The sequence below is a fragment of the Streptomyces sp. NPDC033180 genome (assembly GCF_055577645.1).
This window is the reverse complement of the sequence record NZ_JBVIPU010000027.1, coordinates 1-43,301: the sequence shown is the minus strand read 5'-3', so window position 1 is coordinate 43,301 and position 43,301 is coordinate 1. Positions and strand designations below refer to the sequence as shown.

Here is a 43,301-nt window from a genome sequence, read left to right as displayed (position 1 = left end):
CTATCAGACTCTTTCGTGTCCGATTTCCTCGGTGCCTTTCCGGTTCCCGCTCCGGCCTTTCGGCTTTCGCGTTTCCCTTTCCGGCGGTTCCGACTTTATCAGAGATTCTGAGTCGGAATTCCCCGCCCTCCTTTGGGTCGCTCCGAGCACGTGAGTGCCGGGTGCTTCCCGTTCAGGCGGAGACGTAAACGTACTGGAGCGGGGCGCCCCGATGCAAATCGAGGCGCCCCGCTCCCAGTTCACGCAGTGTCGGGGTCAGACCTCGACGACCACGGGAAGGATCATCGGGCGTCGGCGGTAGTTGTCCGAGACCCACTTGCCCAGCGTGCGGCGGATGAGTTGCTGCAGCTGGTGGGGCTCGACGACGCCGTCCTGGGCCGACTTCTCGAGGACCTCCTGGACCCTCGGCATGACGGCGGAGAAGGCCGAGTCATCGATGCCGGAGCCGCGGGCCTGGATGTGCGGGCCCCCGGTGATCTTGCCGGTGCTGGAGTCCACCACCACGAAGACCGAGATGATGCCCTCGTCCCCGAGGATCCTGCGGTCCTTCAGCGCGGGCTCGCCGACATCGCCCACGGAGAGGCCGTCGACGTAGACGTAACCCGCCTGGACCTTTCCCACGATCTTCGCCTTGCCCTCGACGAGGTCGACGACGACGCCGTCCTCGGCGATCACGATGCGGTCGTGCGGGACGCCGGTGAGGGCGCCCAGCTCGGCGTTGGCGCGCAGGTGGCGCCATTCCCCGTGCACCGGCATCAGGTTCTTGGGCTTGCAGATGTTGTAGAAGTACAGGAGCTCGCCGGCCGACGCGTGGCCGGAGACGTGCACCTTCGCGTTGCCCTTGTGGACGACGTTCGCTCCCCAGCGGGTCAGGCCGTTGATCACGCGGTAGACCGCGTTCTCGTTGCCGGGGATGAGCGACGACGCCAGGATCACCGTGTCGCCCTGGACGATGCGGATCTGGTGGTCGCGGTTGGCCATCCGGGAGAGGGCGGCCATCGGCTCGCCCTGCGAGCCCGTGCAGACGAGCACGACCTGGCTGTCGGGCAGATCGTCGAGCGTCTTGACGTCGACCACCAGGCCCGCGGGAACCTTCAGGTATCCCAGGTCCCTCGCGATGCCCATGTTGCGGACCATGGAACGGCCGACGAAGGCGACCCTGCGGCCGTACTCGTGGGCGGCGTCCAGGATCTGCTGGATGCGGTGGACGTGGCTGGCGAAGCTCGCGACGATGATCCGCTTCTGGGCGCCGGCGAAGACGCCCCGGATCACGTTCGAGATGTCGCGCTCCGGCGGGACGAAACCCGGGACCTCGGCGTTCGTCGAGTCGGAGAGAAGGAGGTCGATGCCCTCCTCGCTCAGCCGCGCGAACGCGTGCAGGTCGGTGAGGCGGCCGTCCATCGGCAGCTGGTCCATCTTGAAGTCGCCGGTGGCGACCACCATGCCCGCGGGGGTGCGGACGGCGACGGCCAGGGCGTCCGGGATGGAGTGGTTGACCGCGATGAACTCGCAGTCGAAGGGGCCGAGGCGCTCGCGCTCGCCTTCGGAGACCTCCAGCGTGTACGGACGGATGCGGTGCTCCTGGAGCTTCGCCTCGATGAGCGCGAGGGTCAGCTTGGAGCCGATCAGCGGGATGTCCGGCTTCTCGCGCAGGAGATACGGGACACCGCCGATGTGGTCCTCGTGGCCGTGCGTGAGCACGATGCCGTCGATGTCGTCGAGGCGGTCCCTGATGGACGTGAAGTCCGGCAGGATCAGGTCGATTCCGGGCTGCTCCTCCTCGGGGAAGAGCACTCCGCAGTCGACGATCAGCAGGCGACCGTTGTACTCGAAGACGGTCATGTTGCGGCCGATCTCACCGAGGCCGCCCAGCGGGGTGACCCGCAGGCCGCCCTTCGGGAGCTTCGGCGGGGCGCCGAGTTCGGGATGCGGATGACTCAAAAGACTCTCCTCACCACACGCGCCACGTACCTCCAGGGCACGTGGCGCGCATGACGTTCGTGCAGTAGCAGTTGTCTGGTGTGGGTGCAGGACCCTGTCCTGCGGTGTTTCGCGTATTCAGTTGTGAAGTCTGTGTTTAGAGCTGTACCCCGCCGGCGGCGAGATCGATCTTGAGCTGGGCCGTCTCGTCGGGCGAAAGATCGACCAGGGGCAGCCGCAGCGGTCCCGCGGGGCGGCCCTGCAGGGTGAGCGCCGCCTTGGTGGTGATCACACCCTGCGTACGGAACATGCCGGTGAAGACCGGGAGCAGCTTCTGGTGGATCTCCGTGGCCTTCTGTACGTCACCCGTGGTGTACGCGTCGATCATCGCGCGCAGTTCCGGGGTGACCACGTGGCTGACGACGGAGACGAAGCCGCAGGCGCCGACGGAGAGCAGCGGGAGGTTCAGCATGTCGTCGCCGGAGTACCAGGCGAGGCCGGAGCGGGCGATGGCCCAGCTGGCGCGGCCGAGGTCACCCTTGGCGTCCTTGTTGGCGACGATCCGCGGGTGCTCGGCGAGGCGGACGATCGTCTCGGTGTTGATCGGTACGCCACTGCGGCCGGGGATGTCGTAGAGCATGACCGGCAGCTCCGTGCTGTCGGCGATCGCCGTGAAGTGCCGGAGCAGACCCTCTTGCGGGGGCTTGTTGTAGTACGGCGTGACGGTCAGGAGGCCGTCGGCGCCGACCCGCTCGGCGTCGCGGGCGAGCTCGATGCTGTGGCGGGTGTCGTTCGTGCCGACGCCCGCGACCACGTGGGCGCGGTCTCCGACTGCTTCCACTACGGCTCGTACGAGCTCGGCTTTCTCCGCGTTGCTGGTGGTCGGGGACTCGCCCGTGGTGCCGTTGATGACGAGGCCGTCATTGCCTGCGTCCACCAGGTGGGCGGCGAGTCGCTGCGCACCGTCGATGTCGAGTGCGCCGTCCGCCGTAAAGGGCGTGACCATGGCGGTGAGGACCCTCCCGAAGGGGGTCTGCGGAGTGGAGGTCGGAGCCATGGGTAACACGCTACTCGCTGCTCAGCGCGTGGTCCCCCCTCGGGGGATGTGTGCGGACCTGACAAGTGAGGAGCCCGGCACTGCCTGCTCGGGGGTTCAAGCAGTGCCGGGTCCGTTTGATCAGGCTAGATGAACTTCTCGAAATGCCGCAATACGGACACCTCACTCAGCCCACCCGTACATCAGTGCCTTAGGGAGCCACACGTCCATTGGCGTTGAACGCGGCGTGCGTGAGGGGCATGAGCTTGGCCCACTGCTCCTCCATCTTCTCGCCGACCATCTCGATCTCCCGCTGCGGGAAGGACGGGACCTTGGCGAGCTCGTGCTGCGTACGCAAGCCGAGGAAGTGCATCAGCGAACGGGCGTTGCACGTCGCGTACATCGACGAGAAGAGGCCTACCGGCAGGACCGCGCGGGCGACTTCACGGGCGACGCCGGCGGCGAGCATCTCCTGATACGCCTCGTACGCCTGGCGGTAGGAGTCCTCCATCACGCGGCCCGTGAGCTCCTGCTGGGCCTGGGTGCCCTCCACGAAGACGTACTTCCCGGGGCGGCCTTCCTGGACCAGCTTGCGGGACTCGTCGGGGACGTAGAACGTCGGCTGGAGCTCCCTGTAGCGGCCCGATTCCTCGTTGTACGACCAGCCCACGCGGTGCCGCATGAACTCGCGGAAGACGAAGATCGGGGCGCTGACGAAGAACGTCATCGAGTTGTGCTCGAAGGGGCTGCCGTGGCGGTCCCGCATCAGATAGTTGATCAGGCCCTTGGAGCGCTCGGGGTCCTTCTGGAGCTCCTCCAGGGACTGCTCCCCGGCAGTGGAGACACGGGCGGCCCACAGGACGTCGGAGTCGCTCGCCGCGTGCTTCACCAACTCGACGGTGACCTCGCTGCGGAAGCTGGGCTTGAGGTCTTCGGTGGGGGTCTCGCTCACTGGCGGGGTCCTTCCATGTGCATCACTCGGGCGGCGCCCACTCTATGGCCCGGCACTGACAATCAGCCGTTCGGTGCCTCGCCACGACAATCTTCGGCGAATTTGGCGAAAGCGGGCACCATTTGGCCGTTTCGAGCGTCTGACTGGACAACAGAGTTACGTTCGAGTCGTGTGAGGAGAAACGCACCCCATGTTCCGTCGGCGCGAGCCCGTCCCGTTCGCCTTCATCGCCGAAGCCGACAAGTTCCGCAGCAATGTCACTCCCCCACCCCGAGAGCGCGCGTCGGCCTCTCAGGTCATGGGCCGAACCCTGGTCGGCCTGGTCGTGGTCGCCGGACTCGCGGGTTCCCTGCTGTTCGGCATGCCCGCCCTTTCGCCCGATCAGGCACCCGCACAGAATCAGCAGTCCGAGGCCTCGGACGGTCGCTGACGACCACCGCAGCCCCCTGACTCTCCCCCCACTGCCCTGAAAGCGTGGGAGGTACCCCCATGGCCCCCCAAGGGTGGTAGCCGGGGACAGGGCTCGGTAGCCTCACCGGGCACAGCCCGTGCGTGGATTGAGTGAGGATTCAGTCGTGCCCCTGCCCTTCCTGACGGCGGACCGCGCCTTTGACGAGCCGGCGGACGACGCCGCGCTGCCGTTCGACGACCGCGACCACTGGAGGCGGCCCTACCGGCCGGGCCCGTGGCGGGTGGGGGCGGCCGCGTTGCTTCTGCTGCTCGCCTCGTACGTCCTCGTCGCCGCCGTGGTCATCGCGTTCACGGACTCGCCGGCGGGTGCCTCGGTCTGCGCGGGGCTCGCCGTGGTCGTCATCGTCTGCGCGCTGCGGCTGCTGCGGATGGGCACCTGGGTGAGCGCGCACGGGCTGCGTCGTGTGGCCTTCCTGACGACGCAGACCGTGCCGTGGGCGCAGGTCATGACGGTGCGTACGACACAGCAGCCCGTGCGGTGGCTGGGGCTGCCCCGCACCGTGCAGGGGCAGGCGCTCATCCTCGTACGCCGGGATCAGGGGGGCGAGGGGCAGCAGCCGTTGTTCACCGACCGCAACGCCGACTTCCTGGCCCGGTACGAGGCATTCAACCGGGCGGCCGACTCCATCGAGGTGTGGGCCGACGAGTACCGGCGCACCGCCTGATCGCCGGCGTCAGGCGTTGACCGGCCTGCCCGCGTGCAGCGCGATGGCGCGCTGCATCGCCTGTCGCGCGCGCGGGGTGTCCCGGGCGTCGTGATAGGCGACGGCGAGGCGGAACCAGCAGCGCCAGTCGTCCGGTGAGTCCTCGGTCTCGGCCTTGCGCCGGGCGAAGACCTCGTCTGCCGAGTCACGGTCGATGCGGCCGCCGGGCGTGCGCTTCAACTCGTCGACGGGCAGGCCGCCTTCGGCTTCCAGCTGGGCAGCGAGGCGGTTGGCCCGTTGGACGAACTGGGTGTTCTTCCAGAGGAACCAGACGCCGATGAACGGCAGGATCAGCACCGCGACACCGAAGGTGACGGTGAGCGCGGTGCCGTGCTGTATCAGGAGCACGCCGCGGCTGCCGACCAGGACGAAGTAGACGACCAGGACGGCAGCCGTGACGGCGTAAGTGATCTTTGCTCGCATGAGGGTCAGTTCAGTTCGGTTCGGCCCGCGTCAGTTCAGGTCCAGGAAGTGTTCCAGGCCGAACGTCAGGCCCGGAGTGCTCACCACACGGCGTACGCCGAGGAGGATGCCCGGCATGAAGCTGCTGTGGTGCAGCGAGTCGTGCCGGACCGTCAGGGTCTCGCCCTCGCCGCCGAGCAGCACCTCCTGGTGAGCTAGGAGGCCGCGCAGCCGCACGGAGTGCACCGGAACGCCGTCGACGTCCGCGCCGCGTGCACCATCCAGCGCGGTCGTCGTGGCGTCGGGCTGCGGGGCGCTGCCCGCCTCCCTGCGTGCCTCGGCGATGAGCTGGGCGGTGCGCGTGGCGGTTCCGCTGGGGGCGTCGGCCTTGTTCGGGTGGTGCAGCTCGACGACCTCGACGGACTCGAAGTACGGCGCCGCGATCTGTGCGAACTTCATGGTGAGGACCGCGCCGATGGAGAAGTTCGGGGCGATCAGGACGCCCGTCTTCGGCGACGCGGCAAGGGAGGTCTCCAGCTGCGCGACGCGGTCGTCGGTCCAGCCCGTCGTACCGACCACGGCGTGGATGCCGTGCCGTACGCAGAAGTCGAGATTGCCCATCACCGAGTCGGGGTTGGTCAGTTCGACCGCGACCTGGGCGCCGGTCTCCACCAGCGTGTCCAGCGAGTCGCCCCGGCCGAGCGCGGCGACCAGTTCCAGGTCGTCGGCGGCTTCGACGGCTCGGACGGCCTCGGAGCCGATCCGGCCCTTGGCTCCGATGACCGCCACGCGCAGCTTGCTCATGTGCCTGATTCCTTAAGGGAGTTAGGAGACCGCTTCGTGCAGGCGGGCGGCCTGCTTGTCCTTGAGCGGACCGATGGCCGACAGCGAGGGACGGTGGCCGAGGACGTCACGGGCGACCTCTCGGACCTCGTCCGGGGTGACCGCCGCGATCTTGGCCAGCATGTCGTCGACCGACATCTGCTCGCCCCAGCACAGCTCGCTCTTTCCGATGCGGTTCATCAGCGCGCCGGTGTCCTCGAGACCGAGGACGGTGGAGCCCGCGAGCTGGCCGATCGCACGGCCGATCTCGTCGTCGCTCAGGCCGTTCTGCGCGACGTCGTCGAGTTCGTCGCGGCAGATCTTCAGTACGTCGTGCACCTGGCTCGGACGGCAACCCGCGTACACACCGAAGAGGCCGGTGTCGGCGAAGCCCGACGTGTACGAGTACACGCTGTAGGCCAGGCCGCGCTTCTCCCGGACCTCCTGGAAGAGGCGGGATGACATGCCGCCCCCGAGGGCGGTGTTCAGGACGCCCATGGCCCAGCGGCGCTCGTCCGTGCGGGCCAGGCCCGGCATGCCGAGGATGACGTGGGCCTGCTCGGTCTTGCGGTTGATGACCTCGACGCGGCCCGCCGTGCGCAGGGCGCGGGAGCCCTGGCGCGGGATGACCGGCGTCGCGTCGGTGCGGTGGAGGGCGCCGGCCTTCTCGAAGGCGGCGCGGACCTGGCGTACGACCTTGTTGTGGTCGACGTTGCCCGCGGCGGCGACCACCAGGTGGGTCGGGTCGTAGTGCTTCTTGTAGAAGCGGCGGATCCGCTCGGCGGTGAGCGCGTTGACCGTCTCCTCGGTGCCGAGGACGGGGCGGCCGAGAGGGGTGTCGCCGAGCATCGTGTGCGCGAACAGGTCGTGCACGCAGTCGCCCGGGTCGTCCTCGGTCATCGCGATCTCCTCGAGGATGACGCCGCGCTCGGCGTCGACGTCCTCCTGGAGGATCAGGGAGCCCGTCAGCATGTCGCAGACGACGTCGATGGCGAGCGGCAGGTCGGTGTCGAGCACGCGTGCGTAGTAGCACGTGTACTCCTTCGCCGTGAACGCGTTCATCTCGCCGCCGACCGCGTCGAGCGCGGCCGAGATGTCGAGGGCGCTGCGCTTCTTGGTGCCCTTGAAGAGCAGGTGTTCCAAGTAGTGCGTGGCGCCGTTCAGCGAAGGGGTCTCGTCGCGGGAGCCGACGTTCGCCCAGATCCCGAAGGTCGCCGAGCGTACGGAGGGCAGGGTCTCGGTGACGACACGGAGGCCGCCCGGCAGCGTCGTACGGCGGACCGTGCCGATGCCGTCCTTGCCCTTGAGGAGGGTTTGGGTACGGGCGACGGCCCGCCCCTCCGAAGAGGGGCGGGCCGTCGTCGTGGTGCTACGCGACGTCACTTGTCGGTGTCGTCCTTCGTGTCGTCGCCCTCTTCGCCCTCGATGACGGGGATGAGGGAGAGCTTGCCGCGGGAGTCGATCTCGGCGATCTCGACCTGGACCTTCTGGCCCACGCCGACAACGTCCTCGACGTTCTCCACGCGCTTGCCGCCGGCGAGCTTGCGGATCTGCGAGATGTGCAGCAGACCGTCCTTGCCCGGCATGAGCGAGACGAACGCACCGAAGGTCGTCGTCTTCACGACGGTGCCCAGGTAGCGCTCGCCGACCTCCGGCATGGTCGGGTTGGCGATGCCGTTGATCGTGGCGCGGGCGGCCTCGGCGGCCGGGCCGTCGGCGGCACCGATGTAGATGGTGCCGTCGTCCTCGATCGTGATGTCGGCGCCGGTGTCCTCCTGGATCTGGTTGATCATCTTGCCCTTCGGGCCGATGACCTCACCGATCTTGTCCACCGGGATCTTGACGGTGATGATGCGCGGCGCGTTCGGGGACATCTCGTCCGGAACGTCGATCGCCTCGTTCATCACGTCGAGGATGTGCAGACGCGCGTCACGGGCCTGCTTCAGCGCGGCGGCCAGGACCGAGGCGGGGATGCCGTCGAGCTTGGTGTCGAGCTGGAGCGCGGTCACGAACTGCTTCGTACCGGCGACCTTGAAGTCCATGTCACCGAACGCGTCCTCCGCACCGAGGATGTCGGTGAGGGCGACGTAGTGCGTGTCGCCGTCGATCTCCTCGGAGATCAGACCCATGGCGATACCGGCGACGGCGGCCTTCAGCGGCACACCGGCGTTCAGAAGCGACATCGTCGAGGCGCAGACCGAGCCCATGGACGTCGAGCCGTTCGAACCGAGGGCCTCGGAGACCTGACGGATCGCGTACGGGAAGTCCTCGCGCGAGGGGAGCACCGGCACGATCGCGCGCTCGGCGAGCGCGCCGTGGCCGATCTCGCGGCGCTTGGGCGAACCGACGCGGCCGGTCTCGCCGACCGAGTACGGCGGGAAGTTGTAGTTGTGCATGTAGCGCTTGCGCGTCACCGGGGAAAGGGTGTCGAGCTGCTGCTCCATGCGGAGCATGTTGAGGGTGGTGACGCCCAGGATCTGGGTCTCGCCACGCTCGAACAGCGCCGAGCCGTGCACGCGCGGGATGGCCTCGACCTCGGCCGCGAGCGTACGGATGTCCGTGAGGCCACGGCCGTCGATGCGGACCTTGTCCTTGATGACGCGCTCGCGGACCAGCTTCTTGGTCAGCGCGCGGTACGCACCGGAGATCTCCTTCTCACGACCCTCGAACTGCGGGAGCAGCTTCTCGGCGGCGATCTCCTTGATGCGGTCGAGCTCGCCCTCGCGCTCCTGCTTGCCGGCGATGGTCAGCGCCTGGGAGAGCTCCGACTTCACGGCGGCGGTCAGGGCCTCCAGGACGTCGTCCTGGTAGTCCAGGAAGACCGGGAACTCCCCGGTGGGCTTGGCAGCCTTGGCGGCGAGGTCCGACTGAGCCTTGCAGAGCGCCTTGATGAAGGGCTTCGCGGCCTCGAGACCGGCGGCGACGACCTCCTCCGTGGGGGCCTCCGCGCCGTCCTTGACGAGCTGGATGGTCTTCTCGGTGGCCTCGGCCTCGACCATCATGATCGCGACGTCGCCGTCCTCGAGGACACGACCGGCGACGACCATGTCGAAGACGGCGTCCTCGAGCTCGGTGTGCGTCGGAAAGGCGACCCACTGGCCCTTGATGAGCGCCACGCGCGTGCCGCCGATCGGGCCCGAGAAGGGCAGGCCGGCCAGCTGCGTGGAGCAGGAGGCGGCGTTGATCGCGACCACGTCGTACAGGTGGTCGGGGTTGAGCGCCATGATCGTCTCGACGATCTGGATCTCGTTGCGCAGGCCCTTCTTGAAAGAAGGACGCAGCGGGCGGTCGATCAGGCGGCAGGTCAGGATCGCGTCCTCGGAGGGACGGCCCTCGCGACGGAAGAACGAACCGGGGATCTTGCCGGCGGCGTACTGCCGCTCCTCGACGTCCACCGTGAGGGGGAAGAAGTCGAGCTGGTCCTTGGGCCGCTTGGAAGCGGAGGTGGCCGACAGCACCATGGTGTCGTCGTCCAGGTATGCGACGGCGGAGCCTGCGGCCTGCTTGGCCAGGCGGCCCGTCTCGAAGCGGATGGTGCGGGTGCCGAAAGTGCCGTTGTCGATAACAGCCTCGGCGTAGTGGGTCTCGTTCTCCACTAGCGTTTTCTCCGTTACTTGTCGTCTTTCGTCCCCACGGCCCGTGTGGCCCGGGGACGGTGGCGGAGAAGCGCTCCTACTGGTGCGGGCCGGTCTTCGATCGAAGCTCCCGGGTGGTACGCCATTGCTCGATGTCGAGCCATCGCTGTACCCCGGGGGCCACTACCGAGGACCGGCGGCGGCTTTCCTTGAGGTGCGCTTCTCCTCGTACTGTGTGACGTCGTCTCGTCGCCATGTGCGACGCCGTTACGTCTGCGAACCGTGCAGTCCGATTCTGCCCGGTCCGGAGTGAGTGTGCGTATGACGTTGTGTATGTCGTTGTGCGACCAGACTACAAAGCGCCGGTGACACTTCGCACGTACAGCGTGCGCACCTTCGCCTGCGGGACGCTCGCTCCCAGCGGTCCGTGCCGGCACGGATCGCGCATACAGCAAAGGGAGCGATCCCCTCTTGCGTGGGAACCGCCCCCTTCACGATGTCTTACTTGGCGCCCGCCGCACCGCGACGGATGCCCAGACGGTCCACCAGCGCACGGAAGCGCTTGATGTCCCTCTTGGCCAGGTACTGCAGCAGACGGCGACGCTGACCGACCAGGATCAGCAGACCACGACGGGAGTGGTGGTCGTGCTTGTGGGTCTTGAGGTGCTCGGTCAGGTCCGAGATGCGGCGCGAGAGCATGGCGACCTGGACCTCGGGGGAGCCGGTGTCGCCCTCCTTCTGGCCGAACTCGGTCATGATCTGCTTCTTCGTAGCGGCGTCGAGCGACACGCTTACTCCTCGTAGTCTTTTCGTGGCCACCGAGTGCCCCTGGTCTACATCGCAGGGGAGCTTCCATAACTCGGAAGGCGAGGTCCGCTGGGCGCTGCCTCCAGGTCTCGATCAGGTTCCTGATCGAGGGGGTCCTGGGGGCGCGTACACATACGGCCGTTACACAGGGTACCAGTCGGCTTGTGCGCTACTGACAGGGCTCCTGTCCAGCCCCTGCGGCAGTCGATGGCGCCCCGCTCCTGGACCCATCGCTTCCGGCCCTTTCACCTCAGGCTCCTTCGATCCCCAGGGCGCCGAAGGCCATCCATTCCCAGGGTCCACCGTTCTCCGCGGTCAGCTCCCTGGGGGCGAAGAAGATCCGGCCGTCCTCAAGGATGATCTCACTCTGCTCCGGATCCTCCATTTTGCCGCGATCCGGCATACCGAAGAGCAGAAACGGGGTCTCCTTGCCCGTACGCGGATCCAGGCTGAGCACCGCTGCCGGTGCGATGTCGTCGCTGCTCGGCCGGAAGGCGAGCAGCTTCCCGCCGCTCACCCGCAAGGGATGAATCGGGAGATCCGGTTTCGAGTCGAACTTCCTGACCGTCTTCCCCGTCCCGAGGTCGTACGAGACGATCCAGTTGTCCGCGAGCCGTCCTTCGTCGGTCGCGACGAACAACTGATCCTTACCGACCACGATCCCGTCACACGACTCCACGTTCCCGAAGAGCGACTTGTAGCAGTTGTCGAGGAAGCGGTCTTCCGGCATGTTGATCGTGGCTCGGTGATCACCCTGATCATCGAGAGTGATCAAGTTCGTCACGGCGATGTCCCCGGCCGAGACGGCGAGCACCGCCGGGTCGGACGACACCAAGTAGACGCGGCCCACCCCACGAGTCACCTTGTAGGTCCACTCCGCCTTACCTGTCCGGGGCCTCACCTTCTGGACCTTGAACTGCGGCTCCGAGGCGTCCCCGCACTGGGCCAGCGCGAGCAGGTCACGACCCCCCGCGAAGCCGAGGTCCCGGCACTCTCCCGAACCCTCGGTCGACCACAGCTCCCGTCCACGCTTCATGTCGTACGCGACGGAGCCGTAACCCCAGGCCACAGCGACCGTGCCACCAGTCATGGTGACGTTGGTGTTCGGTGCGTAGGCTCCCTTGGCGTCGGGCAGCTTCACCTGCCACAGCTTCTTGCCGGTGTTCAGGTCGAAGAAGGCGAGCTGGGTGCAGGAGTACTTTTCCGAGTCCTCGACCTCGGTGTCTTTTTCCTTCTTGCCCTTGCCCTTGTCGCCCTTGCCCTTGTCCTTGTCGTCCTTGGGCTTGTCGTCCTTGGCGCCCTTGCCCGCACGCTCTTGCAGAAGAACGGCCGTGCGTCCGTCGGCCGTCACATGCCGCGTGGTGTCGCAGATCGGGCCGCTCAGCTCGGTGGACCAGTCCTCCTCGAACGTGCCGAACTTGAAGCCCTTGAGCGTGCTGCCGACACCCCTGACGAAGTTCTTGTCCGTGGCCCACGCACCGGGTGCGTACACCGAATCCCTCTTGAACCTCTTCTTGAACTCGTCCTCGTTGTAGTCGACTGCAAGGTGCCCTTCAGGCGTGCGGGGGACCTTCTCGACGGTGTCCCGTATGTCGTCCGGTGCCTGCCGGGCGACCTTCGGGTTCTTGGCCTGCGGCTCGTCTCCGCCGGCCGCCCCCCAGATGATGCCGCCGCCCGCGCACAGGACGACTGCCAACAGCACGGCCAGCGCCCTCGTAAGACGCTTCCTCTTGTTCACCCTGTCCGCGGTCAGCGCGGATTGGGTGAAGGATGAATGGGGTGGGCCGTAGCTCATGCTGGAAAGCCTTTCTTGCACCGAAGAGGAGTCAGGAGCGCAGCGTCAACTGGCCCGTGAGCGAGCCCTATTGAACATGATCAGTACAAGGGGGCCGGCGGGCTCAGTGAGCGTGCGCCCGACCGGAACCCCTAGTGACCGAGGCATCGCGCTGCGTACGATCCGGCTTCCAAGTACGCTGAACCAACGGTTGGTTCACTCGTGGGGAAGGGGCCGTCGCACCATGGCCGAGGCACAGGACGAGGACGTCAAGGCTCGCAAGGAGCGCGAGAAGAACGAGCTCTACGCCCTCGATATCTCCGGGGTCGAATGGCACTGTGCCCCCGGCGCTGAGGAGGCCGAGGAGCGGGTCGAGATCGCATACCTGCCGCAGGGCGCAGTCGCGATGCGGTCGTCGCTCGACCCTGAGACCGTGCTCCGCTACACCGAGGCGGAGTGGACAGCCTTCGTACTGGGGGCACGGGACGGAGAGTTCGACCTGGAGCCGGCGTCTCGCAATGGCGGGGACCCTGCGGGTGCGGCGCATGAGGCCCCCGCCGCCGGGGCGACGGGATGAGCCAGGTGGCGTCACGTAGGTGATCTACGAGCGGTCGCTCTTGCAGCAGCCGTAGACACCGAGTGTCGTCGGACGCGGTGGCGTCGCGTCACGTCGAAGTGGTGGCCGGGAACCGTGAAGGGTTCCCCGCGTTCTTCAATTTGCCGCCCATTGTCGTTTGTTGTCATTTTTTGGGGTGGTTTGCCCGCTGTGTTTTGCGGGTGCGGGAAGCCTTCTGGGTGCGAAGTGACACACAGGACAGCATTCGTGGGGTGGGCTGCCCTGCCGTGCTTGTGGTTTTGGTGATTAGGCTGGGACTGGGCGCGACGCCAGAACCCGCGAGTGGGGGGTGCGCGTCCACAACGGGGAGAGCCATGGTGGATCGGACGACAGAATCGGTCGCCTTCTCACCACGGCACGAGGGTGCTCGACCACATCAGGAGGCATTGTGAACAGCGATCGGGACGAGATCCGCGGGGGCTGGGACTCACCCGTCGATGATCAGTCCGACGCGGAGTCCGCTGCCGAGACGACGGGCGAGTTCACCATCGACTACGCCCCTCCTGCCTGGTACACGCAGAATGCGTCCGGCAGTGCGGGGGAGACTCCCTCGGCGTCGCCCGCGCCGTCTTCGTCACCCTCCTCGCCTTCGACTCCGCCGGTTTCTTCGCCTTCGGCTTTTGCGGAGCCTGCCGCTCCGCCCGCCCCTCCCGTTGCTCCCGAGCCTCCGGCTCCGCCGGTCGGGCGGCCCACTGCTGTGCCGAAGCTTCCTGTGGGAAGCGGGTTCCAGCCGCAGGTGGACTGGGCCGCGCCGCCGGTCGCTCCCGCTCCGGTTGCTCCCGGTCCGGATTCCGCCCCGGCGCCTGCCCCCTCTCCGGCTTCGGCCGCTCCTGAAAGTGGTTCGCCTTCTGGAGATGCCGCTGACTGGAGTGGGGCCGTTGCCGGTGTCGCCTCCTCCGTGCATGTGACTGGTGTCGTTCCCAAGCCTGAGGTTCCGTCGGATGCCGAGCCGGAGTCGAAGTCGGAGCGCGAGGCTGAGCCCGAGCCCGAGCCTGCTTCCGCGTCTGCTGCTGTGGTCGAGCCCGTTGCTGAGCCTGTTGCCGAGAGCAGTGGCGATCTTGAGAGTGGCGCCACCATGCGGTTCTCCTCTGCCTCTCTGAAGCGGGAGATCGAGGAGCGGGCCGCCGCGGAGGCTCCTCGGGACGAGGTCGGGCCCCTTTCCCCCTCAGAGCCCCCTGAGTCCTCTGAGTCCTCTGAGCCTGAGGGATTCTTGGGGTCTTCGAAGTCCTCGGAGTCCTCCGGCACGGATGAGTCGGACGCGGCTGACGTTGACTTCGGTGATGAGCGGCCTGAGCCGTCTCTTCTGGCGGCAGCCGGCCTCTCCTCCGATGACAGCCACGATGACGACGCGCCGCCTTCCGGTGAGCCTGTTGGGCAGTCCGTGGACGCAGATGAGCCGGATGAGTCGGATGAGTCGGATGAGGGTGTTTCTGCCTCGGATGATTCGCTTGATGATGTCGAGGACTCCGGCGGTCCTGGTGATGTCGCTGACGAGATCCAGGACGCCGCTCCGCAGGATGCCGCTCCTCAGGACGCCGTGCCTGCCGCGCCTGTCGACGAAGTGCAGGACTCCGTGCCGCCGTCCTGGACTCCGCCGCCCTCGCCGCACGGTGGGCTTCCGCCGTTGCCCCCCGCCTTCCAGCCCGCCGCGCCTACCTCCGCGCCCCAGTGGCCCGTGCCCGGCCAGGCCTCGACGCCGCAGCCTCCCGCTGAGCCGACGCCAGCTGCCGAGCCCGTGCAGCCGCCCGCGCCGCAGCAGCCTGAGCCCACGCCCGCGCCCGTACAGCAGTCGGCTCCGCAGACCGCGCCGCCGGCTTGGCCCTCGCCCACCGGGCCCGTGGCTCCCTCACCCGTCGCGCCCGCGCAGCCGGTTGCCGATGCGACGGCTCCTCCCAGTGGGTACGGGTTCCCGCAGGCCGGTGCGCCTGCTCCAGCCCCGGCTCCGGCTCCGGCTCCCGTGGCGCCTGCTCCGACTCCCGTCCCCGAAGCGCCTGTTCCGCCCACCGGGTACGGATTCCCGCAGGCCGGCCCTCCGGCGCCTGCTCCTGCCAACCCTCACCAGCAGGGCAGTTACGGCTTCCCGCAGCAGGGTGGCGCTCCTGTCCCGCCGGGTGGCTACGGGTTCCCCCAGCAGGGCACTCCCGCTCCGGCCGACCCCACCCCTCCCGCGCCTCAGGGCAGTTACGGGTTCCCGCAGCCGCCGGCGCCCCAGGGCCAGCAGCCACTGCCGCCCGCTGCCCCGCAGCAGCAGCCGGTGCCGCAGGCGGTGCCGCAGCCGCCTGCTCCCGTACAGCCGCAGCAGCATCAGCCGCTTCCGGCCCAGCAGCAGCCCCCGGCTCAGCCTCAGCCGCAGGCCCAGCCCCCGGCCCAGCAGCAGCCTCAGGCTCAGCCGCCTGTCGATCCGCGCACCGGTGCCGCCTGGCCCCAGGCCGTGCAGCACGATCAGCGGGAGCGGACCAATCCCGGGGCGCCGCTCGGTTACACCGCTGCCGTCGAGTTGTCCTCCGACCGGCTGCTGCGCAACACCAAGCCCAAGGCCAAGAGCAGTCGGCCCGCTGCCGGTGGATCCCGGTTCAAGCTCGGCGGCAAGAAGGAAGAGGCCGAGCGGCAGCGGAAGTTGGAGCTGATCCGGACTCCGGTTCTCTCCTGCTATCGGATTGCTGTCATCAGCCTCAAGGGTGGTGTCGGGAAGACCACGACCACTACCGCGCTCGGCTCGACGCTCGCCACCGAGCGGCAGGACAAGATCCTTGCCATCGACGCCAACCCCGACGCCGGTACGCTCGGGCGCCGCGTGCGCCGCGAGACCGGGGCCACCATCCGTGACCTCGTGCAGGCGATTCCGTACCTCAACTCGTACATGGACATCCGGCGCTTCACCTCGCAGGCCGCGTCCGGGCTCGAGATCATCGCCAATGACGTCGATCCTGCGGTCTCGACGACCTTCAACGACGAGGACTATCGGCGGGCGATCGATGTGCTCGGGAAGCAGTATCCGATCATCCTGACCGACTCGGGTACGGGACTGCTCTACAGCGCCATGCGGGGGGTTCTCGACCTTGCCGACCAGTTGATCATTATTTCGACGCCGTCCGTGGATGGTGCCAGTAGTGCGTCGACGACCTTGGACTGGTTGTCGGCCCACGGGTACGCCGATCTTGTCTCGCGGTCGATCACCGTCATCTCCGGGGTGCGTGAGACCGGGAAGATGATCAAGGTTGACGACATCGTGTCGCACTTCGAGACGCGGTGCCGGGGCGTTGTCGTCATTCCCTTCGACGAGCATCTCGCCGCTGGCGCCGAGGTCGATCTCGACATGATGCGGCCGAAGGTACGGGAGGCGTACTTCAATCTCTCCGCGATGGTCGCGGAGGACTTCGTGCGGGCTCAGCAGCAGCAGGGGCTCTGGACTTCGGACGGCAATCCGCCGCCGGTCGTGGCTCCGCCCCTGCCTGGGCAGGGGGGGTATCCCGGGCAGCAGGGTGCTGGTGGTGCGTCTGTGCCTGTGCCTGGGCAGCAGCCGTACGGGGGGCAGGCTCCGCAGCCCGGGCAGGCTCCGTATCCGGGGCAGGCTCCGCAGCCTGGGCAGGGGCCTCAGCCCGGGCAGGCGCCTCAGCAGCCTTACGCTCCTCAGCAGCCGCAGCCGGGGCAGCCGCAGCCCGGTGGGCAGCCTTATCCGCAGCAGCCGGGGGCTCCGCAGGGGTGGCAGAACGCGGCGCCTCCGCAGTCGCCTGCGGGGCCGGGGCAGCCGTTCCAGGCGCCTGCGCCTCAGGGGCAGGCTCAGCCCCAAGGTGGGCAGGCGCCGCCGCCCGTTCAGCCTGGGCAGCCGTTCCAGCCCGGGGCTCCGTATCAGCCCCCGCAGCCTCCCGCGCCGGAGGCGCCGCAGCAGTAGCCTTCGCCTCCGCCGATCTCAACTGGGCCCGCACCAACTCCTGGTGCGGGCCCAGTGCGTTGCCACAGCGCCTGCAGCATCCGCCGACGAACAGACTTTCCCGCCCACCCACCCGATTACCCCGCAGCCCTGCCCAAGCACCGAAGGGACCAGGGCGGGGCGGGACAGACAACGGGGACAGCGCGGACAGAGGGGCGTGCGAGGGACCAGGCCGGTCGGGCGCCAGCGGAGGCAGCGCGGGCGCACAGCGGAGGCCGCGCCTGCGACGCGGCAGACGGAGGAGCGGGCCGACAGCGCGGGCGACGTGGCAGAGGGAGGGGCAGCGGGCGCACAACGGGAACAGCGCAGCCGACGCGCCAGAGGAAGGATCCCGGCCAGACAGCACGGGAGACGCGGCAAAGGGACAGGCGGCGGGCGCACAGCGGGGACAGCGCAGCCGACGCGCCAGAGGAAGGATCCCGGCCAGACAGCACGGGAGACGCGGCAATGGGACGGGCGGCGGGCGCACAGCGGAGGCAGCAGCGGCCGACGCGCCAGAGGAAGGGTCCCGGTCGGACAACGCGGGCGACCCGGCAAAGGGACGGGCGGCGGGCGCACAGCGGAGGCAGCAGCGGCCGACGCGCCGGGGGAAAGGATGCCGGTCGGACAGCGGAGACGACGCTCGGACCCACGTGGCAAAGAAAGGCGAAGGCAGCGGGGACGACGCTCGGACCCACGTGGCAAAGAAAGGCGAAGGCAGTGGGGACGGCGCGCGGACCCACGTAGCAGCGGGCGCGGTGAAGGTGGGCGTTGCGCGGCTGAGCAGTACCGGACGTGGTGGCTTTCCCACCTGCCTCTCCCCTCACCATCACCCCCCGACCAGCCACGCTTCACAGGTCTTGACCAATGCGGATGAAATACGGGTCAACTCGTTATTTCCGCAGGCCACATGGGGTTCACCTGCCGTTGACTGACGCAGACTGGCGCTGGTAGACACACACATCAACCAGCTGGCGTTCCTTGATCAACTAGCCATCTCTGCGCGAGCGATGACGCGAGGTCACCGACCCATGGATACACAAGATCAGCACGGCAGAACACGGACTCATCGGCCTCACCGCACCACCGAGGGCCCACCCAAGGCCCCACCCCGCCTCCGTCTCCTCCTGGCAGCCGCCACCGGCGCCCTCACCCTCACCGCAGGTCTCGCCACCCCCCTCAACCCGGCCCCGGACCAGGCCGAGGCCAAGGCGGACGGGAAGAAGACCCTCACCGTCGCGGTGGCCCAGAGCGTCGACTCGCTCAGCCCCTTCCTCGCCCAGCGGCTGCTCAGCACCAGCATCCACCGCCTGACGTACGAGTACCTGACGAACTACGACGCCAAGGACAACCACGCCGTCGATGGCTTCGCCACCGACTGGAAGCCGTCCGCCGACAAGCTGACCTGGACGTACACCATCCGGGACAACTCCAAGTGGTCGGACGGCAAGAAGGCGACCGCCGAGGACGCCGCCTGGACGTTCAACAAGCTGATGTCCGAGGAAGGCACCGCGAGCCCCAACTCCAGCTTCGTCGCCAACTTCAAGAAGGTGACCGCCCCCAGCCCCACCCAGCTGGTCATCGAGTTGAAGAAGCCGCAGGCCACCATGGCCGCCCTCGACGTGCCGATCGTCCCGAAGCACGTCTGGGAGAGGGTCGATGACATCTCCAAGTTCAACAACGACAAGTCCTTCCCCGTCGTCGGCAACGGCCCCTTCGTCCTCGAGGAGTACAAGACCGACCAGTACGTGAAGCTGAAGGCCAACAAGAACTTCTGGCGAGGAGCGCCCAAGTTCGACGAGGTGGTCTTCAGGACGTACAAGGATCAGGACGCGGCCGTCGCGGCGCTCAAGAAAGGCGAGGTGTCCTTCGTCGCCGGCCAGCCCGCGCTGACACCCGCTCAGGCCGCCGAGCTCAAGGGCACGGAGAACGTCAAGGTCAATGAAGGGCCCGGGCGGCGCTTCTTCGCGCTCGCGACCAACCCCGGCGCCCAGACCCGCGACCGCAAGAAGTTCGGTGACGGGCACAAGGCGCTCCTGGACAAGAAGGTGCGTCAGGCGCTCTTCCTCTCCGTCGACCGTGCGGCGCTGGTCGACAAGGTCTTCCAGGGTCAGGCCGTCGAGGGCGAGGGATACATCCCGCCCCGCTTCTCCGAGTACGCCTGGAAGCCCTCCGCCGACCAGAAGCTGTCGTACGACCCCAAGAAGGCCGCCCAACTCCTCGACGACGCGGGCTACAAGAAGAACGGCGACGGCAAGCGTGTCGGCAAGGACGGCAAGCCGCTCGACTTCCGCATCCTGTGTCACGCCACCGACCCGAACGACAAGGCCGTGGGGAAGTACTTGAAGGAGTGGTGGGGGGACCTTGGTATCGGGCTCAAGGTCAACTGTCTCGATGACGTGTCCGTGCCCTGGTACGCGGGTGAGTACGATCTCGCGTTCGACGGCTGGTCGGTCAACCCCGACCCGGACTTCGTGCTCGGCATCCACTCCTGCGCCGCACTTCCGGTGAAGGCCAAGGAGAGCGCCGCGACCGACAACTTCATCTGCGACAAGAAGTACGACGAGCTCTACAACAAGCAGCTGGCGGAGTACGACCCGGCCAAGCGCGCTCAGACCGTCAAGGAGATGCAGTCCTGGCTCTACGACTCCGGGTACATGAACATCCTGGCGTACCCGAACGCCGTCGAGGCCTACCGCACCGACCAGATCAAGTCCATCACCACCATGCCGACGGCCGCGGGCAACATCTACGGTCAGGACGGTTACTGGTCCTGGTGGTCGGCGGAGCCCGCGGATGGGAAGAGTTCCTCCAAGGATGGAAGCTCGACCGGTGTCATCATCGGTATCGCCGCCGCCGCGGTGGTGCTCGTCGGCGGCGGAGTCCTGTTCGCCCTGCGCCGCCGTTCGACCGCAGAGGACCGCGAGTAACGCATGACCGCTGACAGCAATCCCGCACTGCTCGACACCGAGGGCGCCGCGGCGACCGACGATCCGGCGTTCGCCGGACCGTCGGCCCGCGGCCCCCGGGCCCGCAACACCCGCGCCTACCTCCTGTACGTGGCGGGCAAGCTGGGCGGCGCCGCCGTCTCGCTGTTCGCCGTCCTCGTCACCAGCTTCTTCCTGTTCCGGCTCATCCCGGGCGACCCGGTGAAGCAGATGACGGGCGGAAAGCGCGTATCGGCCGAACAGCTGGACGCGATGCGCAAGGAGTTCGGCCTCGACCAGCCGGTCATGACGCAGTTCCTCGACTACTGCGGCAACGCGCTGACCGGCGACTTCGGCACCTCCTACCAGTTCCACACCCCGGTGATGGAGAAGATCACCGACGCGCTGCCCGCGACGCTCCTGCTCACCGGCACCGCGTTCGTGCTCTACACCCTCATCGGCATCTGGCTCGGCACCCGCACGGCGTGGCGCAACGGCGGACTCGGGGACCGCGTGCACACCGGCCTGGCGCTCACCCTCTACTCCGTGCCGTCCTTCTGGCTCGGGCTGCTTCTCATCATCACCTTCTCGGTGGGGGTCGGTCCGATTCCCGGGCTCTTCCCGACCGGTGGGCTCGAATCGGGGGGCGAGACGGGTATCGCGTACGTCATCGACGTCGCGCACCACATGGTGCTCCCCGTCATCACCCTGGTGGCGGTCGGATACGCGCAGACGCTCCTCGTGATGCGGTCGTCCCTGCTCGACGAGATGGGGAGCGACTATCTGACGACCGCGCGCGCCAAGGGGCTGCGGGACGATCTCGTACGCCGTCGTCATGCCGTCCCGAACGCGATGCTGCCCACCGTCACGCTGATGTTCGTGAACCTCGGCACGGTGGTGGCGGGCGCGATCCTCGTCGAGACCGTCTTCTCCTGGCCGGGGCTCGGCGGGCTCTTCTACGCCGCGCTCAGCGTGCCCGACCTGCCCCTCGTGCAGGGTCTGTTCTTCGTGTTCGCCGCCGCGGTGATCCTGATGAACACCCTGGCCGACGTGATCTATCCGCTGCTCGACCCGAGGGTGGGCCGATGACGACCGAAGCAACAGAGGCCGAGAAGACCGAGGTCCCGGTCGCCAAGAGCCCCCGAGCGCTCGCCTGGACCCGCAGGCGTCACTCGGCCGCCCGCTTCTGGCGCGAGTACCGCACGCACCGGGCCGGGCTCTTCGGTCTCGCCGCGCTCGTCGTCATCGCGCTCGTCGCCGTCTTCGCGCCGCTTCTCGTCGGCTCGGACGCGCAGAGCGTGACCGACGCGCCGGGCAAGCCGATGGAGTCGCCGAGCGGCGAATTCCCACTGGGCACGGACCAGTTCGGGCGGGATCTGCTCGGTCTACTCGTGTGGGGCGCGCGGATCTCGCTGACCATCGGGCTGCTCGCCGCCGTGCTGTCGGTGGCCATCGGCACGGTCGTGGGGGTCACCGCGGGGCACTTCAAGGGCTGGTACTCCACCGTGATCATGCGCATCACGGACTGGTTCCTGGTGATGCCGACGCTGGTGCTCGCCATCGCCCTCGCCACCGTGATGTCCGGAACGATCTGGACGATCATCCTGGCGATCGGCGTGACGACCTGGCCGACGACCGCGCGGCTCGTCCGCGCCCAGACCCTGGCCGTGGAGTCACGCCCGTACATCGAGCGGGCACAGGCGCTCGGCGGCGGGCACGGCCATGTCATGACCCGTCATGTGCTGCCCAACGTCATGCCGCTGGTGCTCGCGCAGACCACCCTGGTCATCTCCAGCGCCATCCTCACCGAGGCGACGCTCGCCTTCCTCGGCCTCGGCGACCCGACGGCCGTCTCCTGGGGCGGGCTGCTCCAGGACGCGCGCGAGGCGGGCGCGGTCAGCGCCGGCAACTGGTGGTATCTCGCTCCGCCCGGCATCGCCATCGCCGTGGTGGCCCTCGCGTTCACGTTGTGCGGGCGGGCCGTGGAGTCGGTGCTCAACCCCAGGCTGGGGGTCTCCCGTTGAGTGGTTCGGACAAGGCGACGGAGACCGACGTGGCAGGCACGAACGCGGCAGGAACCAAGGTGGCAGAGACCAAAGTGACGGAACAGCGCCTCCTCGACGTAAGAAATCTCGAAGTGACGTACGCGTCCGGGGCGGCCGCCGTGCGCGGCGTGAACCTCTCGGTCGACGCGGGCCAGAAGCTCGGGGTCGCTGGCGAGTCCGGCTGCGGCAAGTCCACACTGGCGCTCGCGCTGCTGCGGCTGCTGCCCGCGGGCACGAAGGTGACCGGTGAGGTGCTGCTCGACGGCGAGGACGTCCTCACCATGAAGTGGGGCCAGGTCCGCGCGGTCCGCTGGGCGGGCGCGTCGATCGTCTTCCAGGGGGCGATGCACTCGCTCAACGCCGTGCACCGTATCGGCGACCAGATCGCCGAGCCGATCCTGCTGCACAAGAAGGCGACGCAGGCGGGGGCGAAGAAGAAGGCCGGGGAGCTGCTCGAACAGGTGGGGCTCCCGGCCGCTCGCGCGGAGGCCTATCCGCACGAGCTGTCGGGCGGGCAGCGCCAGCGCGTGATGATCGCGATGGCTCTCGCCTGCGATCCGCGCCTGATCATCGCCGATGAGCCGACGACGGCCCTGGACGTGATGATCCAGGCTCAGATCCTGCGCCTGATCGAACAGTTGGTGTCCGAGCAGGACCTGGGCCTGATCATGATCAGCCATGACCTGGCGGTGCTCTCCGACACCTGCGACCGGCTCGCGGTGATGTACGCGGGCCGCGTCGTCGAGGAGGGCCCGGCCTCCGAGGTCTACGAGAACGCCCAGCACCCGTACGGGAAGGCCCTCTCCGCGGCCTTCCCGCGCATCGGCGACACAGCCTCCCGCTTCGCACCGCGCGGCCTGCCCGGCGACCCGCCGGACCCGTCCCTGCTCCCCACGGGCTGTACGTTCCACCCGCGCTGCCAGGTCGCCCTCGACACCTGCACCACGGAGGACCAGGCGCTGCGGGACGCGGGCCCCCGGCACCGCGCGGCGTGCGTGCACGCGGGCGCACAGCTTCCGGCGCAGCCGACATCCCCGCCGGCGACGGCGGAGCGGACGCCGTGAGCCCCGACAGACCACGCACCGAGGAGCAGCGACGCATGACCACCGACGCCCCCCTGCCTTCCGCTGATCCGCTGCTGTCGGCGGGCGACCTGCACATCACCTTCCCCGGCCGCCGCGGTGCGCCGCCCGCGCGGGCGGTGGACGGCGTCGACCTCGACATCAAGCCGGGCGAGATCGTGGCCCTGGTCGGCGAGTCGGGCTGCGGCAAGACGACCCTGGCCCGTTCCCTGCTCGGCCTGGTGGCGCCCACGTCCGGCAAGGTGACCTTCGGCGGCAAGCCCCTCGACTACTCGGGCCGCGCCCTGAAGGCGTACCGCAAGCGCGTCCAGCTCGTGCTCCAGGACCCGAGCGGGTCCCTGAACCCGCGTCACACGGTGTACGAGGCCGTGGCCGAGGGCCTGCGCATCCACGGTTACGGGGGCGACGAGCAGGCCACGGTCGCCGACGCCCTGTCACGGGCGGGGCTCCGGCCGCCCGAGCGGTTCTTCCTGCGCTATCCGCACGAGCTGTCGGGCGGCCAGCGCCAGCGTGTGGTCATCGCGGGCGCGCTGGTCCTCGAGCCCGAACTGATCGTCGCGGACGAGCCGGTGGCCTCGCTCGACGCCTCCGTACGCGGTGAGATCCTCGCGCTGCTGCTCAAGCTCCGTGACGAACTGGGCCTGTCGGCGCTGGTGGTGACGCACGACCTGGGCCTGGCGTGGAACATCGCCGACCGTGTCGCGGTGATGTACCTGGGCCGGATCGTCGAGACGGGGACGGTGGAGGAGGTCCTGACGTCACCTCAGCACCCCTACACCCAGGCGCTGCTGTCCGTGCTTCCGGAGGCCCCGGGTGACCCCGTGGTCCTCACCGGCGAGCCGCCGGACCCGTCGCGCATCCCGGGCGGCTGCCGCTTCCACGCGCGCTGTCAGGTGCTCGCCTCGGGCGAGGCGGAGCGGGCGGGGGTGGCCGACCGTTGCCGGACGGAGGATCTGCCGGTGCTGTCCGGTGGCGGCGAGACGCAGGTGGCGTGCCACTGGGCGGCGGTCAACGTCAGCGCGTCCGGGGTCTGATCGAGGCAGGATTCCCAGTGGAAAGCCATATCGGCGGGGGGGCACAGCCGCGCCCCGCGGCGGCGGAACGTTACCTCTTCCACGTACGGGTGATACGGGGCCTAGCAGGCGTGATCTCTGGGGAGTCACTGAGCGTTGCGATTCACCTACGGATCGTGACCAACTCAACTCCACCGAAGTGAAGGAGATTTCCATGCGCCGTTCCGCCGCCGTCATCCTCGGGGCCGTCGCACTCCTGGGGGCCCTCGCCGTGCCGGCGAGCGCCATCCCGGACCCCGTGGGAACGGTCGACTGCCTGGCACAGTCGGCCGGCGACGTCACCACGCTCGTCGATCCGGCGAGCCCCGGCGTCCCCTCCGAGGTACCGGGCACGGCGTGCCTCGCCCCGTGACGCGGTAGCCGGCACCCCGTGACCTGAACGCCCTGCGCCGTCACGTACTTGCGCGGCCACCCCGGGACCCGCGCAAGTACGGTACGTCCACGAGCGGTTCAGCGCGTCAGTCCCACCTGTACCCATCCCCGAAGTTGAGGGTGTGCTCGAGTACGTCCTCCAGCGGATCGTCGATCTGGCCGGTGCTGATCAGCGCGACGGTGGGCGCGTTGTGCGAGTTCTCGTGTGTCTCGTCCGCGTACGCCGTGCCGGCGGTCAAAACGGACGGCACCGTCGCCATCGTCGCGACCAGCACCCACCGGGACGTTGTCTGCACCCAACTGCGCTTCACTGCAGCCTCCTTGGACCATGCACGTGCGGGCCGCTGATCGCGGCCCGCTCGCCGTGCGTAACCCGGGAACGACCAAGAAGTCACTGACGATCATACGAAAGGGTCGTCGGACGCCCGAGTCCGTGCGTCGCCCGTGTGGGCTAACCCGGCCCCGTCGACCGGAAGAAAGCAGAGATCACATGCGTCATCGCCGTGTCCTGGACCTCGTCCTGCTCGCAGCCATCGCCCTGTCCGTCACCGCGATCGCCGCTCCGGCCCCGGCGGCCGAGCAGGAGGCGGCCACACCCCCGCCGCTGCCCCACATCGAGTCGCTGGTCACCGAAGGAGTCACCGTGGAGGGCCCGCTGGTCAACAACATCGGCCTTCCCACCCTCCGGTAGACACGGACGGTTCGGGGCCACCCTCCGGTAGACACGGACGGTTCGGGGCCACCCTCCGGCAGACACGGACGGTTCGGGGGCGCGGGCCTGCCGGGGGCAGCCCTACTGGGCAGCCTCGATGAGCTCCCGGGCCTTCTTCACGTCATCCGCGATGGCGACGAGCAGCGAGTCGATCGAGTCGAACTTCGCCTGCCCGCGCACGAAGGCCAAGAAGTCCACGGCCACGTGCAGCCCGTACAGATCCAGCCCGACGCGGTCGATCGCGTACGCCTCGACGGTCCGCTCCGTCCCGTCGAACTGCGGGTTCGTCCCGACGGAGATCGCCGCGGGCATGGCCTCGCCCTGGGCGTGCAGCCACCCGGCGTAGACGCCGTCGGCGGGGATGGCGGTGTGCGGCAGAGTCTCCACGTTGGCGGTGGGGAAGCCCAGTTCACGCCCGCGCTGCGCGCCGCGTACGACGACGCCCTCGACGCGGTGCGGGCGGCCGAGGATCTCCGCCGCGCCCTCCACATCACCCTCGGCGACCAGGCGCCGGGTGAGGGTGGAGGAGAAGGGCTCGCCGCCCCCGGCCGCACCGCTCACGAACAGGTCGATGACATCGACGTCGTAGTCGTACGTGGCGCCGAGCTCGGTCAGGAAGGCGACGTTGCCCGTGGCCTTGTGGCCGAAGCGGAAGTTGGGGCCCTCGACGACCAGACGGGCGTGCAGCTTGTCGACCAGGACCTTCACGACGAAGTCGGCGGGCGAGAGCTTCGAGAACTCCGTGGTGAACGGCAGGATGAGGAGCGCGTCCACGCCCAGTTCCGCCATCAGTTCGGCACGCCGGTGGTGCGGGGCGAGCAGCGGCGGGTGGCTGCCGGGGCGCACGACCTCGGAGGGGTGGGGGTCGAAGGTGACGACCACAGCGGGAACGCCGAGCTCACGGGCGCGTGCCACCGCGCGGCCGATGATCAGCTGGTGTCCGCGGTGCACGCCGTCGTAGGAACCGATGGTGACGACGCTGCGCCCCCAGTCCTGGGGGATGTCCTCCAAGCCACGCCAGCGCTGCACTGTCTTTGCTCCTCGCCGAACCTGTGTACGTGTGTGTACGTCCCATTGCCGATTGCGCAGGTCTAAGACTGCCATGCCCGCGCTGTCCGGATCGCATCGGAGGGGGTGGCGGGGGTCACGCCGGGATCACGCCGGGACGCTCACTCCGGCGAGGTTCTCGATCATGCGGCGGGAACTGGGACCGACCAGGGCGGACCAGTCCTGGGGGGCCGCGCAGATCCACCGGGCGACCCGCGTGGAGAAGCCCGGTACGGAGCGGGCCAGCTCGACCAGGCGCCGGTCGAAGCAGGTCGCGCCTTCCGGGGTGCGGACGAGCAGCGCGCCGATGCGGTGCACCAGTTCGCGGACCCGGGCCCCGTCGCCGCCCCCCGCCACCGCGCAGAGCACGGCGTCCAGGACTTCGGGCTCCCGCTCCCGGGTCAGCAGAACTTCCAGGAGCTCGGTACGCAGGGCACGCGAGACGTCGGTTCCGGGTCCGGCGACGGCCGTGGCGAGGGCCGCGCGTACCGGCGGCGGACGGTGCCGCAGTAGGCCCGTGACCAGCGGGAAGAGTACGGCGCGGACGCCGGGCCCCTGCTCGAACCGCAGGTCGAGGTAGGCGGCCACGTGCCCCGCGAGGTCGGGGCGCAGCTCCAGTACGTCGCGTACGAGGTCGGCCACCCGCCGGGCGAGCACGGGCGCGGTCACATCGGCCAGGGCGCGCAGGACGTCGCCCGGTGCGGGGCCGGGGCCGTACAGCCGGGTCCGGAAGGCGGCGAGTACCTGCTCCGGGTGGGTGTCCAAGGCGGCGGCGAGGGCGCTCGGGGGCAGTTGCGGGTCACCGGCGGTGAAGCGCTTGAGGGCGGGCGACAGGTGGCGTTCGCGGGTCTGCGGGTCACGTACGAGAAGAGCGAGGGCGGCGCCGTGCAGCGAGTCGTCGGCGCTGCGGGCGAGCAGGGCGAAGGCCGCGTACCGCAGGAGCCCGCGGTCGGCTTCCGTGGTGGCGTGCGGGGCGGCGCGCAGGCCGTAGGCGACGGCGGCGACCTGGCGTGCCGGGCGCGCGTCGTGAACCCAGCGGTCGACGGCTCGGCAGATGGCCGAAGGTTCGTCGTCCGCGAGCGCGGCGAGGAGTTCGTCGGCGCGGGGGTGGGCACAGTCGACCAGGATCTCGGTGAGGTCGTCGATGGCGCGGTGTCGGTGGGTGTGCAGGAGGGCTTGGGCGGCCGATGCGACGGTGGCGTGCGGGGTGGCCTCGAGGGGGCGTTCGTCGGTGAACCAGCGGGTCAGTTGCGGCTGCGTTTCTCCGGGGTCTTCCGCCAGCAGTTCGGCTACTGCGTCCAGGCAGCGGTGCCCCTGCGGGGGGCCGGGCGGGGGATCGCTGATCACTGCTTCCCGTAGGAGGTCGAAGCGGTCGTCGTCGCTGAGGGGCAGGCCGAGCCAGAACCCGGCGGGGTACGTGCCCTGCCGGGCGAGGTCCTTGAGGAGCGCGAGGTAGGGCTTCGCGTCGGCCACCCGGGAGAGGGTTTCCTCCAGGAGGCGACGGGCCCACCACAGTGCGTCCTCCTGGCCCCTGGCCTCGCCTTGTCCCCTGGCCTCCTGCGCGGCTTTGCTCCCTGGGGCCGGGGGGCTCTTCGCCGCTTCGCGGCGGGTCTCCCTCCCACCCGCCCGATTGCCCCGCGGCTCATCCCCGGGCGCAACAATCTTCGCCGCTTCACGGCCTGTCTGTGCCAACTCCCCCAACCGCGCCCCCAGTTCCCCCGCTCCCCGCTGCCGCCCCAGCAGCAGCAACGCCTGTACCACCGGGCCGATCCGGTGTCGTGGTACCGGCAATGACGGGGGCGTCGGCCCGTGGCGGAGGACCAGGGACCACAAGGCACCGTCCACATCCAGGTGCATCCCCTGGATCCAGTCCGCGAGCTCCTCGTGCGCGAACCGGTACCCGTCCCCGGCAGGGACGAGCAGCCCCTCCGTGAGGACCGCCGAGGCCCATCCCGTCCCCCACGGGAACACCTCCTCGAACGACGCCCGGTCCAACTCCCCCTGCCCCGGCCCCAGACACCGCCGCGCGGCCTCGTGCACCTGTCCGGACACCTTCGCCGCGAGGCGCCGTACGGCCGCGCCCCGCAGCCCGTTCGCCGCCGCGAGCCGCACCGCCACCCGCAGGCACAGCACGTCGAGATAGGCCTCGAAGATCTCCTCCCGGCCGGGGCTGCCCGGCGGCGGTTCCTCCGGCAGAGCCGCCCGCACCTCGGCGAGCAGCCGCAGGGCCAGAGGATGTCGCGCGTCGGCGGCGGCGAGCGCCCCGTCCGGGATGCCGTACCGCGCACGGGCGATCCGCGCCTGCCGCTCGGGCAGATCCCCCAGGGGTACGCACCCCGGCAGAAGCTCCGCGGGAAAGTGCGCCTCCGCCTGTTCCCAGTACTCCGCCCGGCAGGCCACGACGAGCCGCGCGCCCGTCTCCCGCAGCCACTCGGCGGTCCCCCCGCTCCACTGCGCGAGGCGGTGCGCGAGGACCGGCGGCATCTCCTCGGGGCCGTCGAGCAACAGCAGCAGCGCCCGCCCCTCGTCCCGCACGAGCCGCGCGACTCGCGCCGCGGAGATGTCCCCGAGCCCGTCGTCCGCCTCGGCGAGCGAGTCCTCCGATGCCTCCGAGGCCTCCAGGATCCGCCCGGCCCGCTCGAGCGCCCGCTCCACCGCGTCGCCCACGCCCGTGTCCGTGCCCTGGAGGTCGGCGCCGCGCAGCCACAGCGTGGGAGCCGGTTCGGCGCCTCGCGCGCGGCTTGCCGCGAGGGCGGCCAGTTCCGTCGTCCGGCCGGTGCCGGGGGCGCCGACCAGGCCGAGCACGTGCGCGGGACCGGACACGAACTGGGCCAACTCCCTTGTCGTATCCGGGCGTTCGACCGGTTCGAGGAGGGCGGGGCGCGGACCGTCGGAGCCCACCGAGGTCGCCGCCAGGTGCAGCGCGCCGGCCAGATTCAGATCGCGGCCGTACGCGGGAACGGTCGCCGCGTTGCGTGCGAGGAGCTCGGCGAGCGGCCCGCCCGGATCGGCGGCGGCCACATCCCGCAGCGGCACGGCGAACCCCGCGGCGCGGTGCTCGCTGTGCAACGCGGTACCGAGGACGGCGAGCACGGCTCCGGACGAGGCGTCCACGACCGGGCCGCCCGCCGCCCCGCCGCCGAGCCGCAGCGCGTCGGCACCGTCCGTGCCGATCGCCAGCTCCATCGCCGCGTCGACCAGATGGAAGCGGTCCGTCGCCGTGTACGTCACGGGGGCCGGACCCAGGACACGCGCCTCACGCCGGCCGCGCGCGACGATGCGTACATAGGAGCCCACGGGGACGGTCTCGCGGACCGTGACGGGCAAGGGCCGCAGTGCGAGACCCTCCGTACGGACGAGGGCCAGATCGGCCTCGGGGAGCGCCACCACGGCATCGGCACTCACCACGCAGACGCGCTCGCCCGCCGCGTGCAGCACGAGCCGCGCGAGGCCGTCGACGGCTTCATGGCTGGTGATGACCGTGCCGTGGTCGTCGGCGGCGAACCCCATCCCCCGTGGGCGCCCGGCCAGATCGCAGATCCGCACGAGGGCGCCGTCGAGCGCCGCCGGGTCGCCCTGTCCCGCCATGCCCGAACCTCCCGCGACGCCCCGTCCATTTGACGGTAGGTCGGCGGTGATCAGCTGGACAGAACGCGTCGCGAACGCGCCCCCTTACGCTCCCTCGGTTCACTCCGAGCGCCTGCCCGATGGGGTGAATCGGCAGGGCGCGGTGGATACATCTAGGGGTGGGGGGTTTCGTCGTGGAGCGGCGCACAGCTGTCCGCCGCTCCACGACGGAGATTCCGCGTACGGAAGGGGTGGCTCAGGCGAAGACGGCCAGGCTCTTGGCCTTGCCCTTCAGCTCCTCGGCCAGGACCAGGAACCGGCCCTCCGGATCGAAGACCGCGACGGCGCCGACTCCGGCGTACTCCCCCGGCATCTCGATCCGCACGCCGTTGAGCAGCAGCTTCGCCCGCTTCTCGTCCACATCCCAGCGCGGGAACGCGGCGGCGGCCGCGTCCGCCACCGGCATCACCGTCAGCTCCTCCTGGAGCTGGTCGATGGTCTTCGCCGCGTCCAGCTTGTACGGCCCGACGCGCGTGCGCCGCAGTGCCGTGAGATGGCCGCCGACCCCGAGGTCCGCTCCGAGGTCGCGGGCGAGGGCGCGGATGTACGTCCCCGAGGAGCAGACCACGGAGACGACCAGGTCGAGTACGGGGGTGCCGTCTGCCGCGACGGCGTCCCTGACGTCGTACACGGTGAAGGCGGAGATCTTCACCGGCCGGGCGGGGATCTCGAACTCCTCGCCCTCGCGCGCCCGCGTGTACGACCGCTTGCCGTCGATCTTGATGGCGCTGACCTTCGACGGCACCTGCATGATGTCGCCGGAGAGCTTGGCGATGCCCGCGTCGATGGCGTCGCGCTTGATCCCCGAGGCGTCGGCGGACGAGGTGAGCTCACCCTCGGCGTCGTCCGTGACCGTGTTCTGGCCGAGCCGGATCGTGCCGAGGTACTCCTTCTCCGTCAGCGCGAGATGGCCGAGGAGCTTGGTCGCCCGCTCGACCCCGAGGACGAGAACGCCCGTCGCCATGGGGTCCAGGGTTCCCGCGTGGCCGACGCGGCGGGTCCTGGCGATCCCGCGCATCTTGGCGACCACGTCATGCGAAGTGAAGCCGGACGGCTTGTCGACGATGACAAGTCCGTCCGGCGTCTTGTTGCCGGTGTTGCTCATGCGCGGGCGTCGCCGTCCGTTTCCTCGTCGGACTCGTCCTCTGGCTTGCGGTACGGGTCGGCCCCGCCGGCGAACTCGGCGCCCGCGGACACCTCGCGCACCTTCTCGTCCGACATCCGGGCCCGGTCGAGGAGGTCCTCGATGGCCTTGGCGTTGTCCGGCAGCGCATCCGCCACAAAGGTGAGGCTGGGGGTGAACTTCACGCCCGCGGCCGCGCCGACCGCCGAACGGAGGACGCCCTTGGCGCTCTCCAGACCGGCGGCGGCCGCCGCGCGGTCCTCGTCGTCCCCGTAGACCGTGTAGAAGACGGTCGCCTCCCGCAGGTCACCCGTGACCCGGGTGTCCGTGATGGTCACATGCGTACCGAGCCGCGGGTCCTTGATCCCGCGCTGCAGCTTCTGGGCAACCACCTCTCGGATGAGGTCCGCCAGCCTTTTCGCCCGCGCGTTGTCGGCCACTGCTCCGTCTCCTTCTTCGCCTTGCTGTGCAGTCAGTCTTCGTCGCCGTGGAGCCTGCGTCGAACGGAGAGCAGCTCCACCTCCGGACGGGCGGCGACCAGGCGCTCGCACCGGTCCAGTACGTCGGTGAGGTGCCCCGTCTCCCCGGAGACCAGCGCCAGGCCGATCTCGGCCCTGCGATGGAGGTCCTGGTTTCCGGTCTCCGCCGCGCTCACTCCGTGCTTACGGATGAGTTCGGCGACGATCGGGCGGACGACGGAGCGTTTCTCCTTCAGCGAGTGAACGTCGCCGAGGAGCAGATCGAAGGACAGTGTCCCCACATACATGTATGTCCGGATGTCCCGCCGGTTCGGGTTCGTGCCCCGCCAACCACTTGGCAGGGACACAAGAACCGTACACGGAACGGCCGGGGCCGATCGACGGGATTTACCTCCCCTCGACCGGCCCCGGTTCGAGCTGTCGTGATCAGCCTCGCGGCTTCTCGCGCATCTCGTACGTCGCGATGACGTCGTCGATCTTGATGTCGTTGAAGTTGCCGAGGTTGATACCGCCCTCGAACCCTTCGCGGATCTCGGTGACGTCGTCCTTGAAGCGGCGCAGACCGGAGATGTTGAGGCTCTCCGCGATGACCTTGCCGTCGCGGATGAGGCGTGCCTTGGTGTTGCGCTTGACCTCGCCGGAGCGGACAAGAACACCGGCGATGTTGCCCAGCTTGGACGAGCGGAAGATCTCGCGGATCTCCGCCGTGCCGAGCTCGACCTCTTCGTACTCCGGCTTGAGCATGCCCTTGAGGGCCGCTTCGATCTCTTCGATCGCCTGGTAGATGACCGAGTAGTACCGGACGTCCACGCCTTCGCGGTCGGCCATCTGCGCGGCACGACCGGCCGCACGGACGTTGAAGCCGATCACGATCGCGTCGGAGCCGGTCGCCAGGTCGATGTCCGACTCGGTGACCGCACCCACGCCGCGGTGCAGGACGCGGATGTCGACCTCTTCGCCGACGTCGAGCTGGAGCAGCGAGGACTCGAGAGCCTCCACCGAACCGGACGCGTCGCCCTTGATGATGAGGTTGAGTTCCTGCACCAGACCGGCCTTGAGGGCCTCGTCCAGGTTCTCCAGGGAGAACCGCACACCCTTGCGGGCGAAGCGGACGTTGCGCTCACGGGCGGCACGCTTCTCGGCGATCTGACGGGCCGTACGGTCCTCGTCGACGACCAGGAAGTTGTCGCCGGCACCCGGGACGTTGGTGAGACCGAGCACGAGGACCGGAGTCGAGGGACCCGCCTCGGTGACGTTCTCGCCCTTGTCGTCGAGCATCGCGCGGACTCGGCCGTACGCGTCGCCGACCACCATCGTGTCACCGACGCGGAGGGTACCGCGCTGGACCAGGACGGTCGCGACGGCGCCGCGGCCCTTGTCCAGGTGCGACTCGATCGCAATACCCTGCGCGTCCTGCTCAGGGTTGGCCCGCAGGTCGAGCGAGGCGTCCGCGGTCAGGACCACGGCCTCCAGGAGGGACTCGATGTTCTCGCCCTGCTTGGCGGAGATGTCGACGAACATCGTGTCGCCGCCGTACTCCTCGGCGACGAGACCGAACTCGGTGAGCTGACCGCGCACCTTGGTCGGGTCGGCACCCTCGACGTCGATCTTGTTGACCGCGACCACGATCGGCACCTCGGCCGCCTTGGCGTGGTTCAGCGCCTCGATCGTCTGCGGCATCACACCGTCGTTGGCCGCGACCACGAGGATCGCGATGTCGGTGGACTTCGCACCACGGGCACGCATGGCGGTGAACGCCTCGTGACCGGGGGTGTCGATGAAGGTGATCTTGCGGTCTTCGCCGTTGACCTCGGAAGAGACCTGGTACGCACCGATGTGCTGCGTGATGCCGCCGGCCTCGCCCGCAATGACGTTCGTCTTGCGGATCGCGTCCAGAAGGCGGGTCTTACCGTGGTCGACGTGACCCATGACGGTCACGACCGGCGGACGCGCGACGAGCATTTCCTCGTCGCCCTCGTCCTCGCCGAACTCGATGTCGAAGGACTCGAGCAGCTCGCGGTCCTCCTCCTCGGGGCTGACGATCTCGAGGACGAAGTTCATCTCGTCCGCGAGCAGCTTCAGCGTCTCGTCCGGCACGGACTGCGTGGCCGTGACCATCTCGCCGAGGTTCATCATCACGCCGACGAGCGACGCCGGGTTGGCGTTGATCTTCTCGGCGAAGTCGGTCAGCGAGGCACCACGGGACAGGCGGACCGCCTGGCCGTTGCCCCTCGGCAGCATGACGCCGCCGACCGACGGAGCCTGCATCGACTCGTACTCCTGGCGCCTCTGCCGCTTCGACTTGCGACCACGACGGGCGGGCCCGCCGGGACGGCCGAACGCACCCTGCGTGCCACCACGGGCACCGGGACCGCCGGGACGGCCACCGAAGCCGGGACGGCCACCGCCGCCACCGGGACGACCGGCGAAGCCGCCGCCACCGCCACCGGGACCACCGGGACGACCGGCGAAGCCACCGCCGCCACCGCCACCGGGACGACCTGCGAAGCCGCCGCCACCGGGACGACCGCCGCCGCCACCGGCACCGCCGGGACGACCGCCGCCACCGGGACCACGGCCACCGCCGGGGCCACCACCGGGACGCGGGCCCGCGGCGGGACGCTGCGGCATCATGCCCGGGTTCGGACGGTTACCGCCGCCGCCGGGAGCACCGCCGGGTCCACCGGGACCGGGACGCGCGCCACCCTGCGGGCGAGGCATGCCGCCGGGGCTGGGGCGAGCGCCGCCCTGACCCTGCGGACGAGGAGCACCCTGGCCGCCCTGGCCCTGCGGGCGCGGGGCGCCGCCGGGACCGCCGGGGCCACCCTGGCCGCCGGGACGCGGGGCGCCGCCCGGACGGGGCGCCTGCGGGCGTGCCATGCCGGTGGAGCCACCAGAGGTGAAGGGGTTGTTGCCGGGACGCGGTCCTGCCGGACGGCCACCGGGGCGCGGAGCGCCACCCTGGCCGCCGGGACGCGGAGCGCCGCCCTGACGGTCGCCGCGGTCACCACGACCGCCCTGACCCTGACCCTGACCACCCTGGCCGGGGGCCGGACGGCCCGCGGGCTTCGGGGCACCCGGGCGAGCGCCCGGACGGGGGCCTGCCGGCGCCGAGGAGGCGGCCGGAGCAGCCGGCGGAGCGGTGAACTCCGGGGCGGCCGGAGCCGGGGTGACCGGCGCGGCGGGCGCGGCCGGGGCAGCCGGAGCTGCCGGCGCCGGCTTGGGCGTCGGCGGCTTGGGGCCCGGGCGCGGACCGGGAGCGGCCGGGGAGGCCGCGGGCTTGTCGGCCGCGGCGGCGGGCTTGGCCGCCGGCGGCTTGGGCGCGGCCGGACCCGGACGGGCGGCCTGCACGGGAGAGGGAGCCGACGGCGTCGCCGGCTTGGGGGCGGCCTGCTTGCGCGGCGCCCCGGGCTTGGCGGCGGCGGGCTTGCCGTTGCCACCACCCTGGTTCAATGCGTCAGTCAATTTGCGTACTACGGGCGCCTCGATCGTCGAGGACGCCGAACGTACGAATTCACCGAGTTCTTGGAGCTTGGCCATGACGACCTTGCTCTCTACGCCGAACTCCTTGGCGAGCTCGTATACCCGGACCTTAGCCACTTCGCTCCTTTTAGGTCCGGGTTACGCCGGACCGTCGCTACTTCATGGGCGTACTCATCGCGTGCTCATCGAGTGCTCATCGCAATCTCGACCTACTTCCAACTCGCGGAATACCAGGGCCGCGCGGGGTTCCGCGCGACCTTCCTTACGGTGTTGCCTGCTGGGCAACTGTCTCGACGGCTCGGCGCAAGTCCGCCGTGTCGAGCGGGCCCGGGGCCCGGAAGGCCCTCGGGAACGCTCTGCGTCGGACCGCCAGGTCGAGACAGACCGGGACGGGGTGGATATACGCACCCCGGCCGGGCAGCGTACCGCTTGGATCGGGGGCACAGGCGCCCTCTTTCGCCACGATGCGCAGCAGATCGCTCTTGGCCGCTCGCTCCCGGCACCCCACACAGGTGCGTTCAGGGCATGCGCGGGCTTGCGTCCGGCCAGACACGATTAAGTCTACCTCCCCGTACCGACCTCACCCCTTTGGGGCAAAAATCGAACGGTTGTTGTCTTGATCAGGACCGGATCAGGACTGGATCTCAGCGCGCGATCCGGACCCGATCCGAACCCGATCCGCACCCGCTCAGGCCTCCTCGGAGTCCTGCGGCTGCTCGGTGTCCGGGCGGATGTCGATGCGCCAGCCCGTGAGCCGCGCGGCGAGGCGGGCGTTCTGGCCCTCCTTGCCGATCGCGAGGGACAGCTGGTAGTCGGGCACCGTCACCCGCGCGGAACGGGCCGAGAGGTCGACGATCTCCACCTTGCTGACCCGCGCCGGGGAGAGCGCGTGGGCGACCATCTCGCCCGGGTCGTCCGACCAGTCGACGATGTCGATCTTCTCGCCGTTGAGCTCGGCCATGACGTTGCGCACACGCTGGCCCATCGGGCCGATGCAGGCGCCCTTGGCGTTCAGGCCCGAGCGGGTCGAGCGCACCGCGATCTTGGTCCGGTGGCCGGCCTCACGGGCGATGGCCGAGATCTCGACCGAACCGTCGGCGATCTCCGGCACCTCGAGCGCGAAGAGCTTCTTCACGAGGTTCGGGTGCGTGCGGGACAGCGTGACCGAGGGGCCACGGACGCCCTTCGCCACCCGGACCACGTACGAACGAAGGCGCAGGCCGTGGGAGTACTCCTCGCCCGGCACCTGCTCCTGCACCGGCAGGATGGCCTCGAGCTTGCCGATGTCGACGAGCACGTTCTTCGGGTCGCGGCCCTGCTGGACGACGCCCGTGACGATGTCGCCCTCGCGGCCCGCGTACTCACCGAGGGTCGCGTCGTCCTCGGCGTCGCGCAGGCGCTGCAGGATGACCTGCTTGGCGGTCGTCGCGGCGATACGGCCGAAGTCGGAGGGGGTGTCGTCGAACTCCTTGGCCTCCTGGCCCTCTTCGAGGTCGGCCGGGTCCTCGGTCGCCCACACCGTCACATGGCCGCTGTCGCGGTCCAGCTTCACGCGTGCGCGACGGAAGCTGCCGTCGGTCCGGTGGTAGGCGATGAGGAGGGCCGACTCGATCGCCTCGACCAGCAGGTCGAAGGAGATCTCCTTCTCCCGGACCAGACCCCGCAGGGCACTCATGTCGATGTCCACGGCTACGCCTCCTCTTCCTTCTTGTCCTTGCGGTTGAACTCGACCTCGACGCGCGCCTTGGCGATCGCCTCGAAGGTGAGCCTGCGGGCGGTGGGCTTGCGCCCCTTCACGCCCGGTACTTCAAGATCCACGCCTTCGTCGTCCACCTCGAGGATGCGGGCGATCAGCTCGTCGCCGCCCTCCGTCAGCTGGAACTTCACCAGGCGGCCGACGGCGCGCAGATAGTGGCGGTGCTCCGTCAGCGGGCGCTCGGCGCCCGGGGAGCCGACTTCGAGGGTGTACTCCCCGTCGCCCATCGCGTCGCTCTCGTCGAGCTTCTCGGAGAGTTCGCGGCTGATCTCCGCGATCTGATCCAGGTCCACGCCGTCGTCCGAGTCGATGACGACTCGCAGCACCCGCTTGCGTCCGACCGAGGCCACTTCGATCTCTTCGAGATCCAGATCCTTCGAGCTGACGAGCGGTTCCAGCAGTTCTCGCAGCCTCTCGCTCTGGGTGGTGCTCATCCGGGTGACTCCTCGGCCGCGTGTGCTGTTGTGGGATCGTCGCGTGTCAGGTCAAAGGGTATCCGGTCCCGAGGGGTGTTGCCGCCCGCTGTCCGGCCCCTGTCCGCCCCTGGTGCGGCCGCAGGCAGCCCCGCATCGAGCCGCTCACGCGTACGAGGGCAGCCCGCAGGTACGGTGATCACCGGGCTCGCGCCCGGCTCGCCCACCTTCTGACTCGCTCGCCCACCTTCTGACTGCCTGCCTTTCTGGCCTTCCTGCCGAGGACGTCTGCTGTGCCGTCGTATCCCACCCCCTCGCACGCCCGCTCGGGGCCGCGCCGGAGGAGCCTGCTGACCGGGGCCGCAGGAGCGGCCGGGGCCGTGCTGCTCTCGGGCTGCTCGGACTCCGCATCCACGGACGCGGACGAGCGCCCCTCCGCCGTCGCGCGGCTGCGCGCGCGTGCCGCCTCGGACAGCGGTGAGCTGCTGGGGCGGTACGACGCCGTCCTCGCCGCGCATCCCTCGCTGGCCGGACGGCTCGGCCCGCTGCGGGCGGAGGTGAAGCGGCACAAGGCGGTCTTCGCCGAGGGGCCGGCCTCCCCCACTCCCCCGCCCCCTTCCGCGTCCGCGTCCGCGTCGCGCTCACCGAAGCCCACCGTCCCCGAGGACGAGAAGGACGCCGTGCGCGAGCTCGCCGAGGCCGAGCGGAAGCTGGCGAAGCGGCGCGGTCGCGACCTCCTTGATGCGCCTGCGGAGCTGGCCAGGCTGCTGGCGTCGGTGGCGGCCTCGGGCGCCGCGCACGCGTATCTGCTGACGGAGGGCGACAAGTGAGCGATTCCAAGGACGAGTTGGGGGCGGTGCAGGCCGCCCTGGGTGCCGAGCACGCCGCTGTGTACGGCTTCGGGGTCGTCGGCGGCCGGATCGGCGAGGACCGCAGGGACGAGGCGCGCACGGCGTACGACGCGCATCGCGCCCGGCGCGACGAGTTGCAGCGCGCCGTGCGCGACCTGGGCGGCGAGCCCGAGCCGTCGGCGGCCGCCTACGCGCTGCCGTTCGCGGTGCCGGACTCCGCGGCGGCCGTGCGGCTCGCGACGGAGCTGGAGGAGCGGGTCGCGGGGGTCTACTCGGATCTCGTACGGGCTTCCACCGGGGCCCGGCGCGGGAGCGCGGCCGAGGCGCTGCGGGAGGCGGCGGTCCGTGCGGCGCGGTGGCGCGGCGGGAGCGTAACCTTCCCTGGTCTCGCCGAGCGAACCGCCACTCCTGGCTCCTCGGCTCCCAAGGCCTAACCCGCTCAGGAAGGGAACACCTCGCGTATGGCTTTCGAACCGCCCCAGCGTCTCGTCACCGCCCTCGGTGAGACGGCGCAGGACGGCGACGACTGGCTGGAGAAGCTGCCCGGGGCAGCTGAAGCGGCCGTCGCTCTACGCGAGTTGACCGTCGAGCGGGTCCATGTGCCCGGCGGCCGCAGCAGCCTCGTCATCCTCGTGCGCCGCACCGACGGCACGCCCGCCGTCCTGAAGCTGGTACCGCCGAGGTCGCGGCCCGAGAGCGAGCGGGCCGCGCTGGCGCACTGGAACGGGCTCGGTGCCGTACGGCTGCTCGACCCCGCCGCCGCGGACGGAGCCCTCCTCATCGAGCGGCTGCACCGCGATGTGTCGGTCCGTTCCCTGCCCGAGGCCAAGGCCCTGCTCGAGGCGGCGGGCACGCTGCGGCGGCTGTGGGTGGAGCCGCCGACGGGCCACCGTTTCGAGACGGTGGCCGAGCGGACGGGGCGGCAGGCCGACGCGATGCGGGCGTCCGCCGACGGGGAGGTCGCGCCCTTGGTGGACGCGGCGCTCGCCGCGCGGAATGAGCTGCTCGCCGGGGAGGTGGAGGTGCGGCTGCTGCACGGCACGTTCCGGCAGAGCAAGGTTCTGCAGGGGGACAGGTTGCCGTGGCTGGCCGTGGGCCCCGACCCGGTGGTCGGGGAACCCGCCTTCGACCTGGCCCGGCTCGTGCGCGACCGCGTCGAGGACCTGATCGCCTCACCCTCGGGGTCCTCGATCACCCGCCGCCGGGTGAAGAAGCTGGCCGAGTCGCTGGATGTGGACCAGGAGCGGCTGCGGGGGTGGACCTTGTTCCGCGCCGTGGAGTCGGGGGTGCGGGCCCGCCGTGTCGGGCGGGAGCAGGATGCGGAGCTGTTGTTGGAGTTCGCGGGTTGGTTGTAGGGGGGGCGGGGCTCTGCGGGGCTTTTCCCCGACCCCGCCCCTTCCCGAAAACTCGCTGGCGCGAGGGCCTTGGCCTTGCGTGCCGTCATCACCGGCTTCGCCGAGTTCGTCCTCAAACGCCGGACAGGCTGGATATAGCCCGGCCCCATGGTTTCAGGAAGGGGCGGGATCGGGGAAAGCCCCGCAGGGACCGCCCGGACCCCAGCCCGACTCAGGCCGTCAGCCGCGCCACAGCCTCAGCGACCGTCAGCTCCTCGCGCTCCCCGGTCCGCCGGTCCTTCAGCTCCACGACGCCCTCGGCGGAGCGGCGGCCCGCGACCAGGATGGTCGGGACGCCGATCAGCTCCGCGTCCGTGAACTTCACGCCCGGGGAGACGCCCGCGCGGTCATCGACCAGGACCCGCACACCCGCCGCGTTCAGCTGCTCGGAGACATCCAGCGCGAGCTCCGTCTGGAGCGCCTTGCCCGCGGCCACCACGTGGACGTCGGCGGGGGCGATCTCCTTGGGCCAGCACAGACCCTTGTCGTCCGCCGTCTGCTCGGCGAGCGCCGCCACCGCGCGCGAGACGCCGATGCCGTACGAACCCATGGTCACGCGGACCGGCTTGCCCTGCTGGCCGAGGACGTCGAGCTGGAAGGCGTCGGCGAACTTGCGGCCCAGCTGGAAGATGTGGCCGATCTCGATGGCGCGGTCCAGCTTCAGGCCGGTGCCGCACTTGGGGCACGGGTCGCCCTCCTCGACGACCACGACGTCGAGGTAGTCGTCGACCTCGAAGTCACGGCCCGCGACGACGTTCTTCGCGTGCGTGTTGATCTTGTTGGCCCCGGTGATCCAGGCCGTACCTGCCGCCACCCGCGGGTCGGCGATGTAGCGGACCTTCTCCAGGCCCTGCGGGCCGACGTATCCGCGGACGAGATCGTCGCGACCCTCGAAGTCCTCGGCCGTCACCAGCTCCACGACGGCGGGCGACAGGTGCTCGCCGAGCTTGCCGAGGTCGACCTCGCGGTCGCCGGGGACACCCACAGCGACGATCTCGCCGTCGACCTTGACCAGGAGGTTCTTCAGGGTCGCGGACGCGGGCACACCGAGGTGGGCCGCGAGCGTCTCGATCGTCGGGGTGTCGGGGGTGTCCAGGTCCTCGACGGGGCCGTGCGCGGAACCGTCCACCTCGGTGGCCACGAAGGACACGGCCTCGGTGTTGGCCGCGTAGTCGCACGCGGGGCAGTCCACGAACGTGTCCTCGCCTGCCGGCGCGGGCGCCAGGAACTCCTCGGAGGCCGAGCCGCCCATCGCGCCGGAGACCGCGGAGACGATGCGGTGGTCGAGACCGAGTCGCTCGAAGATCTTGATGTACGCGGCGCGGTGCAGGGCGTACGACTCGACGAGGCCCTCGTCCGTCGTGTCGAAGGAGTACGAGTCCTTCATCTGGAACTCGCGGCCACGGAGCACACCGGCGCGGGGGCGGGCCTCGTCGCGGTACTTCGTCTGGATCTGGTAGAGGATCACCGGCAGGTCCTTGTAGGACGAGCACTGGTCCTTGACGATCTGGGTGAAGATCTCCTCGTGCGTGGGGCCGAGGAGGTAGTCGGCGCCCTTGCGGTCCTTGAGGCGGAAGAGCAGGTCGCCGTACTCGTCGTAGCGGCCCGTCGCGTCGTACGACTCCTTGGGCAGGAGCGCGGGCAGGAGGACTTCCTGGGCGCCGATGGCGTCCATCTCCTCGCGTACGACGTGGGTGATGTTCTCCAGGACCTTCTTGCCCAGCGGCAGCCAGGACCAGATGCCGGCGGCGGTGCGGCGGACGTATCCGGCCCGGACGAGCAGCTTGTGGTTGAGCGTCTCGGCGTCCGCCGGGTCGTCGCGCAGTGTCTTGATCATCAATCGGGACATGCGCTGGACCTGGGCCATGGTGAACTCCTGCGTGGAAAGAATGATGTGCAGGAGGTTAGCCGGGGCGCGGGGGCGTGCGGAAATCGGTTAGGTGCCGGGGCGCCGCAGCGGGAGCGGCGCCCCCATCACCGCGTACGGCTTCGGGGCGCTGGGGAACTGGACGTTGCGGGCCAGGTCCGCGTACCCGAGGGAGCGGTAGAGGCCGCGGGCGGGGCTCTCCGTGTCGATGGCGGAGAGGATCGAGCGGGGCTGGTCGACGGCGTCCGTGATGGTCGTGATGAGCGTGCGGCCGACTCCGCGGTTCTGATGGCCGGGCTGCACATGGAGCTCGGTGATCACGAAGGAGTCGTCGAGCCAGTCCTCGCTGCCGCCGACCCGCAGATACGGCTCGACGACCGTGGACCACCAGTGGCCGCGGTCGTTGGGCATCCCGTAGACGAAGCCGACGAGCCGTCCCTCGGGGGTGCTGGCGCCGAGCGCGCGGGCCCCGGGGTAGGTGATGTGCCGCAGCACGATCTGCCGCCGCACGGCCACCTCGTCGTCGCTGAGCCCGAAGGCGTGGGCCTGCACCCGCAGCGCCTCGTCCACGTGCGTGGCGAGGTCCAGCGGCCCGATCACGACGTCGTCAGTCATGCGCCGAACTTTAACTCGCGGACGGGCGTACGTGAGGAGTGCGGTCTGAGACGCGTAGGAGCTGAAGGAGGCTGGAACGCAGGGGCTCGAAGGGGGCTAGAACAGGATGCTCATGAACGCCCCGACCTCCTGGAACCCCACCCGCCGGTACGCGGCCCTGGCCGCGGTGTTGAAGTCGTTGACGTAGAGGCTGACGACCGGGGCGACGTCCGTGAGGGCGTAGCGCAGGACGGCCGCCATGCCCGGTGCCGCGTAGCCCTGCCCCCGGAACTCGGGGGCCACCCAGACACCCTGCACCTGGCAGGCATGTGCCGTGGCCGCGCCGATCTCGGCCTTGAAGATGACCTTGCCGTCACGGTCGATGCGGGCGAACGACCGCCCCGCGCCGACCAGTTCGGCGACCCGCGCCTGGTAGAGGAGGCCGCCGTCGCCCGCCATCGGCGAGATGCCGACCTCCTCGGTGAACATCGCCACGCACGCGGGCATGATCGTCTCCATCTCGTCCTTGCGGACACGACGGACGTACGGGTCGGGGGTGATGTCGTACGGGAGCCGGTCGGTGACCATCAGGGGCTGCTGGGCGCGGACTTCACGGGCGGGGCCCCAGGACGGTTCGAGCAGCCGCCACAGCTGGGCGGTGGATTCGGCCGGGCCGACGATGGAGGAGCAGCGGCGGCCCGCTCTGCGGGCGCGGTCCGCGAAGGCGCGGACCGCTCGCGGGGTCGCGCAGATCGGGACGAGGTTGGCGCCCGCGTAACAGAGGGACTCCAGCATTCCGTCCTGGTACCAGCCCCACATCTCGCCGCCGAGCCGCCACGGGTCGAGGCCCGCGACGCGGACCCGTGAGGTCACGAAGGCGTTGGCCACCGGCTCGCGGTCGAGCACAGCGAGCGCGGCGTCCAGGTCACTCGGTTCGAGGACCCTGGTGGTGGTCTGAGTCAACACGTGCGGGGGCCTCACCATACGGTCTGCTGATCTCCGCACTGTACCTGGCGGGGGCGCCTTGTGCCGTGGGGTGGCTTGGAGGGGGCTTTGTCTCCTCTCCCCTGCGGGCCGGGGGTGGCTGTTCTTCGCCGCGCCATGGAGTGGCTGGGACTGCTCTTCCCCTGCGGGCCGGTGGGGGGCTTGTCCGCCGCTCCGCGGCGAGGTCTCCCGCCGGCCCACCCGATTACCCCGGGGTGGTCGGGTGGGAAGCATCCGCCGCGGAGCGGCGGTTCAGGTTGGAGCCGGTCCGGTCACGCGCACGTGGGCCCCGCCACCAACCCGGGTGGCGGGGCCCACGCAGACGGCAATCAGCCGGCGACGGCCACCGTCGGCTCGCCGGAGGGGATTCCGTCCTTCTCCATCTGCTCGGCGATCTTCAGCGCCTCTTCGATGAGCGTCTCCACGATCTTCGACTCGGGGACGGTCTTGATGACCTCACCCTTGACGAAGATCTGCCCCTTG

At 69.8% G+C, this 43,301-nt stretch carries 36 protein-coding genes and 1 pseudogene; 14 read left to right on the top strand and 23 right to left on the bottom strand.

The window, feature by feature from the left end:
• Positions 1-255: 255 nt before the first annotated feature.
• From ACZ5WE_RS37935 to thyX, 3 genes are all read right to left on the bottom strand, one after another.
• Positions 256-1,941 (bottom strand): ribonuclease J, encoded by a 1,686-nt coding sequence (locus ACZ5WE_RS37935; RefSeq protein WP_467696114.1) that lies wholly within the window; start codon positions 1,939-1,941, stop codon positions 256-258.
• A gap of 136 nt (positions 1,942-2,077) precedes the next feature.
• Positions 2,078-2,977 (bottom strand): 4-hydroxy-tetrahydrodipicolinate synthase, encoded by a 900-nt coding sequence (gene dapA, locus ACZ5WE_RS37930; RefSeq protein WP_467696112.1) that lies wholly within the window; start codon positions 2,975-2,977, stop codon positions 2,078-2,080.
• Positions 2,978-3,167: 190 nt separating this feature from the next.
• Positions 3,168-3,908 (bottom strand): FAD-dependent thymidylate synthase, encoded by a 741-nt coding sequence (gene thyX / locus ACZ5WE_RS37925; protein ID WP_467696110.1) that lies wholly within the window; start codon positions 3,906-3,908, stop codon positions 3,168-3,170.
• Positions 3,909-4,098: 190 nt separating this feature from the next.
• On the opposite strand from thyX, the gene ACZ5WE_RS37920 reads away from it, so the two are divergent.
• The gene (locus tag ACZ5WE_RS37920; RefSeq protein WP_467696108.1) at positions 4,099-4,338 is read left to right on the top strand and encodes a hypothetical protein; all 240 of its coding nucleotides are present in this window, start codon (positions 4,099-4,101) and stop codon (positions 4,336-4,338) included.
• 145 nt (positions 4,339-4,483) lie between these two features.
• The gene (locus ACZ5WE_RS37915) at positions 4,484-5,044 is read left to right on the top strand and encodes a hypothetical protein (protein WP_467696106.1); all 561 of its coding nucleotides are present in this window, start codon (positions 4,484-4,486) and stop codon (positions 5,042-5,044) included.
• 9 nt (positions 5,045-5,053) lie between these two features.
• On the opposite strand, the gene ACZ5WE_RS37910 is transcribed toward ACZ5WE_RS37915, so the two are convergent.
• From ACZ5WE_RS37910 to ACZ5WE_RS37885, 6 genes are all read right to left on the bottom strand, one after another.
• Positions 5,054-5,506 (bottom strand): hypothetical protein, encoded by a 453-nt coding sequence (locus ACZ5WE_RS37910; RefSeq protein WP_467696104.1) that lies wholly within the window; start codon positions 5,504-5,506, stop codon positions 5,054-5,056.
• Between the two features lie 30 nt (positions 5,507-5,536).
• Positions 5,537-6,289 (bottom strand): 4-hydroxy-tetrahydrodipicolinate reductase, encoded by a 753-nt coding sequence (gene dapB, locus ACZ5WE_RS37905; protein ID WP_467696102.1) that lies wholly within the window; start codon positions 6,287-6,289, stop codon positions 5,537-5,539.
• Between the two features lie 21 nt (positions 6,290-6,310).
• Complete coding sequence (locus ACZ5WE_RS37900; protein WP_467696100.1) at positions 6,311-7,690, bottom strand: M16 family metallopeptidase; 1,380 nt, start codon at positions 7,688-7,690, stop codon at positions 6,311-6,313.
• Positions 7,687-9,903, bottom strand: a complete 2,217-nt coding sequence (locus tag ACZ5WE_RS37895) for a polyribonucleotide nucleotidyltransferase (RefSeq protein ID WP_467696099.1) — start codon at positions 9,901-9,903, stop codon at positions 7,687-7,689. The genes ACZ5WE_RS37900 and ACZ5WE_RS37895 overlap by 4 nt, the downstream gene beginning before the upstream one ends.
• Before the next feature lie 480 nt (positions 9,904-10,383).
• A complete protein-coding gene (gene rpsO, locus ACZ5WE_RS37890; protein ID WP_467696097.1) occupies positions 10,384-10,671 on the bottom strand; it encodes a 30S ribosomal protein S15 in 288 nt (95 codons plus the stop codon).
• Positions 10,672-10,939: 268 nt separating this feature from the next.
• On the bottom strand, positions 10,940-12,391 hold the full coding sequence (locus tag ACZ5WE_RS37885; RefSeq protein WP_467696095.1) for an outer membrane protein assembly factor BamB family protein: 1,452 nt from the start codon (positions 12,389-12,391) through the stop codon (positions 10,940-10,942).
• A 316-nt stretch (positions 12,392-12,707) separates the two neighbouring features.
• Between ACZ5WE_RS37885 and ACZ5WE_RS37880 the strand changes: the two genes are divergently transcribed.
• The 8 genes from ACZ5WE_RS37880 to ACZ5WE_RS37845 all read left to right on the top strand — a co-directional run bounded on the left by ACZ5WE_RS37880 (position 12,708) and on the right by ACZ5WE_RS37845 (position 24,468).
• A complete protein-coding gene (locus ACZ5WE_RS37880) occupies positions 12,708-13,040 on the top strand; it encodes a DUF397 domain-containing protein (protein WP_467696093.1) in 333 nt (110 codons plus the stop codon).
• 427 nt (positions 13,041-13,467) lie between these two features.
• Positions 13,468-16,971 carry an SCO5717 family growth-regulating ATPase gene (locus tag ACZ5WE_RS37875; protein WP_467696091.1) on the top strand — a complete coding sequence of 1,168 codons (3,504 nt, stop codon included), beginning with the start codon at positions 13,468-13,470 and terminating at the stop codon, positions 16,969-16,971.
• A gap of 1,049 nt (positions 16,972-18,020) precedes the next feature.
• The gene (locus tag ACZ5WE_RS37870; RefSeq protein ID WP_467696089.1) at positions 18,021-19,919 is read left to right on the top strand and encodes an ABC transporter substrate-binding protein; all 1,899 of its coding nucleotides are present in this window, start codon (positions 18,021-18,023) and stop codon (positions 19,917-19,919) included.
• Between the two features lie 3 nt (positions 19,920-19,922).
• Positions 19,923-21,005, top strand: a complete 1,083-nt coding sequence (locus ACZ5WE_RS37865; protein ID WP_467696087.1) for an ABC transporter permease — start codon at positions 19,923-19,925, stop codon at positions 21,003-21,005.
• Complete coding sequence (locus ACZ5WE_RS37860; protein ID WP_467696085.1) at positions 21,002-21,940, top strand: ABC transporter permease; 939 nt, start codon at positions 21,002-21,004, stop codon at positions 21,938-21,940. The genes ACZ5WE_RS37865 and ACZ5WE_RS37860 overlap by 4 nt, the downstream gene beginning before the upstream one ends.
• Positions 21,941-21,999: 59 nt before the next feature.
• A complete protein-coding gene (locus ACZ5WE_RS37855) occupies positions 22,000-23,025 on the top strand; it encodes an ABC transporter ATP-binding protein (protein WP_467696083.1) in 1,026 nt (341 codons plus the stop codon).
• Positions 23,026-23,060: 35 nt separating this feature from the next.
• Positions 23,061-24,077, top strand: a complete 1,017-nt coding sequence (locus tag ACZ5WE_RS37850) for an ABC transporter ATP-binding protein (protein WP_467696081.1) — start codon at positions 23,061-23,063, stop codon at positions 24,075-24,077.
• 193 nt (positions 24,078-24,270) lie between these two features.
• Positions 24,271-24,468, top strand: a complete 198-nt coding sequence (locus ACZ5WE_RS37845; RefSeq protein WP_467696079.1) for a hypothetical protein — start codon at positions 24,271-24,273, stop codon at positions 24,466-24,468.
• A 106-nt stretch (positions 24,469-24,574) separates the two neighbouring features.
• Here the strand turns inward: ACZ5WE_RS37845 and ACZ5WE_RS37840 are convergent, their stop codons facing one another.
• Complete coding sequence (locus ACZ5WE_RS37840) at positions 24,575-24,799, bottom strand: hypothetical protein (RefSeq protein ID WP_467696116.1); 225 nt, start codon at positions 24,797-24,799, stop codon at positions 24,575-24,577.
• A gap of 179 nt (positions 24,800-24,978) precedes the next feature.
• Between ACZ5WE_RS37840 and ACZ5WE_RS37835 the strand changes: the two genes are divergently transcribed.
• Positions 24,979-25,179 (top strand): hypothetical protein, encoded by a 201-nt coding sequence (locus tag ACZ5WE_RS37835; protein ID WP_467696078.1) that lies wholly within the window; start codon positions 24,979-24,981, stop codon positions 25,177-25,179.
• 102 nt (positions 25,180-25,281) lie between these two features.
• On the opposite strand, the gene ACZ5WE_RS37830 is transcribed toward ACZ5WE_RS37835, so the two are convergent.
• The 9 genes from ACZ5WE_RS37830 to rimP all read right to left on the bottom strand — a co-directional run bounded on the left by ACZ5WE_RS37830 (position 25,282) and on the right by rimP (position 37,149).
• Positions 25,282-26,229: a bifunctional riboflavin kinase/FAD synthetase gene (locus ACZ5WE_RS37830; protein WP_467696076.1), complete on the bottom strand. Its 948-nt coding sequence runs from the start codon at positions 26,227-26,229 to the stop codon at positions 25,282-25,284.
• A gap of 126 nt (positions 26,230-26,355) precedes the next feature.
• A complete protein-coding gene (locus tag ACZ5WE_RS37825) occupies positions 26,356-29,835 on the bottom strand; it encodes a trypsin-like peptidase domain-containing protein (protein WP_467696074.1) in 3,480 nt (1,159 codons plus the stop codon).
• Between the two features lie 235 nt (positions 29,836-30,070).
• Positions 30,071-30,979 (bottom strand): tRNA pseudouridine(55) synthase TruB, encoded by a 909-nt coding sequence (gene truB / locus ACZ5WE_RS37820; RefSeq protein ID WP_467696072.1) that lies wholly within the window; start codon positions 30,977-30,979, stop codon positions 30,071-30,073.
• Positions 30,976-31,437, bottom strand: coding sequence for a 30S ribosome-binding factor RbfA (gene rbfA / locus ACZ5WE_RS37815; protein WP_467696070.1), 462 nt, complete (start codon positions 31,435-31,437; stop codon positions 30,976-30,978). Before rbfA ends, truB begins: the two co-directional genes overlap by 4 nt.
• Before the next feature lie 32 nt (positions 31,438-31,469).
• On the bottom strand, positions 31,470-31,763 hold the full coding sequence (locus tag ACZ5WE_RS37810; protein ID WP_467696068.1) for a DUF503 domain-containing protein: 294 nt from the start codon (positions 31,761-31,763) through the stop codon (positions 31,470-31,472).
• A 139-nt stretch (positions 31,764-31,902) separates the two neighbouring features.
• The gene (gene infB, locus ACZ5WE_RS37805) at positions 31,903-35,076 is read right to left on the bottom strand and encodes a translation initiation factor IF-2 (RefSeq protein ID WP_467696066.1); all 3,174 of its coding nucleotides are present in this window, start codon (positions 35,074-35,076) and stop codon (positions 31,903-31,905) included.
• A gap of 145 nt (positions 35,077-35,221) precedes the next feature.
• Positions 35,222-35,512 (bottom strand): YlxR family protein, encoded by a 291-nt coding sequence (locus ACZ5WE_RS37800; protein ID WP_160507520.1) that lies wholly within the window; start codon positions 35,510-35,512, stop codon positions 35,222-35,224.
• 135 nt (positions 35,513-35,647) lie between these two features.
• Positions 35,648-36,646, bottom strand: coding sequence for a transcription termination factor NusA (gene nusA, locus ACZ5WE_RS37795; RefSeq protein ID WP_467696064.1), 999 nt, complete (start codon positions 36,644-36,646; stop codon positions 35,648-35,650).
• Positions 36,647-36,648: 2 nt separating this feature from the next.
• Positions 36,649-37,149, bottom strand: coding sequence for a ribosome maturation factor RimP (gene rimP / locus ACZ5WE_RS37790; RefSeq protein ID WP_467696062.1), 501 nt, complete (start codon positions 37,147-37,149; stop codon positions 36,649-36,651).
• 272 nt (positions 37,150-37,421) lie between these two features.
• On the opposite strand from rimP, the gene ACZ5WE_RS37785 reads away from it, so the two are divergent.
• The 3 genes from ACZ5WE_RS37785 to ACZ5WE_RS37775 are packed head-to-tail and all read left to right on the top strand — an operon-like array spanning position 37,422 to position 39,334.
• Positions 37,422-37,958: a hypothetical protein gene (locus ACZ5WE_RS37785; RefSeq protein WP_467696061.1), complete on the top strand. Its 537-nt coding sequence runs from the start codon at positions 37,422-37,424 to the stop codon at positions 37,956-37,958.
• A complete protein-coding gene (locus ACZ5WE_RS37780) occupies positions 37,955-38,413 on the top strand; it encodes a ferritin-like domain-containing protein (protein WP_467696059.1) in 459 nt (152 codons plus the stop codon). Before ACZ5WE_RS37785 ends, ACZ5WE_RS37780 begins: the two co-directional genes overlap by 4 nt.
• Before the next feature lie 27 nt (positions 38,414-38,440).
• The gene (locus ACZ5WE_RS37775) at positions 38,441-39,334 is read left to right on the top strand and encodes an aminoglycoside phosphotransferase family protein (RefSeq protein WP_467696057.1); all 894 of its coding nucleotides are present in this window, start codon (positions 38,441-38,443) and stop codon (positions 39,332-39,334) included.
• Between the two features lie 211 nt (positions 39,335-39,545).
• Here the strand turns inward: ACZ5WE_RS37775 and ACZ5WE_RS37770 are convergent, their stop codons facing one another.
• The 4 genes and pseudogenes from ACZ5WE_RS37770 to ACZ5WE_RS37755 all read right to left on the bottom strand — a co-directional run.
• Positions 39,546-41,240, bottom strand: coding sequence for a proline--tRNA ligase (locus ACZ5WE_RS37770; protein WP_467696056.1), 1,695 nt, complete (start codon positions 41,238-41,240; stop codon positions 39,546-39,548).
• A 69-nt stretch (positions 41,241-41,309) separates the two neighbouring features.
• Positions 41,310-41,855 carry a GNAT family N-acetyltransferase gene (locus tag ACZ5WE_RS37765; RefSeq protein WP_467696054.1) on the bottom strand — a complete coding sequence of 182 codons (546 nt, stop codon included), beginning with the start codon at positions 41,853-41,855 and terminating at the stop codon, positions 41,310-41,312.
• A 96-nt stretch (positions 41,856-41,951) separates the two neighbouring features.
• Positions 41,952-42,800, bottom strand: a complete 849-nt coding sequence (locus tag ACZ5WE_RS37760; protein WP_467696052.1) for a GNAT family N-acetyltransferase — start codon at positions 42,798-42,800, stop codon at positions 41,952-41,954.
• A 347-nt stretch (positions 42,801-43,147) separates the two neighbouring features.
• Positions 43,148-43,301, bottom strand: a pseudogene (locus ACZ5WE_RS37755) (flavodoxin-dependent (E)-4-hydroxy-3-methylbut-2-enyl-diphosphate synthase); the annotation flags it as partial.

Excerpts from the sequence above, each read along its gene's own strand:
- ACZ5WE_RS37825 (WP_467696074.1), bottom strand. The coding sequence starts at position 29,835 with ATGGCGGGACAGGGCGACCCGGCGGCGCTCGACGGCGCCCTCGTGCGG.
- ACZ5WE_RS37920 (WP_467696108.1), top strand. The coding sequence starts at position 4,099 with ATGTTCCGTCGGCGCGAGCCCGTCCCGTTCGCCTTCATCGCCGAAGCC.
- ACZ5WE_RS37775 (WP_467696057.1), top strand. The coding sequence starts at position 38,441 with ATGGCTTTCGAACCGCCCCAGCGTCTCGTCACCGCCCTCGGTGAGACG.
- ACZ5WE_RS37860 (WP_467696085.1), top strand. The coding sequence starts at position 21,002 with ATGACGACCGAAGCAACAGAGGCCGAGAAGACCGAGGTCCCGGTCGCC.
- ACZ5WE_RS37765 (WP_467696054.1), bottom strand. The coding sequence starts at position 41,855 with ATGACTGACGACGTCGTGATCGGGCCGCTGGACCTCGCCACGCACGTG.
- ACZ5WE_RS37810 (WP_467696068.1), bottom strand. The coding sequence starts at position 31,763 with ATGTATGTGGGGACACTGTCCTTCGATCTGCTCCTCGGCGACGTTCAC.
- ACZ5WE_RS37850 (WP_467696081.1), top strand. The coding sequence starts at position 23,061 with ATGACCACCGACGCCCCCCTGCCTTCCGCTGATCCGCTGCTGTCGGCG.
- dapA (WP_467696112.1), bottom strand. The coding sequence starts at position 2,977 with ATGGCTCCGACCTCCACTCCGCAGACCCCCTTCGGGAGGGTCCTCACC.
- truB (WP_467696072.1), bottom strand. The coding sequence starts at position 30,979 with ATGAGCAACACCGGCAACAAGACGCCGGACGGACTTGTCATCGTCGAC.
- ACZ5WE_RS37845 (WP_467696079.1), top strand. The coding sequence starts at position 24,271 with ATGCGCCGTTCCGCCGCCGTCATCCTCGGGGCCGTCGCACTCCTGGGG.
- ACZ5WE_RS37770 (WP_467696056.1), bottom strand. The coding sequence starts at position 41,240 with ATGGCCCAGGTCCAGCGCATGTCCCGATTGATGATCAAGACACTGCGC.
- ACZ5WE_RS37870 (WP_467696089.1), top strand. The coding sequence starts at position 18,021 with ATGGATACACAAGATCAGCACGGCAGAACACGGACTCATCGGCCTCAC.
- dapB (WP_467696102.1), bottom strand. The coding sequence starts at position 6,289 with ATGAGCAAGCTGCGCGTGGCGGTCATCGGAGCCAAGGGCCGGATCGGC.
- ACZ5WE_RS37835 (WP_467696078.1), top strand. The coding sequence starts at position 24,979 with ATGCGTCATCGCCGTGTCCTGGACCTCGTCCTGCTCGCAGCCATCGCC.
- ACZ5WE_RS37910 (WP_467696104.1), bottom strand. The coding sequence starts at position 5,506 with ATGCGAGCAAAGATCACTTACGCCGTCACGGCTGCCGTCCTGGTCGTC.
- ACZ5WE_RS37880 (WP_467696093.1), top strand. The coding sequence starts at position 12,708 with ATGGCCGAGGCACAGGACGAGGACGTCAAGGCTCGCAAGGAGCGCGAG.
- rimP (WP_467696062.1), bottom strand. The coding sequence starts at position 37,149 with ATGAGCACCACCCAGAGCGAGAGGCTGCGAGAACTGCTGGAACCGCTC.
- ACZ5WE_RS37865 (WP_467696087.1), top strand. The coding sequence starts at position 19,923 with ATGACCGCTGACAGCAATCCCGCACTGCTCGACACCGAGGGCGCCGCG.